Origin of the sequence: Actinoplanes sp. NPDC023801, assembly GCF_040639655.1 — a bacterium.
Taxonomy (GTDB): domain Bacteria; phylum Actinomycetota; class Actinomycetes; order Mycobacteriales; family Micromonosporaceae; genus Actinoplanes.
Genome location: NZ_JBFAAI010000015.1, coordinates 56,172 through 113,842, shown reverse-complemented (window position 1 = coordinate 113,842; position 57,671 = coordinate 56,172). Strand labels below are relative to the sequence as shown.

The window sequence follows — 57,671 nt, the reverse complement described above, 5'->3', positions numbered from 1 at the left end:
GCTGTCTCACCGTCACCGGTGCGCTCGTGATCGCACTCCCGGCACCCGCCCATGCCGCCGTCCTCGCCACCGACCTGGTGTCGGTCACGGCGGACGGTACCCAGGGCAACGAGAACTCCATCCTGCCGTCCGTCGACGCCGACGGACGGTTCGTGGTGTTCCAGTCGCAGGCATCGAACCTGACGTCCGACGACGACAACGGTAAGTACGACATCTTCCTCACCGACCGTGGCAGCGGCTCCCTGGAGTTGATCTCCCGCGGCGCGGACGGCGGGCCTCTGCCGGGCAACTCCGGCGGTGCGCGGATCAGCGCCGACGGCCGGTTCGTCACCTACTACTCGTGGACCGGCACGAGCGCGGAACCGCCGAAGGTCCAGGTGTACGACCGGGTCGCCCGGGCGACCGAGCAGATTCCGGCCGGGGCGCGGGGCGGCATGTTCCCGACCATCAGCGGCGACGGCCGGTACGTGACGTTCGCGTCCGGCTCCGAGGACATCGTGCCGGACGCCAACGGCTGGTACGGGGACGTCTTCCTCCACGACCGCCAGACCGGTGAGACGAAGATCGCCTCCAGTTCCGCCGACGGCACGCAGGGGGACCGGTCCAGCTCGAAGGGCGTCGTCACCGCCGACGGCCGGCACGTCGCGTTCGCCTCCAGCGCCACGAACCTGGTGCCCGGCGACACCAACGACGCGGAGGACATCTTCCTCAAGGACCTGACCACCGGCGACATCCAGCGGATCACCGTGACGAGCGACGGTTCGCAGCTGACCGACTTCTGGATCTACAGCGACCCGTCGGTCAGCGCCGACGGCCGGTACGTCAGCTATTCCACCACCGGCGCGTTCGACCCGGCCGACGTCAACGAGGACATCGACGTGTACGTGCGTGACACCGTCACCGGCACGACCACTCTGGTCTCCCGCCGCGCGAGCGGCGAGCCCCTCAGCTCGGGCTGGGCGTCTTCCCCGGCGGTCAGTGGTGACGGCGGTTCGATCGCCTTCTGGTCGAACTCCGGCCAGATCGTCGCCGGCGACACCAACTACACCGGCGACCTTTTCGTGTACGACCGGACGAGCGGCATCACCGAGCGCGTGTCCGTCACCAGCTCGGGCGCCGAGGCCGACGGCGCGGACAGCGGCGTGCTCAGCCACGACGGCCGCCTCGCCTTCTACCGGGCCGCGGCCACGAACCTCGTCACGAACGACACGAACGGCAAGGACGACATCTTCGTCACCCGTCGCTCGTAAACCCGCACCACCATTGCCGGGCACCGGCAATACGCCGGCTTCCTCCCAGCGAGGAAGCCGGCGCCCTTCTTGAGGCCGCCGGTCCGGGCGTCAGGGTCGAGGTCGAAGGGGTGATGTTGTTCGGCCCCCGCAGGGCTCAGTGCTGCTGCCTGACGTACTCCTGGTATCGGTCCTCGACCGGGCAGCGGTCGGCGGGGCCATCTTGCAGGCTGCAGAGCCGGCAGACCTCGCTGCTGTGGTCGATCGAGGTGGGCAGGTTCAGCAGTAGCCGTTCGAGGATCCCTTCGAGCAGGCCACGCTCGTGGGAATCCCGGTTGTCGAGCGCAGTGATTTTTCGGCCCGCGCCGCCGAGAACGGCGATGTCAGTTGGGTGTGCAGGTGCCGGGGCCGGCCGCGCGTACCAACTGCAGAGTGTCCGTGGTCCGGCCCGGTAGCTCGCGCAGCAACCATTGCGCGGCGGGGCTCTCGGGGAAGATGGCGATGTTGGCGCGGTCGCGCAGAACTCGGGCGGTCTCCTCGGTGACCAGCTGGGCGAAGAGGTCGATCCGGGCGCCGCGGTCACGATCCGGCTCGGCGGCGGCCGGCTCGAGGCCGATCCCGATCGTCCGCGCCACCCAGCCCCGGTCGGTTTTCTCGGCCTGTTTGTGGAAGTAGTACGGGTCGCCGCTGCCGCTGGCACGGTCGAAGATCAGCAACTGGTAGCCGTCGGGAACGGTGCCCGTGCCGGAGTAGGACTGGCAGTACGGCACCGGGTCCAGTTGAGGGTTGAAGCGCAGCTCCGCTCCCGCCGCTGTGTCAGCCGCCGAGGCCGAGGCCGCTACGGCACCGACACCGCCGGCACCGAGCCCGACGACGAGTACGGCCACAGCCGTCAGCATCGGACGTCGCCGTTGCCAGGACACCACCAGCGCGAGACCACCGACGGCGACGGCCGCACAGCTGAGGCCGAGCAGCCAGCCCAGTTGCCCGACGACGAAGGAGATCACGGCGAGGGCGGCAAGGGCCAGGCCGACGACGTCCGCAGTGGCACCGAGGGAGGGACGGGGGACGCGCAAGGGGGACCGCCTCAGGACGACAGGGACATCGATTCAATCACCGTAATCGATCAGCCGAGCGGGCCCGCGCTGATGCCTTCGATCAGTGGGGGACAAGGGGGACAGAAGAACAGGACGGCTGAATACGGCTGCTACCGTCGGATTCCATCGACGGATCAGGACGCGCTGGGGGTCCATTGTGATGCTTGGTGGATCCCGACGCTCGGGAGCCCGGCGACGATCCTGATCATCGCCGGCGCCGCACTGATGGCCGGGGGCGTACTACAGGCGCTGATGCTGTGGGGCGCGACCCGTATCGCGAACCGGGTCGAAAAGGATCTCCGGACCGTCGCGGATCCGTTCTTCCCGGCGGTCCTGCTCGCCTTCCAGAAGCGCCGGCTTCCGGGCCGGCATCGGACTCTGGAACTTCGTGGTGACGAGCACCTTCTTCGTCTCCCTGGCCGGCGTCCTCGCCATCCTGATCACGGTCTTCATGAATTCCTCCGCCTGGGATCCGCTTCCCGGTGCCGGCAGCGTCGTCTTCACCGTTCTGTTCACGGCCGGATGCCAGCTGTTGATCCTTCTGCTGACCTACCTCGGGCACCGCACCAACAAGCAGTGGGAGGAGCGTCTGAGCCGGCACTGCATCGGTATCGTTCACGCCGGACTCGGCGACTCCTTCGACGGTTTCCTGACCGAGCAGCACATCGAGCTCCCAGCCGGCCTCCGCACCACCCTGGACGAGGCGGCCCGCGGCCGCGCGGCGCTCGACCGCGTCACCGTTCCACCGGATTGAGTTGCTGCTCGCTGCTTCTCTTGAGGATCATCCGGCGGACCGCCTGACTGCCGCATCGTGGCGGGCCGGCACGGAGCGACGACACGGCGGATCAGGAAAGGGCGGGACCGATGAATGATCACGACGAGGTACTGGAACGGATTCGGAGCGGGCTGCTCTACACCGAGTCCGAGGCCGCATTCCAGAACTCGCGGCGCCGTGCGGACCTGATCTTCGAGTACAACAGCACCCGGCCGGGGGACGCCGAGGCGCGCCGGGCACTGCTGGAGCGGATTCTGGGCTCGGTCGGTGCCCGTACCGTATTGCTCTCGCCCTTTCATGCGGGCTTCGGCAGCAACGTGCACATCGGCGACGACTTCTTCGGCAACGTCAATCTGACGTTCGTCGACGATGTCGAGATCCGCATCGGGGACGGAGTCATGATCGCCCCGGGCGTCACCCTGACCACCACGGGCCATCCCATCCACCCGGACCTGCGCGAGGACTTCCGCCGCTTCTCCGAGCCGATCGTGATCGAGGACAAGGTGTGGATCGGCAGCAACGCCGTGGTCCTGCCCGGGGTCCGGATCGGCTACGGCTCGGTCATCGGCGCCGGGAGCGTGGTCACCCACGACATCCCGCCGCTGTCCGTCGCCGTCGGTGTCCCGTGCCGGGTGATCCGGACGATCACCGACGACGACCGGACAACCCGGGTTCAGGCGTCGGGCGCCGCGGCACCGCGCAGCGCCGGTCCGCGGACCGCGTAGGCGAGCAGGCCGGTGACGGCGACGACGATCGCGGTGACCGTGGCGACACGACTGTCGTGCTGCTGCGACTGCCAGGTGAGGACCTGACCGGCCATCGCCGTCCCGCCGAACGGGAACATGACGGCCGGCAGCGTCCAGCCCACCGGCAGGAACCACGAGCGGGCCGCGCCGAGGACGGCGGCACCCAGGGCGGTCGGGCCGATCAACCCGGCCGCGTCCCGGACGACCAGCGCGGCCGGCCCGAACCGGGCGCCGGTCAGCAGGGTCACCAGCACAAGGGCGGTCCGCTTCGATGCGCCGGCCCTCGACGTGGGCCCGCGCCTCATGTCCGAATGCTGTCGACGAACATCCCACCGAAGTCGTACGGGAAAGCGCCGCTCTTCCGCCGCCCGGTGCCGGCGTGATAGACCAACGTCGTTGTCTTGAACCCGAGGCGGACGCGAAACATTGGAGTCGGCATGGTCACTCCCGTCAACCGCCGTACCGTTCTGGTCGCCGGCGCAAGTGTCGCCGCCGGGCTGTCCCTGCCCGGCACCGCTGCTCAGGCCCATGGGCGCATGGGTGCGAAGGTCGGCTTCACACTCGACGCACGAGTGCTGGACGGCGGCGAGCAGGTCGTCTCGGTCACCCTGCGCACCGCACGGCTCGGCCCCATCGACCCGGCGACGCTGACCACCGGCACCTTCGCCGTGCACGCCAAAGCCGCCAGCCCGATTCCGATCGCCGGCGGAGACCAGATCTTCAGCGAGTATGCCCTCGACCGCCCCGTGACGGCGGTCCGCCTCGACCGCCGGGGCGACATCGTGCTCGACCTGGCACACGGCGAAGGGCAGCTCGGTGGCGGCACCCTCGGCTACATCCTCAGCCGGGGCCGCAACGTGCGGCTCGACCTCACGTACACGATCACGCAGAAAGCTCCGGTGCTGCGCCGCGACGGGCGCCCGATCGCCGTCGCCGCCTTCGTCCAGGGTCCGCTGACCAACCCCGAGGTCGACGCGTTCAGCCACCATGTCTCGCGGTCGGGCATGAAGTACCGCCTCTACACGCCCGACCGGCACAGCGGCCGCGGCCGGCGCCCGCTGGTCGTCTGGCTGCACGGCGGGGGAGAGGGTGCCTCCCTCGGTGACGGCTACTACGACAACGAGACGACGTTGCGGGCCAACCGTGGCGCGCTGGGCTTCGCCACGCCGGAGGCGCAGCGGATCTTCTCCGGCGCGTACGTCGTGGTCCCGCAGAGCACCTCGTACTGGATGGCGGACGGACCCCGCTTCGCGCCGCTGATCCGCGAGATCATCGGCGAGGTGGCGCGGCGTCACCCGGTCGACGAGGGGCGCGTCCACGTCGCCGGCTGCAGCAACGGCGGGTACATGAGCATGAAGATGACCACGGCGTACCCCGGCCTGTTCGCCTCGTCCGTGCCGGTCTGCGGCATCGTCACGTCCCTGAGCCCGGGCGGGCCGCGGCTGATCACCGACGCCGAGCTGACCGGGATCACCACACCGACCTGGCTGGTCACCTCCCGCGACGACCCGACCGTGCCGCCGGAGCCGAACACGATCCATGCCCACAACCTGATCCCCGGTTCCTTGATGAGCCTGTACGACCAGGTCGTCCGGAACGGTCACCGCTTCAACGGCCACTGGTCGTGGATCTATCTGGCCCGCAACGACCCGAGCATGAACGGAACCCACATCTGGCAGTGGATGGCCCGCCGACGCCGGTGAACGGTCAGGCGGCGCCGCCGTTGGCGTAGAGGACCTGCCCGTTGATCCAGCGGCCGGGCCCGGCGACGAAGGCGGTCACCTCGGCGATGTCCTCCCGGACACCGGCGACCTGCGGGCCGGCCTGACCGCACAGATGCGCGCGTTCGTCCGGCTGCTCACCGAAGGCCGGACCGGGCCGGTCATCGCCGGGCTCATCGGCGGCGCACAGACCGACCCGAAACTGTCCGCGGCCTTCTCCCGGTACTACTCGGCACCGCGCCGTGCACTAGCGCTGGCCACCTTCGAGAAGGCCTGTGAACGCGGCGAACTCCGCGGCGATCTCGACCCGCGCATCCTTGTCGGCCAGCTGTGGGGCGCCTGTTGTCACCGTCTGCTCATCCTGGACGAGCCGCTGACCGAGGAATTCGCGGTCGCCCTGGTCGGCAATGCCCTCGAGGAGCGCTGGCCCACCAGGGTTCGCCACGGAGTTCTGGGAGACGGAAACTAGTCCGGCGCACCAGGGACGTCCGCGACCTGCTGGCCGGTGTCGTCGACCAGGCCCGGCGCCATGCTGCCGCCGTGTGCCTCCTGCTCCGGATGCTCTTGCGACGACTGCGCGGACGTCGGATTCTCGCGTTCCTCGTCGGCCGAGCCGGGGCCGTCCTGGGTGGTGAATTCGGCGAAGTTCTCAGGGTTCGGATCGCTCATGGCTCCGGGCTTACCCGATCATCATCGGTTGATGCCAGCGAGCGCTGCGGGCCGGAGGCGCGATCGATGACTAGATCCCGGCCTTGCCGGCGCCGATTCGGTCGGCGCGGGCGGTGCCCCAGGTCCCGAGCGGCTCCAGAGCGCGGTTGAGGGAGACGCCGTCCTCGGTCAGCGAGTACTCGACCTTGGGCGGCACCTGCGGGTACACCTCGCGGTGGATCAGGCTGTCGTCCTCCATCTCGCGCAGGTGCTGGATCAGCATCTTCTCGCTGACGCCGGGCAGGCCGCGGCGCAGCTCAGCGAAACGCCGGGTGCCGTGGGCGTGCAGCTCCCAGAGGATCAGTACCTTCCACTTGCCGGAGATCACGTCGATGGCGGCGTCGAGACCGCAGATGTACGGCCCGCGGCGGGCAGTCGTCCCCATGCTTACCTTTCGGTCAGTACCCCACTAAATAGTCGGTACTGGCCCATCGTAGGAGTGCCGTCGAGGATCGAGGCATGACAAAAACTGCGGTAACCGTTCTGGGCCTGGGCGCGATGGGGACCGCGCTCGCGTCGGCGCTGCTGGAGGCCGGTCACCCGACAACGGTGTGGAACCGCTCGCCGGGCAAGGCGTCGGAGCTGATCGGGGCGGCGGAGGCGGCCACGGCAGCCGAAGCCGTCGCGGCCGGCCCGGTTGTCATCGTCTGCTTGTCCGACCACGCCTCGGTGCACCAGGTCCTCGACCCGATCGGGGAGCTGGCCGGGCGGGCGGTGGTCAACGTGACCACGACAACTCCGGAGCAGGCACGAGAACTGGCGGTGTGGGCCGGGAAGGCCGGAGCCGTCTATCTCGACGGAGGCATCATGGCCGTTCCGGACATGATCGGAAGCCCGGGCGCGTCGATCCTCTACAGCGGGTCGGCGGCGGTCTTCGCCGATCACCGGGCGGTGCTGGAGGTGTGGGGGACGAGCCGCTACGTGGGTGTGGACCCGGGGCTGGCGTCGCTCTACGATCTGGCGCTGCTCAGCGGGATGTACGTGATGTTCGCCGGTTTCCTGCACGGCGCGGCCATGGTGGCGCCGACCGGGATGACCGCGGTCGAGTTCGCGCGGATGGCGGCGCCCTGGCTGGCCGCCATGACGGGGGCCCTCGCCGGGTTCGCCGCGGTTGTCGACAACGGGGACTACACCGTGCCGGGCCAGCAGAGCCTCGCCTTCTCCGACCTGACCGACCTGATCGACGCCGGCCGGGCGCAGGGGATCGGTACCGAGATGGTGGACGTGGTGCAGCGGCTGATCCGGCGGCAGGTCGACGCCGGGCACGGCGCTGAAGGTTTCGCGCGGATCATCGAAAGCATCCGGGCCGGAGCGTGACCTCCGGCCCGGGCACACGGGAACGGTCAGGCCTTGGCGCGCCTCCGCCGGAGCACCACGCTTACGACGGCGCCGGCCGCGAGCAGAACCAGCGCCCACGGAGTCGCCGCGGCCGCCTCGGGAACCGGCAGCCGGGCGGGGGAGTCGGTGCTGTCACCTTCGGTCATGGCGTCGACCCTAGGTGACCGGATCAACCCGGCGTCCGGCGGCTACCGCGAGCACCGGATCGGGGTCAGTCAGGCGGTATCGTGGCGGCGTCGACACGACGGCCCGCCCGCGTTTCCGGGTCCGGGGCGGGGGTGTCGTCCGGCGCCGGCGCGTCGGCGGTGGAGGCTCGCGCGTCGGCCAGGACCTCGGCGGGGACGTGCTTCACCAGGAACCGCCGCGCCATCGCGGTCGACGGGTGGATGCCGATCGTCGCCAGCACGATGATGCCGGCGATCAGCAGCCAGCCGCCGGCACCCCAGTTCATCGCGAGGAACGTGAACACCGCCGGCGCCCACACCTTGCCCAGGGTGGCGCTCATCTCGCCGGCGCCCTGGTAGGCACCTCGCTGACGTGGGTCCATCAATTCCGCGTCGAACGTCCAGTGGGCGGCCGAGAGATACAACTCGGCACCGGTGACCGTCACATGTCCCAGCCAGACCAGGACGATCGTGACCCAGCCGACGGTGTCGTGGGTCGCCAGGGTGATCAGGCAGGAGATCACGAAGAAGGCCGACGACAGCCGGATCGCCCGCAGAGCCGTGGGTACGCCGGTGACTCCGCGTGCCGCTGCCATCGGCAGGAAGATGCACATCACCGTGTTCGTGGCGAACAGCAGGGCCAGCAGCACCCTGGGGGCGTCCGTCTGCTCCACCAGCCACAGCGGGATCACGACGTTGAGCAGCACCTGGTTGGTCCAGAACACGCCGGTGAAGAAGGTGGTCAGGAGCCAGCCGGGGTTACGCAACGGTCCCGGCCCGGGGATCTTGACCTTCCGTTCCACCGCGGTCCGCTTGTCATGCGCGGCACGCGGCAGCCGGATGATGGCGGCGCCGTTGACCAGGAACACCACGGCGGTGAACCAGGGCAGCGCGTGCAGGACGTCGTTGGACTGGAACGCCAGCGCGACACCCCCGACCAGTGAGCCGAGGGTAAAGCCGACGTTCAGGGCCGAGTACATGTACGCGCGGGACGTCACCCGCTCCTCGGGCGGCAGGGCGTCGATCGTGTAGGCGCCGTGTGCGGCGTTGCCGAGTGCGCCGATGACCTCCATGCAGACGGCCATGGCGACGTACCCGCGGAAGTCGGTGATGAAGGGCCAGACCGCGAACATCGCCGCCTGCCCGGTCGCGCTGACGGCCCACATCCTCTTCGGCCCGAAGCGGTCGACCAGTTTGCCCATCGGCAGTGCCGCCAGGAACGCGGCGATCCCGGCGATGGTCAGCCCGAGACCGACCTGCGCGGCGGACAGCCCGACGATCTGGGTGAAGAAGACCGCCGAGCCGGTCATGAAGGTACCTTCGCCGACGGCGAAGAGCAGCGATTGAACGGACAACCGTCCGGCCAGCTTCGACGGCGGGCGCACTTGACGGAGGACGGCGTCGAGACTCACCCGGCAAGTCTCCGTACCCCCACGACGGATGTCACCCCATTTACCTGACCGACACGAGCCATCCGCCGGGCGCGTCGGCCGCGCGTCTCACACCTGTTCCAGTTCCCGCAGGATCTCCGCCTCGTGCGACGGCGAACCGGTGGCACGGGCGATCTCCAGTGCCTCCCGGGCCAGTGGCTCGGCTTCGCCCGGCCGGCCGGCCGCCACGTTGCCACGGGCCAGCGTGAGCAGCGCATCGGCCTGGAGCAGGCGGTAACCGCCGGCGCGGGCAGCGACCAGCGCTGCCCGCGCCGGCGCCAGCCAGCCGCTGGCGTCCCCCATCGCCAGCCGGGCGCGAGCCACACCGATCTGGGCACGTGACTGGAAGTAGGGGTAGGTGAGCTCGGTCGCCAGCGCGTACGACTCCTCGAACAGGGGCAGTGCGGCAGCGGGTGAACCGGCGCCCAGCAGCGCCTCGCCGGTGGTGGTCAGCAATGCCGTCTCGGCACGCCGGTTGCCGGTGAACCTCGTCAGGTCCAGTCCTTCCCGCGCGGCTGACACCGCCGCCCGGTGTTCGCCCCGCTGGCCGTAGACCTGGCTCATCTCGTCGAGGACCGACAGTTCGCCGCTCGCGTCGCCGAGGGCGCGGTAGCCGTCGAGGGCACTGCGCAGATGTCTCATCGCCGCGTCGTAGTCACCGAGCTGGCGCAACACCATGCCGAGGTTGCTGCGGTTGGCCAGCGCCGACCGCTCCCGCTCCCGGGTGGTGTTGACCTCCAGCGCCTGGGTGAAGTGTTCGGCCGCTTCGGCCAGCCGGCCCTGGTCGTGGTACATCGCACCGAGATCGTTGAGCGTGACCGCCTCGACGTGCTGGAAACCGTGCCGGCGGCTCAGCTGCAGCGCCTGCTGGAAGGACTCCTGCGCCGGGGCGATGCGTCCCAGCTCGGCCTCCACGAGACCGATGTTGTGCCGCAGGTAGGCCGCGGCCAGATGCCAGCCGGCCTGCTGCGCGAACCGTTCGCCGTCGCCGTACCGGCGCAGCGCCTCCTCGTGGCGGCCGAGCGACCACTGTGCCTGACCCAGGGTCTGATGCATGGCGGCCCGCGCCCGGGGGTCATCGGCCTCGTCGGCGGCGGCCAGCCCGGCCTGGGCGGTGCCGAGCCACGGTACGCCGGTGCGGCGGATGAAGAAGTATCCGCGCAACTGGTCGGCGATCCGCCATGCGTACGGGCCGCCCAGCCGTACCGCGGCGACAATGTTGTCGATCTCCGCGTCCAGCCAGGCGAGCGCGTCGTCGGCGCTGTCGAAGGTGTGCTCCGGCTCGTACGGCAGGCGCACCATCGCCGGATAGATCAGCAGCAGGGCGGCCGCGGCACGGTCGAGATAGTGCTGTCGCAGCCCGTCCAGCGCGGCCGCCCGTACCGGCGCCGGGTCCTGTTCCTCGCAGCGTTGAGCGGCGAACAGCCGCAGCAGGTCGTGAAACCGGAAGTGGCCGGTCCGCGACGTCTGCAGAAGGTTGCCGTCGACCAGGTTGCTGATCGGGGTGTGGGCGTCGGTGCCCAGCAGCGCGGTCGCGGCGTCCACGGTGAAGTCGTCGCCCGGCACGAGTGCGAGCAGCCGGAACGCCCGTGCGGCCGTCGGCCCCAGGTCGGCGTAGCTCAGTTCGAAGCTGGCGCTGACGCGGGTGTCACCGACGTGCAGTTCCCGCAGGCGGCTCTTCTCGTCGCGGAGCCGATCGACCAGCGAGCGGATCGTCCAGGCCGAACCGGCGGCGAGCCGGCCGCCGGCGACCCGCAACGCGATCGGCAGCAGGCCGCACAGCCGCGTCAGCTCGCGGGCCGCCTCGGCCTCGGCCGCGACCCGGGCCTCTCCGGCGGTCTGGGCCAGCAGGTCGAGCGCTTCGCCGGGGGTGAAGCCGGCCAGCCTGACGATCTTCGTGCTGGGCAGGTCGGCCAGGGTCCGGCGGCTGGTCACCAGCACGGCGCAGCCACCGACGCCCGGCAGCAGGGGTAACACCTGCGCGGCCTCGCGGGCATTGTCGAGAATGATCAGCATCCGCCGGTCGGTGAGTGTGCTGCGCAACAGCGCGGCGCTCTCCGCAGCGTCGGCCGGGATCCGGCGGCCTTCGACCCCGAGCGCCCGCAGGAACCGGGCCAGGGCGGCGACCGGGGCGACCGGTTGCGGTCCGGCGCCCTGCAGGTCGATGTAGAGCTGACCGTCGGTGTACGCCGCACGCAGCCGCTGGGCGGCCTGCAACGCCAGGGCCGTCTTGCCGACCCCGGCCACGCCCGAGATGACGCACACCGTCCCGGAACTGAGCAGGCCGACGACCTGATCGAGATGGTCGGCCCGGCCGGTGAAGTCCGCCGGCGGCGCCGGCGCCTGGAACACCGGAGCGGTACGGGGTTGCGGTGCCGGGGCGGGTGCCGTGCGCAGCCACCGCCGTTGCAGGACGCCCCGGTGTGCTTCGACGAGGTCCGGGCCCGGGTCGATGCCGAGCTCGTCGGCGAGTTCCTGACGGATGCCGTCGTATGCCGCGAGCGCTTCGGCCTGCCGCCCCGACGCGGCCAGCGTGATGATCAGCCGGGCCTGCAGCGGCTCGTGCAGCCGGTGCCGCCCGGCAAGCACCCGCAGCCGGGGCAGGGCTTTTTCGGCCCGGCCGGTCCGGTAGGCGAGGTCGGCGTGGCGCAGCACGATGTTGAGGTGCTCGTCGCCGAGCTGGGCGACCAGTGGTGTGCCCTGCAGTTCGGTGGCGTCCGGGCCGCCGCGCCACAGTCCGAGGGCCTCCTCGAGCAGGGCGAGGGCCGCGTCGGCCTCGGTCGTGGCCTCGGCGCGGGCGGCCAGCCGCCGTAGCCGCAGCAGATCGACCTGGTCGTCGGTGACGTTCAGCCGGTACGCGCCGCGCGCGAGCGACAACAGGTGCGAGATGCCGCGGGCCGTCCGCCCGGGCTCCAGCGCCCGGCGCAGCCGGCTCACGTAGGTCTGGATCAGATTGACCGCCGACGACGGGACGTCGCGGCCCCACAGCAGGTCGACGAGCTCGTCACGGTGCACGGCGGTGTTGGGGGTGAGTGCGAGGCGGGTCAGGACCACGCAGTGCCGTCCGGAGCCGAGGTCGACGCGCTCGGCACCGACGAACGTCTCCAGAGGACCCAGCACCAGAATCCCGGCTTCACCGTCCGGTGTCGGCCGTGGCTCCGGCCCCGGCCGGGCACGGGTTGCCGCCCGCAGCAGCGCGGCACGGCCGGCCGGTTCGAGGCCCAGTGCCGCGACCAGTGCGTTGATCGACGACGGTCGAGGGCTTCGGCTGCGTCCCTGCTCCAGGTCACGGACCGCGGCAAGGCTGATCCCGGCACGTTCGGCCAGCTCAGACTGGGTGAGGGCGGCTTGTTCACGCAACTGGCGCAGCCGGGCGCCGAATTGAAGATCGCCGTGGTCCACGACCGCAGCGTAGTACGGGCGCAGTACGGGTCAGATACGGGCATAGGCCCTACAGTCGCGGGTCAGTACCGCACCGCAACCTAGCCCCGACACAACGGGGAGGGTTTCATCATGGTAAATCTGCACAGGGCCGCTCGCGCGCTGCTGGTGTCACTGGTGGCCGTCGGCGGTCTGCTGGTCACCGGGCCGGCCCAGGCGTCCGGTAACTACCACTCGGGTCGCTGCGGCGACAACGGCGACGACGCCTACGTCACCCGGGCCGGCGCTGTCGCTCGCGCCCGCAGCTGGGTGGCCGACGACGTCACGTACGCGCAGGATCGCTGCTACACCAACGGCTACGGCGACTACCGTACCGACTGCTCGGGCCTGATCTCGATGGCGTGGGGACTCGGCGGACTCGGTGACACCTGGGCCACGGTGAACCTCGACGAGCGCAGCATCCGCATCCCGGCCGCCGACCTGCTGCCCGGTGACGCTCTGCTGCGCTACACCGGTGACCCGCACACCAACCACGCCGCTCTGTTCGTGCGGTGGGCCGACAGCGACCACACCAGACCGGTCGTCATCGAGCAGACCGCCGGAGCCGGCCGGGCCGTCGAACGCACCTGGAACAGCTACGCCGGCTACACGCCCATCCGGTACGAGCGGATCGGTGCGCCGGGCGCCGTCTCGGTCTACGGCGCACTCGCGGACGGCCGGCTCACCTACACGGCCATCGAACCGGGCGGCGGCCGGCGGCTGAAGACCGTCGTCTCCACCGCCACGGTCGGGTTCACCCCGGTGGCGATGGCGACGCTGAACTTCAACACCATCCTGCTCACCTCACCGGCCGGCCAGCTCTACCGGGTCGACGTCATCACCAACAACACGTCCCTGACGTTCCACGCGCCGGTTTACCTCGATGGTGGATGGACCCACCAGCTGCTCGCCTACGACGGCCACGGTGATCTCTACGGCATCGCCGACGGCGAATTGCGCCGGTACACCGTCAACGGCAGCAAGCCGGCGGCCACGGCCATCACCAGCGACGGCCTCATCGGCACCGGCTTCGTCCTCAAGACCCTCACCGCGACCGGCCCGGACTGGCTGCTCGGCACCACCAGCGAGGGCGAACTGATCTCGTACCGCATCAGGGGCGGCGGCGACTGGGACCGCCACGAACTGCGCTCCACCACCTGGCAGGTCTTCGACGCTCTGCTCTCCCCGGGCGGCGGCCTGTACTACGGCCAGCGCCGCGACGGCAGCCTGTCCTTTTACGTCGACGGATCACCGTTCGACGGCGACGGCGACGACCTGCGCGGACAGAACCCCGTCGACACCGGCGGCTGGGTCCAGACCGTGCTCTCGGCGCAGCCCATGCGCTACTGACAACCGCATCGTCACCACGGGGGAGAAGTGCAGACGATGGACGGCACGGCATTGCGATTCGGCGTGCTCGGCCCGGTGGAACTGCGGTTCCACGACCGGTCCCTGGCACTGACATCGATCAAACAGCAGGCGCTGCTCGGCGCCGGGCTGCTCAACGCGAACATGGTCGTCTCGGCCGGCCGTCTGGTCGACGCCATCTGGGGAGAACAACCACCGGCCAGCGCCACCGGCCTGGTACAGACCTATGTCTCGGCATTGCGGCGGCTGATGAGCTCGCTCACGGCACCCGGCCCGAGCCCGATCCTCACCCGGGCCCCCGGATACGTGGTCCGCGTCCCCGACGGCGACCTCGATCTGCACGCCTTCGAACAGCTGAGCGCGAGCGGCGAACAGGCCGCGGCCAACGGCGATCATCGCCGCGCCGCGGCGCTGTTCCGCGAGGCACTCGGGCACTGGCGTGGCCCGGCGTTCGACGGGCTCGGCACGCCACTGTTCCGTGCCGCGGCGGCCCGGCTCGACGAGGCACGGCTGGCCGTGCTGGAACGGCGCATCGACGCCGAGGCTCAGGTCGGGGCGACCGGCGGCCTGGTCGCCGAGCTGACCGAGCTGGTGGCGGCACACCCCTTGCGTGAAGGGCTCCGGGCCCTGCTGATGCGGTCGCTCTACCAGCTCGGCCGCCAAGGCGAGGCCCTGCAGGTGTTCCAGGAGGGCTACCTGGTGCTGAGCGAGGAGCTGGGCGTCGAGCCGGGCCCGCAACTGCAGGCACTGCACCGCAAGATCCTGCACGCCGATCCGCTGCTGATGGCGGCCGAACCAGCCGTGACCGTGAGCCCGGCCCCGGTCGTGGAGTCACCACGCCAGTTGCCGCCGCCTCCGCTGCTGTTCGCCGGCCGCGCCGAGGAGACGACACGGCTGGAGGCGGCACTGCGGGCCGCGCACGACAACGACGGGCCCGCCGTCGTGGTCGTCTCCGGACCCGCCGGCATCGGCAAATCCGCACTGGCGCTCACCGTCGCCGGGTCGGTGCAGCACCACTTTCCCGACGGTCAGCTGTTCATCGCCGTACGCGCGTCCGGGCCGGGCCCGCGGACCCCGGTCCCCGGCGCGCTCGCCATGCTGCTGCGCTCGCTGGGAGCCACCAGCACGCTGCCGCGCGACGTCGACGAGCTCGCCGCGATGCTCCGGACCACATTGGCCGGGCGGCGGGTGCTCATCGTCCTCGACGACGTGGGCGGCGCCGCGGAGGTCCGGCCGTTCCTGAGCGCCCAGCCGGGCACCGCGGTGCTGGTGACGAGCCGCCCACGACTGCCGAGCCTCGACGCCACCGCCACGGCGCACCTCGGCCCGCTGGCACCGGCCGCGGCGCTGCACCTGCTCACCGGCACGGTCGGCGTCGCCCGCACGGCCGCCGAGCCGGTCGCCGCCGGCACCATCCTGCACGCCTGCGAAGGGCTGCCCCTGGCGGTACGCGCAGCCGGAGCCCGGCTCACCGGCCGGCCTCGCTGGCGGCTGGCCGATCTGGCCGACCGGCTGCGCGACGACCGCCGCCGACTCGACGAGCTGGCGACCGGTGATCTCGATGTGCGGGCCCGCATCCACGGCAGCTACCGGCGGCTCACCGACGCCGAGGCACACCTGTTCCGGCGCCTCAGCCGGCTCGGCACCGCGGAGATCTCCGCCCCGGCGGTGACACGGCTGCTCGCCACCTCGCCTCCGGCTGCCCCGCCACCGTCGCTCGCCGAGAGGCTCACCGAGCGGCTCGTGGACCTCCAGCTCCTCGAGCAGCTGGACGTCGGCCCGGACGGCCAGCGGTATCGGATGACCGACCTGACCGCACTGTTCGGCCGCGAGATCACCGAGCCCGCACCGTCCTGACCGGAGCTGGAGCACGGCTGCAGCGCAACTGCAGAACCGTTGAAGCGCCCACCGCGACGCTTCAGGAACAAGCTCACCACTCACTTCGGCACATCGGAGCCGTTACATGCGTCCCTACCGTGGCCGGCTGTTCCGGTCGGTCGTCCTCGCCCTCACCCTGATGGCCGGGACCGGCGTCGTCGCCGTCACTTCCAGCACACCCGCCTTCGCTCAAGCCCGCTGCACCGCGGACGTCTCGGTGTACGGCACCCTCCCGGACGGCCGCCTCACCTACACGGCGATCGACCCCGGCAACGGCAACCTCGACCACGTCGTCACGTCCACCGGCACCATCGGCTTCACACCGGTCGCCATGGCGACACTCAACTTCAACACCATCCTCGTCACCTCACCCAACGGCGGGCTGTACCGCATCGACGTCGCCACCAACAAGGCGTCGCTCGACTTCAGCGTCTCCGACCGCATCGAAGGCGGCTGGACACACAAGCTGCTCACCTTCGACGGCAAGGGACATCTGTACGGCGTCACCACCGGCGGGCAGCTGCTGCAGTACGTGGTCTCACGCGACAAGCCGGGCGCCGACCAGATCGGCCAGCGGCGGGAGATCGGATCCGGCGGTTTCACGCTGAAGACCCTCGCCGCCGCCGGTGACGACCGGCTGATCGCCACCACCGCGACCGGCGAGCTGATCAGCTACTCCGTCAACGCCGCCGGCGTTCACACCCGCCAGGGACTCGACGGCGACGGCTGGCAGAGCTTCGAGAACCTGGTGTCGCCGGGCGGCGGGCTGTACTACGGCAAGAACCCCGACGGCGCGATGTACTGGTACGAGGACGACGATCCAGCCGACGGCTCCGGCTCCGACATCTCCTACCACCTCGACGACCCGGTCGCCTCACGCGGCTGGACCCAGTACCTGCTGTCGGCGCAGCCGGCCACCTGCACGGCGGTCGACTCCGGGAACCGGATCCGCAGCAGGATCGCCACCCTCGCTCTCGGCGAGGTTGGCACCACCCAGTCGGCCTGCGACCGCTACAACAGTGACTGCGACGGCGGCACCGTGCCCTGGTGCGCGATGTTCGCCACCTGGACCTGGCACTCGGCCGGCATCTCCGGCGTGCCGCGCGGCCAGTACTTCGCCCAGGGACTCGGCAAGTGGGGCGTCGACAACCGGCTGTTCAAGTGGCGGTCCAGCAGCACCCACGGCAGCCCGAAGGTCGGCGACTGGGTGATCTACGGTCCGCCCCAGGCCACCGGCGGCGGCCACGTCGACGTCGTGACGTCGGTACGCCCCGACGGCACCCTCACCGTCGTCGGCGGCAACGTCTCCGACAAGGTCACCAAACGGACCATCAACCCGGAGACCGCCCGGATGGGCCAGGACAGCCTCCTCATCTCCGGTTACGTGTCGCCGCCCTCCGCCTGACCGCCCCGCCGGATCCCCTCGGCGTCCTGTTCCCCGTGCCCGCCGCGACACACCGTGCCCCGGCGCGCTCCCTGCTGCCCGCAAGCCGTCCCACCAACCGCACGGGATCACCGTGCCTGTCACTGGAGAACCTATGAACCGGCTCCATCGAAGTCTCAGCATCGCCCTGTCGGCGGTCACCGGCTGCCTGATCGCCCTGCCCGCGGTGGCGGCCCCTCCGGACCCTGTCGTGCCGCTGTCCTCGAACACCGCCGCGATGGCCGCCCTCGATCCGATCGCCTGCCAGAACGGCGGCCCGTCCAGCGAGGACAGCCGTCTCGCCGCCGCCCTCAGCCCTCAGCTCACCGGCGACCTCGTGGGCACCGTGAACGCTTACCAGATCTCCTGCGCCCGCGCCGTCGTCGACACCGTGCGCGACGGCAACTGGGACCGGCGCGCCGCGGTCATCGCCATCACGACCACCATCGTGGAGAGCCGCATGAACAACTGGGACGGCGGCGACCGCGACAGTGTCGGCCTCTTCCAGCAGCGCGACCCGTGGGGATCACAGGAGGACCGCCTCGACCCGGCCTGGTCGACAAACGCCTTCCTGGCGGCGATGAAACGCAAGTACCCCAACGGTTCGTGGAAGAACGAGGAGATCGGCAAGGTCTGCCAGAAGGTGCAGGTCTCCGCGTTCCCGGACCGCTACCAGCCGCAGGCCGGCAACGCCGAGAAGATCGTCTCGGCCCTGTGGGAGAACGCCGGGCCGCCCCATCTCACCCCCGTCTACGGCGTCACCGACGACCAGCGCCTCACCTTCTCCACCATCAACTCCCAGGACGGCTTCACCGGCATCGTCACCTCGACACGGACGCTGCCGTGGGCACCGGCCGCGATGACGGCGCTGAACTTCAACACGCTTCTGATGACCCGCGGCACCGCCCTGTACCGGGTCGACATCATCACCAACCGCGACTCGCTCGTCTTCAACGACCCGGTACTCGTCACCGGCACCGGGTGGAACTTCGACCGGCTCGCCTCCGACGGCGCCTACGTGTACGGCATCAACTCCGCCGTCGGCCACCTGCACCGCGCCTTCATCAGCCGGCAGAAACCCACCGAGAGCACCATCAGCACCCCCCGGGACCTGGGCCGCGGCTACACCCACCGGGCCATCGCCGGCATCAGCCGCGGCGAGCTGCTCGCCGTGAGCACCGCCAGCGACCTGCACCGCTACAGCTACGAGGACGACAACACCCTGGTGGATCACACCAGCCGCGCCGACTTCACCCGCAGCTGGGACGCCGTCCTGGCCAGCAACGGCCGGTGGTTCTACGGCCGGACGGTCAGCGGCGCCCTACGCCAGTACGAGGACCCGAACCCGGACAACAACAGCCTCGCCGACGTCAAGATCGGCCCGCTTGTCAACACCGGCGGCTGGACCCAGGCACTGCTCGCCGCGGTCCCCGGCCGCTGACGCACCCCATCCCCTCCACATCACCATCACCCTCGAAAGCAGACAACTGTGCGCACTCTCAGGTATCGCGGCGCAGCAGCCGCAATCACCGTCGCCTGCCTCGGCCTCCTGGCGCCCACCGCGCCCGCCGCGGCCGATCCCGGCACCATGTCCGAGGACGCGGCGGTCACCGCCGTCGCCGCCGCCAACCGCCCGCTGTTCCAGCTGCCCTTCGCCTGCGGCGACAAGTGGCGGCTCGGAACCTACCCGGGCCACGACGACTATGACATCGACATGTTCCCGGTCGTGGGTGAGGCCCTCAACCGGCCGATCCTGGCGTCCTACGGCGGCAAGGTAGTCAACAAGGGCTACACCAACGGCGGCGGCAACGGCGTGCGCATCGACCACGGCAACGGCTGGCACACCCTGTATCTGCACATGGTGGCGCCCGCGTCGGTGAACGAGGGCGACTCCGTCAGCCGCGGCCAGCAGATCGGCAAGGTCGGCAACACCGGCAGTTCCAGCGCCGCGCACCTGCACTACGAACAGCTCCTGAACGGCTCGAAGACCGAGTCCTACTTCAACGGCAGCCCGTCGGGCATCACCGACGACGGCACCAGCACCTCACGCGTGGTGGAAAGCCGCAACTGCGCCACGGTGGCGCCGCGCGACCCGGTCGGCGTCTACGGCGTGCTCGACACCGGCGAGCTCTACTACGCCGTGGTCGATCCCACCACGCACAAGCGGGTGCACACGGTCACCTCCACCGACAAGATCGGCTTCCTGCCGAAGGCCATCGTCGCGCTCAACCACAACACCCTGCTCGCCACCTCACCCGCGGGTGGCCTGTACCGCATCGACGTCATCACCAACAAGGCATCGCTGCAGTTCAACCGGACCGCCGAAGCACTGGAAACCGGATGGACCCACGAACTGCTGGCCTTCGACGGCGCCTACCTGTACGGCGTGGCCAACGGTCACCTGATGCGCTACGTGGTCAGCCGGCCCAAGCCCACCGACGTGAGCATCGGCCAGCGCACCGTCTTCGGGCGCGGCTACACCCTGTCCACCCTGACCGCTATCGCCCCGAAACGGCTGCTCGCGGTCTCCAACGATGGCTCGCTCCTGTCCTACTACGTCCCGAAGACCGGCGACCCGAGCCGCTACGAGCTCAAGCCGGGCCGGTGGTCCAGCGTGAACCAGCTGATCTCCGGTGGCCAGGGCTACTACCTCGGCCGCGCGGACAACGGCGGCCTCCGCCCGTACATCGACGCCGACCCGTACGACGGCAACGGTGACGACCTCACCTACGGTCCCTGGGTGGACGAGAGAGGCTGGACGCAGCACCTGATCACCGCGGTGCCGACCTACAACGACTGATCCACCGCGCGGGGCCGGGCCGGGTCGTATGCCGGCCCGGCCCCATCGGCGCGGGCATCATCCGCCGGACTTGCCCGGCCATCGGGGCCGACGTCCCAACGCCGCCGCCTCCATCTCCGCGAAGCGGCACGGCAGCCCGGCCTGACCGGGCGCCACTGAGGAACGCCGGTGGCGGCGCGTCGCCGGTCAGCCGCGCCGGCAGCGGTATTCGACCTGGGTCCCGGACTGGATCGGAGCCGGTTCGATGATGTTGACGGTGGCGGTCTCGGTGGTCGCGCCAACGCCGTTGAACGTCCATTTGAGGGTCAGCGTGGCGGTGCTCCGGTCGCTGCCGAGCTGTTCGGTGAGCACGGCGCCGGGCGGGGCGTCCGAGCGGAACCACTGGTACCGGATCACCCCGCTCCTGCCGTTGGTCCGCACGGTGGCGACCACGTCCACGGTGACGTCACAGCGGTTGCCGGCCGGCTGCGCCACGGCCACCGTGACGCCCTCGATCTCGAGCGGGCTGAGCCGCTGCCAGATGTAGAAGCCGACCACCCCGACCAGTACGAGAGTCAGCAGGCTGGAGAGCAGCGACACCACGCGGCGCCAGACCGGCCGCGGGCGTTTCGCCGGGGCCGGGTCCGGCCATGAGGGGTTCGGCGCCGGGGCTGCCGGGACTCCTGGCCCGAAGCGCAACTCCCGCTGGGCGCGAACGGTGCCCTCCGCCGGGCTCTGATGCCCGGCCGGCGGGTACACGGTGGCGGGATGCCCCGCCGACGGGTACACGGTGGCGGGATGCACGGTTGCGGGATGCCCGGCCGGTGGTGGCGGCGGGGTGAGGTTGACGGTCGCGTCCGGGTCGCCGAGGTGCACGGTGGGGTTGCCGAAATTCACCGTGCGGGCGGGACGGTCGACGGTCGCCCAAGGGTCGACGGGTTCCTCCGGGCGGGTCACGTGCGCTCCTATCCGGGGCTGCAGAAGCTGACGAGGGTGACGACCGCCGACGAGGCCGACCGGCCCGAGTTGCCGGCCGCGTCGAGGGCGGCGACGGTGACCGCCATCCGGGTGTCCGACCTCGGTACCGGCAGGGGGCCGAGGGTTCCCTGGAAGACGTTCCGGCCGGCCGGCTTCATCGTCACGGTCGAGGTCACGCCGTTCAGGGTGTAACGGAAGGTGACCTTCAGCGCGGCCGCCCCGGTCCGGTCGTCGGTGACGGTGGCGGTGATCGTGCTCGCGCGCCGGCCGTACCGGCAGCTCTCGCCCTCGATCGACGTCGGCGCGGCACCGGGCGCACCGACCGCCGGAGCGGTGGTGTCTGCCGGGGGCGGCGGGGAGGTGCTGACCGACGGGCTCGGCGCGGTTGTGGTGGTCGCCGGGGCGGCCGGTGGCTTGCTGGGCGTGCCGCCCGGGGTCGCCGGCGCCGAACCGGCCGGCGTCTCCGGATCGCCCGCGGCCGGGGAGCCCGGGCGCGTGGGGGAAACAGCCGGTGCCGCCGACGTGGCGGGAGGGATCGTGGCGGACGGCCCGGTCGCGGCCGGGCCGGCGGTGGCAAGCGTGGTCTGACCTTCCGCGAGAACCGTCTGCTCGTCGGCGGCGACCGCGTAGCGGTATCCGGCACCACCGATCAGCAGGGCCGCGACGATGGTTCCGGCGGCCAGCGCGGTCCATCTGCGACCACTCCGGAGGCCGCCGGTCCGGGTGCCGCCGAGCGTCGTCGTGGCGAGGCTGGTGGCGCCTGCGGTCCCGTCGGGAAACGGCCACAGCGCGGCGAGCAGGGCCGCCCGGCGTGCCAGTTCACGCAGGCCACGGTCTTCCCACTCGGGGCCGTACGCCGCACCCGCGACCCGTTCCAGCAGGTCGAGGAAGGCGAGCGCGTGCGGGGGCCGGTCGGTGGGCTGTTTGGCCATGCCGTGCCGCAGCAGGTCGTGCACCGGCGCCGGGGCGGGCTCGGTCGGGATGGGCGCGTTGGCGTGCTGGTCGTGCAGGGCGAACAGGTTCGTCCCGTCGTACGGCGGCCGGCCGGTGAGACATTCGAAGAAGGTGGCCGTGGCGGCGTAGATGTCGCAGGCAGGCGTGGCCGGTGAGCCGATCCACTGCTCGGGGGCCATGTAGCGGGGCGTGCCGGAGACGACGGCACCGGTGCCCGTTCCGACCGGCGTGGCGATGCCGAAGTCGGCGAGCTTGCTCCGGCCCTCGCCGGTGACCAGCACGTTCTCCGGCTTGTAGTCGCGGTGCACGACGCCGCGGGCGTGCGCGGCGGCCAGTCCGGCGAGGGAGCCCTTCAGTACGGCCAGCGCCGACTCGGGAGTGGCCGGCCCCTGATCGCGCAGCATCTGCCGCAGTGACACACCGTTGACGAGTTCCATCACGATCGCCGCGCCGTCGGCGGACTCGACGTACTCGTACAGCCGGGAGATGTTGGGGTCGTCGATCTCGCCGAGCAGTTGCGCCTCCCGCCGGAAGGCGGCCCGGAACGAGGCGTCGTCGCCGAGGACGTGCACCAGGTACTTGATGGCGACCGGGTTCCCGGTGGCGTCGTGCGTGGCGAGCACGACGCTGCCCGACGCTCCGGCGCCGAGCTGACGTACGGGCGTGTAGCCGGTCAGCTGCCAGCCGCTCATTCGGGGCACTCCACCATCCGGGGGCGGATCTGCCTTCCGCCGCGACGATCCATTCTTGTTGCGGGGAGATTGCCGGGGATCCGCGCATCAGCTGCTTTCGATGACCGGACGGGTGACCCCGATCGGTGCCGCCTGCAGGAGAACGACGCCTACGCGTCTGACGCCGGTACCGCGCCGTCGGCAAGGATCGCCTCGCAGCTGCGCAGCACCACGGCGGCGGCCCGCCGCTGCGCCGGGGTGCGGGCGCCGGAGCCGGCCTCGTGGCGCCAGCGTCCGGCGCTGTCCCCGGCCACCGTCCAGATGTGGTCGACGGTGGCCTCGGTGGGCAGGCCGAGACGTTCGCCCAGGCTCGTACCGGCACCGCCGAGCAGCCGCAGGGCCTCCCGGGCGGTCTCCGCGGGCAGTGTCACCCGCCCGGACCGCAGCGCCGACAGCAACCGCAGCTCCGCGAAATCGTGTGCACCGGCCAGCAGCAGCTCCAGTTCGGCGAGCAGCTGCCCGGACGGCGGAAGGCGTTCGGTGCGCAGCAGATGGTCGAGCACGATCAGCGCGGACCGGGCCTTGAGCGCCGCACGCCGCGCCACGAACAGTTCCGAGACCGAGGTCTGCAGGTCTTTGAGGCCGCTGTACTCGTGCAGCCGTTCCGCGAGTGCGGCCGTTGTGGCCGAGCCGGTACGGACCAGCGCCAGCGCCAGCCGGATCCCGCCGAGACCGAACCGTCGCAGGAGTTCGATCCGGACCCGCGGGTCGACCACGGGCAGCGCGGCCGCCGCGGTGAACCGGTCGGTGGACAGCAGGTGCGGATCGGAGTCGGCGCGGGGGAGTGCGGCTATCGCGGCGAGGGCCCGGAACTCGTCGTCGCGCAGGGTGCGGGCGGCGTACCCGATCAGCGGGGAGACCGCCACGACGTCCTGGCAGAGCGAGGCGAGGAGCGGTTCGCGCCGGCGGCGCCGTGCGATCCGGCGGGCCTCCAGCAGCCCGTCCGGGAGGCCGTCGCCGTGCGTGTCCGCCCTGCTGAGCACCACGAGGGCGTGGATCGGGAACGCGGCCGGGCCGCGCAGCCCGCGGCCGGCGCGCAGGAAGTCGAGGTCCGGCTCGCCGATCTGGGGTGTGAGCAGCAGGACCGCGTCGGCCTCCGGCAGGACCGTGCCGGGCGGCAGGGACGGGCCGGTGTCGATGAGTTCGGTCCGTCGTAGCACCCGGCTCGGCCATTGCACGACCGCTCGCGGCGCTGGGGCGTCCAGTCCGAGCCGCAGCCCGTCGGCGGTCCGGGTCACCGGCACCTCGTACGGGCGGCCGTGTTCCGGGTGTCGCCAGCCCCGCGGCTGCGTGCCGTCCTGATAGGTCACGAAGCCGGCCTGCTCGACCGGTGCCACGAGTTCCCCGACCAGGGCGTTGACCAGTGTCGACTTGCCGGTCCGCTCGGCGCCGGCCACCGCGAGGCGCAGTGGCCCGGCGAACCGTTCGAGGGTGCGCCGCAGCCGGGCGCCGGCGTGCGGATGCCCGCGGTAGACGTGCGCCGCCCGCACCAGCAGGTCGTGCGTACGCCGTTCCAGCTCGTCGCTGATCAAGCCCGGGCCCGTTCGGTCAGGGCCTGCGCCTGCGCGTGCAGTTCAGCGAGCCGGGTCAGTTCCTCGCGCACCCGGCGGTTGCGGGCCTCGCGGGCGGCGGCATCCCGATCGGCGGCGGCCTTGGCGTTGCGCAGCGACTCCATGGCGTCTTCCTGCAGGTCCTCGGTGACGGCGGTGAAGTGGTCACGCAGCGCACGCTGTGCCTGCCGGACACTGTCACGGGCGTCCTTGTTGAGTTTGGTGAAGATGTCGTCGACGTGCTGGCGTACCGCGTTGCGTGCCTCGGTCTGCCGCCGTTTGAGCAGCGTCTTGCTCTCGTCGCGGACGCTCTTGCCGCCGAACAGCGCGCCACCGCCGATCGAGATCGGGTTGATCAACGACATGCCGGCCAGGCTGGTGGCCAGACCGAACATCACCACCCCGCCGTACGACCCGCGCAGTCCGATGAAGAGTTTCTGCCCCGGTGTGAACGTCGCCACCGGTGGCGCGTCGAGCGTGGACACCCCCGAGAGCGAGTTGCCGTCGGTGATGGCGAGCGCGGTCGGTGGCAGCACGTTGCCGGCCTCCGGCGGGAACATGCCGGCGGTGCGGTGGGCCATCCACTCGGTGCGTTCGGCCAGCCCGGTCATGCTGGTCTGCGCCAGATCCCGCAACGCGTCCCGCAGCCACGACTCGAACTCGTCCCAGGTCTTGGCCGGGTCGTTGGTGGCGAAGAACTCGTCGGCCTCGGCGAGCAGTGCCTTCACCCGTTCCCGCAGGTCGTGCTCGATGTCGGACATCAGGTCGGCGACCTCGTCGGACAGCCGGTTCTGCCAGCGGACCGTGCATTTGCGCAGGTCGTCGAGCCGCCGGTGGGTGGCCTGCAGGTTCGCCGCGGCGTCGGAGGAGCCGGCCGCGTCCTGATTCTCCAGTTCGGCACGTAGCGGTGCGGCGAGTTCCTGCAGCGCGAGCCGGCCCAGCGCCCCGGCGGTGGCCCGGGCCAGGCGATCCGGTTTGGCGCCGGCCATCTGCCGCAGGTGGACGAGCAGGTCGGTGAAGCCGGACTCCCGGTTGAGGGTCTCGTCACCGGTACGTACCGCGTGCAGCCGCAGCGACGACGACACCGCGGCCACCGCCGCCGGGATGCCGGCCCGGTTCAGCCGGATGCGGTTCTCCGCCACGTCCCGGCGCCAGTCAGCGGCGTAGTCCGCCTTGGTGAGGACGACCACCAGTCCGGGGAAGATCTGTCCGAGCCCGGCCAGGACGGTCAGTTCGGCATCGCTGAGCTGCCGGCCCGCCTCGCAGGCGTACAGCACCAGGTCGGCGCCGGCCCGGTCGGCGAGATCGCGGGCCGCGGCCACCGCGTCGTCCCCGGCGGCCGGTGACAGCGCGGGCGCGTCGATCAGCACGAGACCACCGGCCAGCAGTGACCGCGGCACGCCGATGTCGACGTGCACCGGCGCGTCGCCGGGCAGCGCTGCGGTGGCCTCGGCCAGCGACGCCGCGAGCCGGTCCGGGACGAGCGGGATCCGCGCCTGCAGCCCGACCGCTGCCGTCCAGTCGGCGGCTGCCGACTCACGCCTGATCAGGTGTGCGGTCGGGGTGTCGGCGTGGTGTACCACGGTGGGCACGACGGCGTCGGTGTCCGGCAAGAGGCCGCACACGGGTGCGTTGATCAGCGCGTTGACGAGCCGGCTGCGGCCCTGCTGGGCGGTGCCGGCCACCAGGACCCGCAGCTGGGGGTGAAGCAGGCGGGCCCGGCGGCGGGCGAGACGTTCTGCCAGATCCGGCCGGCCGTGCGCGTGACAGGTGCGGATCACCGCGTCCATGGTGTCCATCCACCAGGGATCGGTGCCGACGGCGGCACCGCGCAGCGGGTCGGGAGCCGGCCGCGGACGCGGAATCAGGGAGGCGGGACCCGTCTGTGCCGTCGTCCCGGCTTCCCAGTTCGTCATCCGCGTCCGTCAGCCTTTCGTCATGGTGCCCCTTACAAGATGCCGAACACCTCGCCGTGCGCCGGCTGCTCGGGGGCGTCGTCGCCGCGGCCCAGCAGACCCGTCACACCGTGCAGGGTGTCGCCGGCACCGCTGACCGTGCCGGTCACGGTGCCGCCCAGGCCGTCGACCGCGTCGATGGAGGTTACGGAACCGAGGTCCGGCTGGATCAGCGATCCGATCGAAGAGGTTGCCTCGTGGACCCCCGGGACGTCAAGAAGTCCGGATCCGGCGGGTTCCACCACCGACGGTGCGTTCGTCACGGTATCGAGAACTCCGCCCAGGTCGTCGTTCAGCCCGGCGTCGCCGGCTCCCGTGCTGTACGGCTGCACGCCGTAGACCGAGGCCGTCCCGGCCGCCGGAGTCGTGACGGCCACCGCGCTGTCCACGTCGAGTGCCGGATCGTGGTCGGCCGACAGCCCACCGGAGGTCGCGGCCGAGCCGACGCTCAGGTCGACGGCGCCCGGCAGCACCGAGACCTGCGCCAGCCCGTCGGCGTCCAGTCCGAGCACGGTCACGTTGACACTGCTGGTGGCGTTGACCTCCACCGCGTCGTGCGGCGTGACGTGCGCGGCGATCGCCTGCAGCTGCGCCACCGCACCGGCCACGTCGAGGCTGGCCACCCCGGTGGTGAGGTCGTCGAGGCCGTCCGGGCCGGTCAGCCCGGCGACCGGTGCGGAGTCGATCACCAGCGGCAGCACCTGCTGCACGTCGGTGGCGGTGATGTCGTCCAGCCCGGCGTGCCGCAGGGTCGCCTCCGGGTCCAGTTCGAACGCGGACCGGGCGGCCGGGTCGTAGATCAGGTTGAGAACGAAGTCCTGCAGGGTGGGCGAGGTCATGGCGAGCTCCTTGACGCTGGTGCGTATCGGGGCGGTGCGGATCGGGCTGAGATGCGGATCGAGCGGCGCGGGCCCGGCGCCGAGAAGAAACGTACGGCGGGGGCCATCGACGGGCATCGGGGCCGGGTCCCCCACTCGGCCCGCCCGCCGGTTAGGGGATTAGGGGATCTCTGGCGCCCGATTTTTGGGGGGACGTTTCAAACCCGCCATTTGGTACGAACATCGGGTACCGCCGTCTGAGGAGTTGAACGCGTGTCCTACGTGCTGGGAATCGACATCGGTGTCGGCACCGTCAAAGCGGCCATCTGCCGTCCGGCCGGCACCGGCGAACCCGGCTGGGGACCGGCGCAGCCGATCTCCCTGGGCGCCCGTTCGCCGGTGGTCGCCTCCGCGCTGCGGATGACCGCGGACGGCGCCGTGGTCCCGGCCGAGGTCGGGCAGCACCCGGCCGACGCCGTCGGCGGTTACCTGCAGCGGGTCGGCGATCCGCTGCCGATGTACTTTGGCGGCGGCTACTTCCCGGCCCACGGCCTGACCGCCGCGATGGCCCGGTGGGTGGTGGACCGCGTCTGGGAGATCATGGGGGAGCCGCCGGTCCGCGTCGCGCTGGCCCACCCGTCCGGCTGGGGTGCCGGCCGGCTCGGGCTGCTGCAGGCCGGCCTGGCGGAGGCCGACCTGATGGGTTGCGTCGCGGTGGCCCGGGCCCGTGCCGTGGTGGAGTGTCACCAGGCCGCCGGCCGCGCGGCCACCGTCGGCGGCCTGCTGGGCGTCTACCGGCTGGGCGGCTCGACCGCCGAGGTGGCCCTGGTGGCGCCTCAGCAGCCGGGCCGGATGGAACTGCTCGCGTCCGCGGAGCTCAGTGACGTCGGCGGTTTCGAGGCCGACGGTCTGACGCCCGCGGAGGCCCGGGCTTTGATCCGGCCCACCGTGGATCTGACGGCCGCGCTGGTGCGCAGTTGTGGACACAAACCTGAGGATCTGTCGGCAATGTTGATCGCCGGAGCGGATGGGGCCGTATGTACGTACGTGTCCGATCTGCTCGCCGCGGTGTTCCCCGCACCGATCGTGCGTGACCCCCAGCCCCGCATGACCGTGGCGATCGGTGCCGCGCTGGCCGGGCGGCCCGCCGTACCCGCCGGCCAGCGCTCTGTCGCCGGCCCCACCGACGCGTTCGCGATCCTTCCGCCGTTGAACCGCACGCCGGTCCGGGCGGATGCCCGATGACGACGACCGTCCTGGCCCGGGTCACCGCCGACCCGGCCGCCCCGCTGCACGCCTGCGTCGGCGCGCCCGGCGGTCACGGCAAGACCGCCCTGCTGCGGCAGCTGACCGACGCGTACCGCAGCGCCGGAGCAACCGTGGCCGGGCCGTGGCCGCCTCGGCATCCCTCCGCCGACCACGTCCTGCTGATCGACGACGCTCACCTGCTCACCCCGCAGCAGCTGGACGACCTGCGCGAGCACGCCGAGCGCCCGGACGCGCGGATCGTCGTCGCGCACCGGCCGTGGCCGCGCCGCCCGGAACTGCTGCGGCTGATCGAGGTGCTGCGCCGCGGCGGCCCGGCCATCACCCTGCCCGCGCTGACGCCCGCCCAGGTCGCCGCGCACCTGACCGCCCCGTCCGAGGAGCTGGTCGCCTGGGTGATCGCGCAGACCTCCGGCATCGCCCGGTACGTGACCCGCCTCGCCGACGCCCTCCCCGCCACCGGACCGGGCGATCCGCCGCACGTACCGGTCGCCGCGCTCGCCCCGTTCGCCGCCGAGCTCGACGAACTCGACGCGGACGTCCGTACCCTGCTGCTTGCCGTCGAGGCCGGTGCCGGGCTCTCGTTCGACCTGGTCGCCGCGGTCGTCGACCGCGATGCTGACGTCGCCGAACTCGTCGACGCGGGCCGCGCCACCGGCATGCTGGCCGCCGACGGCACCCTCGTTCCGTTGGCCCGGCGGGCGATCGCCGCCCTCGCCCCGATCAGTCAGCGCATCGACGTACGGCAGCGCCTCGCCGCCCAGCAGATGGCCCGCGGCGGCCCGGTCCTGCCGCTGGTCCGGCCCCTGCTGCGGGTCGCCGCCGCGCCCGGCCTGGTGCCCGGCGCCGCCGGCAGCGGCCTCGGCCACGTGTACGAGGCAGCCGGCGAGGAGGCGCTCGGTGACGATCCGGCGCTGGCCGCGGAACTGTTCGCCGCGGCCGCCGGAGCGGGTCGTACCACCGCGGCCCGGCGGGCCCTGGCCACCGCGCTGGCCGGCGACCTGGACCACGCCTCCCGCCTCACCGACCAGGTCCTGGCCGCCGGCACACCGCAGCAGCGGGCCGAGGCCGCCTACGTGGCGGCCACCGTCCTGGCCCACCGCGGGCAGACCGCCCAGGCCGTCCGCCTCTACGAGTGGGCCGGCACCGACGTGGCGAACGGTTTCGCCGCCGTCGGTCTCACCGCGGTCGGGCGGCTCGGCGACGCCCAGCGCCTGATCCGCCCGGACGACCCCACGGCCCAGCCGCCGACGTCGCTGAGCGCTGCCGCGACCCTGATGGCCCGCGGAATCGCCGAATCGGTGACCGGCCCGCCGGCCACCGCCCTGTCCACCCTGGTCCAAGCGGCCACCCTGATCGATCCGGCCGGGCCGGCCGCCCTCCTGCCGGACAGCCCGGCCGCGGCCGGCGCCCTCCTCGCGATGCACTGCACCGAACTCGACGTCGCCGACACCCTGCTGACCCGCGCCGAGCACCGTGGCACCGGCGGCGCCCTGCTCGCCACCCGGCACCACCTGCTGCGTACCTGGGTGCTGCTGCTGCGCGGGCGGCTCACCGAGGTCGAGCAGCGCCTGCCCGCGACGGCCGCCGCCACCGCCGCCCAGGGCCGCGACGACCTGCTCGCGGCGGCGCTGCGGGTCGCGCTCGCCCGCCGTAACGGCGACCTGGTCGGGCTGCGCAGCGCCTGGCCGGACGCCTGCCAGGCGCTGATCGGCCAGCCCGTCGAGTTGTTCAACCTGCTGCCGCTCGGCGAACTGGCGGTCGCCGCGGCACGCCTCGGCGAGTTCCACCGGGTCGCCGGGCATCTCGCCGACGCCGACCGGCTGCTCGCCGAACTCGGCGACCCGCCGGCGTGGACGGTCCTGACGCACTGGTACCGGCTGCAGGCCGCGATCCTGGCCGACGACCAGGAGACCGCCCGCCGGCACGCCACCGTCCTGGACGCCGCCCGGACCGCCGGGCTGTACGCCGCCGCTTTCGCCGCCGCCGCGACGGTCTGGCTCGGCGTACTCGCAGGGCGGGCCGACCCGGGGACGGTGGTGGCCGCCTCCCGCACGCTGAGCCTGGCCGGGCTCACCTGGGACGCCGCCCGGCTCGCCGGGCAGGCCGCGATCCGCACCTCCGACCGCAAGGCGATGGCCCTGCTGCTCGACTCGGCCCGCGCGATGCAGGACCGCGGGATCAGGGCCGAGCACCCCGCTTCGACGGCCACCGGCCAGCAGCTGCTCAGCGCCCGCGAACGCGAGGTCGGCGCGCTCGTGCTGGCCGGCATGACGTACCGGCAGATCGCCGACCGGCTGTACCTGTCGGCGAAGACCGTGGAGCATCACATGGCACGTATCCGGCAGCGACTGGGCTGCACCGACCGGCACGAACTGCTCAGCCGGCTCCGCGAACTGCTCGGTGACCCCGAGGCCACCCCGTGAGCCGCCGGATCCGGCTGATCGGCGCCGCGCTGCTCGTGACGTTCTGGGCCGCGGCCGCCGTACCCGCCGGCACCACGGCCGTCCGGGCGCTCGCCGACCGGGTCACCGCCGACCGGCTCGACCGGCCGGTCGACGAGGCGGTGCTCGCCCTGGAAGCCGAACGCCGGCTGACGGTCACCGGGCCGCCCGTCGTGGAACGGGACGCCCAGCGGGCCCGGACCGACGACGCGGCCCGCCGGTTGCGGCAGGCGGACCGGTCCTGGCTGCACCGGTTCACCACGTCGGACACCGAGCGTACGGCCGACGAGCTGCTGAAACGGATGGAGACACTGCCAGCGTTGCGGGCCGGCATCGACGACGGCCGCGTCGACCGGCGGCAGGCCGTCACCGCCTACGCGGGCGTCATCGACCCGTCCGGCGCCGCGGCACCGACCGTCCGCACCGCGCCGCGCGACAGCACCGCGAACGGCATCATCGCGCTGAGCCGTTCCCGGGAACTCCTCGCCGAACAGGACGCCCTGCTGGCCGCCGCCGCAGCGGCCGGGCGCGGCCCGTCCCGTACCGACCGGATCCGCTTGACTCAGCTCGCCGGCGCCCGGCGTGACCTGTTCACCGCAGCCGGCGCCGCCCTTCCCGCCGGTGCCGCCGAACGCCACCGTCAATTGGCCGCCGGCCCGGCACTGAGCCGCCTGCGGGCCCTCGAGGACGACATCGCGGCCCGGCCCGACGGCATCCCGGACCCGTCGGCCTGGTCACCGGCATTCAACGAACTGAACACGGCACTCTGGGATCTGCAGGACCGGGCCGCGCGGGAGGCCGCCGACGCCGCCACCCCGCGGGCCGTCACGGCCACGGTCTGGGCCGGCACCATCGGCGGCATCGGTCTCGTCGCCCTGGTCGCCGTGCTGATCGTGGCACTGCGCGGCCGTACCGGCAGCGGGATCTCCGCCGCCCCCGAACGGTCCGCCGCGCCGCGGTACCGCCCGGACGTCCTGCTGCACGACCTCGACCGCCGCAACCAGGGGCTGCTGCACCGGCAGCTACGCCTGCTCGACGCGCTGGCCCGTCGCGCCGGCGACCCGGAGACCGCTGCCGACCTGCGCCGGGCCGGTGACCTCGGCACCCGGCTGCGCCGCAACCTGGAGAAGTCCATCACCCTCACCGGCGGCACACCGGAACGCCGCCGGCAGCGCATCGTGCCGATGACCGAGGTGCTGGCGGAGGCTACTGCCGAGATCGGCGACCACGAACGCGTCACCGTCACCGAGGCCGGGCCCACCCATCTGGCCGGCACCGCCGTCACCGACGTGGTCCACCTGCTGGCCGAACTGCTGGAGAACGCGGCGACCTTCGCGCCGGCCGACTCGCGCATCGCTCTTGCCGGGCACCACCGACCCGACGGCTACCTGGTCACGGTCACCGACACCGGGCCCGGGATGACCGGCGACGACCTCGCCACCGGGCACGAGGTGATGGCCGACGCCGAGCCACCGCCGGGCGGCACCTGGTGGGGACTGTGGGCGGCCGGCCGGTTCGCGGCCCGTCAGGACGTCACCGTCCAGCTCGCCAACGCACCCGGCGGGCTCGTCGCCACCGTGCGCATCCCGTCGTCCCTCGTCACCGGCGACGGCGGGACCTGCGCCGAGTCACCTGCCGGCCTGCAGGCAGTCGCCGAATGAGCGGGCGGCGTTCTCCGATGGATGTGGTCCGGGACGCCGCCTGGCGGCTGGCCACGGGCATGCTGACCGGCCCGTCGCCGGAACCGCGGGTGCGTCCGGCCGGAGCCGCCGGCACCCGCCCGGTGGCCGGCCGGCTCCTGGTGGCCGCCGGTGGGCTGGCCGCCGTGGCGATCACGGCGGTGCTGGTCGTGCTGCTGGTGACCCGGCCGTACCAGCGGCCGGTCCGCCCGGAGGAGGCCGCCGGACTGCCGGAGCGGCAGCCCGCGCCGGTCACCGTCTCGCCGTCCGCCGGCCCGGCGACGGCCGCCACCGCACCGGCGGCGGTCAGAGCCTCCCGATCACCGGCACGGGCCGCGGGCGTCGCCGGTTCGCGACCACCGGCGGCCGGCGCGAGCGTGGCCCCCGTGCCGCTGACGGCCGGCTACACCACCACGCCGTACGTGGTCGGGCTGCTCGGCTACCGGACCGAGGTGACGGTCGCGAACCCGGGTGTAGCGAGCCGTACGGGATGGACGCTTACCGTCACGCTGCCCCGATCCACACTGTGGATCGACGACGTCAAGGGCGCGACCGTCACCCGGCAGGACGCCGTGTGGACGTTAGTACCCGACGGGACGACGGCCTCGATCAAGCCCGGTGAGCAGGTGTCTGTCTCCTTCGAGGTGCACGGCGCGACTCTGATCGACGCTGCACCCGAGGACTGCCGCCTCGACGGTGTCCCGTGCACCTCATGAGCCGCTCCGCGCGGCGGGGCGGCGGGGGTCAGAAGTGAGACGTCGCCCGCTCGATCGGCGCGAGCCCGGCGATGACCAGGGCCAGCAGTTCGGTGGTGGTCCAGTCGTGGCGGGCGGCCAGCAGCATCTCCGGCAGCGCCGACAGCGGCGCGGTCATGTCGACGGTCCGCTCGGGGTCGAAGATCTCCTCGTGGTCCTCGAGCCGTTCGCGGAAGGCGTCGACGGCGAGCGACAGCACGTCGTTGGGGATGGCACCGAACGACAGCGAGTGGTCCGCGTAGGCGTCGGCCCGTGGCAGACCCGCAATGGTCTCGACGGTGCCGATGTCGCCGGCGATCACCAGCTCGGCGAGTGTGTGGGCATGCTGGAGGCCACCGAGCAGGCACTGGTCGGACCACATGCCCGCCCAGGTCAGGGCGGTGGGTTCGGCGCCGGGGACGTCGGGCCGGGTGTCACCGGTGGGTGCGCCGAACAGGTCACCGAGCGTGCCGGGGAGGCAGGAGCCGGCGGACAGGGAGACGCCGCGCCGGGCACGCTCGCGGTTGGTCTCCCCGGCACGACGGCCGTGACCGGCCACCTCGTAGCCGGCCACGCGGGCGCCGGCGGCAGGCGCGTCGAGAGCGTCGTACAGATAGGTCAGCAGGTTGGTCCGCGCGTAGTCGTCGGCGAACCGCAACGCGGCGCCGGACGCCACCGGCGGGACGAACCCGCTCCGGCGGGCCAGCACGGCCTCGATACGTTCTTGCCTGGCGGCTTTCCGCTGCGTTCTTCCGGCTTCGTTGCTGCGCGACATCACCGAACAATACTCAGTGCCCGGCGTGATGCCGCGGGCCGATGATCGGCGGGTGGCAGACGGGCGCCCCGTGAGCCGGGGCTCAGTAGCGGAAGTGCGAGACCAGGGCGCGGAGATTGGCCGACATGCCGGCCAGCTCCGCGGTGGCCTGCTGTGCCTCGGTGACGCCCTGCGTGGTGAGCTGGGCGGCCTCCGCCACCGTGGAGACGTTGACGGCGATCTGATCGGCGGCCTGCGCGGTGTCGGAGACACTGCGGTTCATCTCGGCGGTGGTGGCGGTCTGTTCCTCGACCGCTGAGGCGATCGTGGTCTGGAAATCGCTGACCTGCCGGATGACGGTGGCGATCTCGCCGATGGCCGCCACGGCGCTCGTCGTGCCGCTCTGGATAGCCTCGACGCGGCGGATGATGTCCTCGGTGGCCCGCGCCGTCTCCTGGGCCAGTTCCTTGACCTCGCCGGCCACGACGGCGAAGCCCTTGCCGGCCTCGCCGGCCCGGGCGGACTCGATTGTCGCGTTGAGGGCCAGCAGGTTCGTCTGCTCGGCGATGCTGGTGATCACTTTCACCACCTCACTGATCTCCCGCGACGACTCACCGAGGGAGGCGACCGTGCTGTTGGCGGCTTCGGCGGCCTGCACGGCGGTACCGGCGACGGCGGCCGCCTCGCTGGTGGAGTGGGCGATCTCGCGGATCGACGCACCCATCTGCTCGCTGCCGGCGGAGACGGCCTGTACGTTGCCGGAGACCTGGCCGGCGGCGTCGGCTACCGCCTGGGCCTGCACGGCGGACTCCTCGGCGGAGGCGGCGATCTCGGTGGAGGCGGCCGCCATCTGTTCGGCGGCGGTGGCCAGCGCGGTGGACGAGTCGTCGATCGTGCGCATCACCTGGCCGAGTGACGTGAGGCTGCGGCCGAGGGCGCCGGCCATCTCGGCCACCTCGTCGCGGCCGGTGACCATGAGCGGCGTGGCCAGGTCGCCCTCGGCGAGTAGTTCCAGCCGTCGGCGGATCCGTTCGACGGGCCGGGTCACCGACAGGGTCACCATCACGGCGAGCACCCCGGCCAGCAGGACGGCGCCGGCGCCGACCGCCCAGGTCAGACGGGTGCCGCTGCGATGCGCGTTCTCGGCGTCGAGTTTGGCCGCGGCGAACTCGCTGTCGGCAGTGGTGGCCGCCCGGTCGAGCAGGTCGCCGATCTGCTGGAAGAGTTCGATCGCGCGGCCCATCACGAGTGCGCTGGCCGCTTTGTCGTCGTCGGCGGCGTAGAGCCGGGCGACTTCGTCGTCGACGGCCAGGAAGTCGTCCAGCAGTCCGTTGATCTTATCGAGGTCGTCGTGGGCCGAGCCGGTGGGCGCCTGACCGGCGGCCGTCTCGATGCGCCGGCGGAAGGTCTCTACGGAGGCGAGGAAGTTGCCACGCGACGACCCGGTGTCGGCGGCGGCGCCCGGGATGCCGCGTACGGCGTCGAAGGCGTACGCCGTCTGCCAGCCGTTGAAGTCGGCGGCGGAGTACTTGGCGTCCTTCACCGTGCTGACGAACTGCTGGGCGCCTTCCATTCGGACCGTCGCGGTGTGCTGGCTCGCGGACGTTCCGAGCGCTTCGGCCATCATCAGCAGCATCAGCACGACGACCACGGCGAAGGCCACCGCCAGGCGTACGCCCAGGCGCATGCGGGTCAGGATCGTCACTCCGACATGATCGGCCCTGCGGGCGGTCCGGCGAGACGGTTTGGGGCGCGGGCGATGATGGCGGTGCCTGCCGATGCGGATGAGGCCGATGGGACGCGAGGCGGCGGCGCACCTGCCGTCCGGCCTGGTGCGCCGCCGCCTGATCGCGGACAACTGTCAGGGTGCGGTCATCTGGAACTGTTTGACCGTGACGGCTCCACCCAGTGCCTGGGTGGCGTAGTTGAACATCGCAAATCGATATCCCGGATAGAACTGCCACGCGTTGTTGAGCGTGAACGCGGGGCCGAGAGGCGTGAAGTTGGTGCCGTCGGTGCTGTAGGAGAAGGTCGCCTGCCGCCCCGAGCCCGGCCGGACGTCGGCGCGGGCACGCAACCAGATCTTTCCGCCGGAGACCGCGGTGCCGGCCGCCTCACTGCCGGTGCCGGTGGTCACCCAGCCGCTGCCCATGGTGAGGCCGTTGGTCATCACGACCCGGGTCTGCCCGTTGTCGCGTCTGACGCCGATCCACGCCGACGAGTCGCGGAGCATGGCCAGGCCGGCGCGGTCGCCGTCGCGCATGGTGCTGTAGTCGAGTTCGATGGTGGCCGTGGAGGCCGGGCCCTGGATGCGGTGGGTCAGGGTGTTGCGGGCGTTGTAGAGGTCGTTGGTCACGGTCGCGGTCTGCAGCCGGAGGCCGCTGTTGAGCGACCAGCGCGTGTTGTCGGGGTTGTGGTTCCACTCCCAGCGCGGGCCGAGTTTCGTGCCGCCGAACGTGTCGGTGCCGATCATCGGCTGCACGGTCCGGGTGGTGCTGATGTTCGGCTTCGGGTACGTGGTGCCCCATCCGCCGTTGACGGTCTGGATGGTGGGCCAGCCGTCGGCGCTCCAGGTGATCGGCGCGAGGGCGGGGACCCGGCCGCCGGGGAAGGCGTCGACGAACGACATGTAGTACCAGTCGCCGGCCTGGGTCTGCACCAGACCGCCCTGGTGCGGCACGCCGCCGCCGGGGATGGGGCCGGGCATGTTGAGCAGGACCTGGCGCATCTCGTACGGTCCGAACGGGCTGGTCGAGCGCAGCACGTACTGGCCGTTGGCCGGGCGGGTGAGCCAGATGTAGTAGTAGCCGCCGCGCTTGTAGAACCGGGCCCCTTCGAGCGTCCCCACGCTGGACGGCGTCTGGAACACCTGCTGGGCGCGGACCTGGCTGAGCCCGTCGGCGGACAGCTGGGCGACGCTGATCGTGGAGTTGCCGTAGGCGACGTACATGGTGTCGTTGTCGTCGATCAGCAGCCCGGCGTCGTAGTAGCAGTTGTTGATCCGGGCGCGTTTCGACCAGGTGCCGTCGACGGCCGACGCGGTGTAGACGTAGGTGCGGTTGTACTCGATGCACCCGATCCAGTAGTAGGTGCTGTTGCTGCGCCGGTAGTTCAGGGTCGAGGCGAAGACCCCTTTGACGTACGCCCGTGAGCTGCCGAGATCGTAGGCGGCGGAGTCGAAGTCCAGCCGCGGCACGGAGTGGCCCGCGTACTCCCAGTTGACCAGGTCGTACGACCGCAGGATCGGCGCGCCGGGGGAGTAGTGCATGTTCGACGCCGAGTAGTAGTAGGCGTCGCCGACGCGGATGATGTCGCCGTCGGCGAAGTCCTGCCAGACGACCGGGTTGGTGAACGTCCCGGGGGGCGGCTGGGTCGTCCCGCCGAGCTTGACGAGCTGCCACTGCTGGTTGGCGCCGTTCCAGTCGGAGTACTGGACGATGTTGGCGCCGTCGGCGGTGGACGCGCCCTGCACCTCGACGGCCTTGCCGCTGTTGCGGTTGATCAGCTGGATGTAGCCGTCGATGTCCTGGATGCTGAACTGCTGGTTGGCGGCGTTGTTGTCGGTCCACTGCACGATCGGGCCGCCGTCGGCGGTCGAGTTGCCGGAGACGTCGAGGACCTTGCCGGAGTGCCGGGACTTGAGCCGGTAGTAGCCGCCGCCGGAGTCGACGAACTGCCATTGCTGCTGGGCGCCGTCGTTACGCGACCACTGGGTGATCCGCGCGCCGTCGTTGGTGGCCAGGTTGTAGACGTCGAGGGCCTTGCCGCTCTGGCGGTTGACCAGCACGTACGACGCGTTGGTGTCGATCGTCGCGGCGGAGGCGACGGGTGCGGCGCCCACGACGACCGCGGCCGCCGCGAGGACGGCGGTCAGGGCGAGGCCCAGCCGTCTGCGCAATCTGCTCATGGGGGATGCTCCTAGCCTGTTAGCGATAACAAGATAGAACGGCGGTGATGGCGCGAGATATTGCCAGATGATTTCACCTCGCTCAAGCGGCCGCCATCTATCTGGCTACGACTGGTCCGAATGGCCGGGCGTAACACTTTTCAGGAGCGCATTCTCCGGCCATGAAATGCGCCGGAAACCTTGCGACCGGCGCGTCGCCTCTGTAATCCTTCAGTCGAGTTCGCCTATGTGAGCGCTCACATGAAGGCGTGGAGAAGGAGCTGCTGATGAGATCTCTCAACCGCCTTGCCGCGACCCTCCTGATGGCGGTCGCCGCAGTCGTCACCGTGCCGGCGGCAGCCGCCCAAGCCCTGGACAACGGGGTCGGGCGGGTGCCACCGATGGGCTTCAACACCTGGAACACGTTCGGCTGCAACATCGACGAGACCCTGCTGCGGCAGACGGCCGACGCCATGGTCAGTTCCGGAATGCGCGACCTCGGCTACAAGTACGTCGTCGTCGACGACTGCTGGTTCGACCCCAACCGCGACTCCGCCGGCAACCTGCGTGCCAACCCGCAGCGGTTCCCGAGCGGAATGAAGGCCCTCGGCGACTATCTGCACGCCCGCGGCCTGCTGTTCGGCATCTATCAGGTGCCGGTCGACAAGACCTGCGCGCAGTACTTCGGCGCCTATCCCGGTGCCACCGGCAGCCGCGGCCACGAGTACCAGGACGCCGCCACGTTCGCCTCATGGGGTGTCGACTTCCTCAAGTACGACTGGTGCTCACCCACCGGCACCATCGACGACCAGGTCCGCACCTTCGCCCTCATGCGCGACGCACTGCGGGCGACCGGCCGGCCGATCTTCTACAGCATCAACCCGAACAGCATCCACGAGAAAACCGGACCACGCCGGAACTGGAGCGACGTGGCCAACATGTGGCGGACCACCGAGGACATCACCAACGCCTGGAACACCGGTCAGACCAACGGGTACCCGATGGGCATCCAGAACATCGTCGACGTGACCGTGCCGCTGGCCCACTACGCCGCCCCGGGCGGCTTCAACGACCCCGACATGCTCGAGGTCGGCAACGGCGGCATGACCGACACCGAGATGCGCAGCCATTTCGCGTTGTGGGCGATGATGGCCTCCCCGCTGATCGCCGGCAACGACGTACGGTCCATGTCGGCCGCCACCCGGAGCATCCTCACCAACTCCCGCCTGGTCGCGATCAACCAGGACACCCTCGGTCTGCAGGCCCGGCAGGTCTCCTTCGACGGCACCCGCCGGATCCTCGCCAAGCCCCTGGCCAACGGTGACATCGCCGTCGCACTGTTCAACCAGGGCGCGAGCACCACCACCATCTCCACCACCGCGGCCGCGCTCGGCCGTACCGGCAGTTCGTTCACCCTCGTCGACGCGTGGACCGGAGCCACCAGCACCACCACCTCGGCGATCAGTGCCACCGTCGCCGCCCACGCCACCGCGGTCTACCGTCTCAGCGGCGGAAGCACCCCGCAGCCGACGACCACCACCCTGGTCAGCGAATCCGCCGGCCGCTGCCTGGACGCCCCGAACGGTGCCACCGCCAACGGCACCCAGCCGGTCATCTGGGACTGCAACGGCGGTGCCAATCAGCGCTGGACGGTCAACGGCCAGAGCCTGCAGGTCCTCGGCAAGTGCCTGGACGTACCGGCCGGGGCCGCCGCCGGCACCCGGGTGCGGCTGTGGGACTGCACCGGCACCGCAGCCCAGCAGTGGGAGACGCACTCCGACACGACCCTCCGTAACGCGGCCACCGGCCTCTGCCTCGACGTCGACCGCAATCTGACCGCCAACGGGACCGCGGTGCTGCTGTGGTCGTGCTCCGGCGCCGTGAATCAGCGGTGGATCCGGCGCTGACCCCCCACGACCCTTCCCCCGGTCAACTGGAGAATCGATGACCACCGTTCCCCGAACAGTCCCCCGCACCTCCGCCCGCATCTCTGCCGGCACCACCGCCTACGCCTTCGCCTACTTCACCGAGACGCCCAGCCAGTCCGGGGCGAACTACGGCCTGCACCTGGCCGTCAGCCGCGACGGGCTGCACTGGTCCCCGCTCAACCAGAACCAGCCGGTGACCACACCCACCGCTGGACAGCGGGGCCTGCGCGACCCGTACATCCACCGCCGGCAGGACGGCACCTTCGTGGTGGCCGCCACCGACCTGAAGGGACTCGGCACCGGGCCCGGCAGCCAGTATCTGCACATCTGGGACTCCACCGACCTGGCGAGCTTCACCGGATACCGGCACGTGCGCATGCACACGATGAACACCCACATCTGGTCCCCGGCGATCTTCTGGGACGCCGGCCGCCGTGAGTACGGCATCGCCTACTCGTCGGCCAACGGCACCCGGGACGTCCTGATGGTCAACTACACCACCGATTTCCGTACGGTCAGCGCCCCCCAGGTGTACTTCGACCCCGGATCCCCGCTCCTCGACGCCGGTGCCCGGCGGCCCGGGGCAGGCGCGTTCTCCCCGGCCGGTCACGGCTTCGACGCCTGGGCCCCCGGTGACGTGGGCGGCGGCGCGTGGATGCCGCGGAACCAGCGCGACCACACCCCGCCGCTGAACGCCAAGGCCGGCTCGACGGTCGGCATCACCGACGCCGAGTACCACGCCATGGTCAGCCGCTGGGGCCTGCCCGACTGGACACGCCTCAAGTCCTGGAACCACCCCGACCGGTTCGTGCGGCATTACAACGGCAGCATCCGGCTGGACACCCACCCGTTCGACCCGCACCAGGACCAGCTGTGGCGAGCGGTCACCGGGCTCGCCGGCAGCGGCGTCTCCTTCGAGTCGGTCAACCGGCCCGGCCACTACCTGCGGCACAGCGGCACCCAGATCCGCCTCGACCCCGTCGACGGCACCGCGGGCTTCCGGGCCGACGCCACGTTCCTGCGGGGTGCGGGACTGGCGGATCCCGGATGGACATCGCTGCGCTCGTACAACATGCCGACCCACCACCTGCGACATTCCGGGTACGTGCTGCGCCTGGATCCGGTCGGCGCCGCGTCGAGCACCACCGACCGGCAGGACGCGACCTTCAGGTTCGTCTCATGAGGGCCGTGTTCGCCGTCCTCGCGGTACTCGCCGCGCTCCTGCCCGCTCCGGCGCGGGCCGACAACCCGATCGTGCAGACCATCTACACCGCCGACCCCGCGCCGCTGGTGCACAACGGCCGCCTCTACGTCTACACCGGCCACGACGAGGACGGCTCCACCTACTTCACGATGCGCGAGTGGCGGGTCTACTCGACCACCGACATGGCCAACTGGACCGACCACGGTTCGCCGATGAGCCTGGCCACCTTCAGCTGGGCGAGCGCCGACGCGTGGGCCGGTCACGTCACCGAACGCAACGGCCGCTTCTACTGGTACGTGCCGGTCAAGAACCGCGCCACCGGCCGGATGGCCATCGGCGTGGGCGTGTCGAACAGCCCCACCGGCCCGTTCACCGACGCGATCGGCCGGCCCCTGGTGGAGAACGGCGAGATCGACCCGAACGTGCTCGTCGACGACGACGGCCAAGCCTACCTGTACTGGGGCAACCCCAATCTCTGGTACGTCCGGCTGAACACCGACATGATCAGCTACTCGGGTGGCCCGACCCGGATCCCGCTGACCACTGCCGGCTACGGCACCAGAACCGGGAATCCCGATCGGCCGACGCTGTACGAGGAGGGCCCGTGGGTCTTCAAGCGCAACGGCCTCTACTACAACGTCTTCGCCGCCGAATGCTGCTCGGAGTTCATCGGGTACTCCACCGCGCCCGGACCGACCGGCCCGTGGACGTACCGGGGGACCGTCATGCCGCGTCAGGGCGGCAGTTTCACCAACCACGCCGGCGTCATCGACTTCAACGGCGGTTCCTACTTCTTCTACCACAACGGCGCGCTGCCCGGCGGCGGTGGTTTCACCAGGTCCGTGGCGGTGGAACGGTTCACCTACCGGCCCGACGGCACCATCCCGACGATCAACATGACCACCGCCGGGCCACCGCAGATCGGGACGCTCAACCCGTACGTCCGGCAGGAGGCCGAGACGACGGCCTGGGCCGCGGGCGTCGAGACCGAACCCGTCTCCGGCGGCGGCATGAGCGTGGCCTACACCGACAACGGTGACTACCTCAAGGTGAAGGGCGTCGGCTTCGGCGCGGGCGCCACCTCCTTGCAGGCCCGGGTGGCCTCCGGGTCGTCCGGTGGCCGCATCGAGGTCCGCCTCGGCGGTCCGGCCGGAACGCTGGCCGGCACGTGCACGACGGGCGGCACCGGCGGCTGGCAGACCTGGACCACGGTCACGTGCCCGGTCAGCGGCGTCACCGGCACCCAGGACCTCTACCTGCGATTCGCCGGCGGCACCGGCCATCTGCTCAACCTCGACTGGTGGCAGTTCAGCACCGCCGGCGGCGGGAACCTGCTCGTCAACGGCACCGCCGAGAACGGCACCGACGGCTGGCAGGTGTTCGGCGGCGGCAGCCTGTCGGCGAGCACCGCCGTGTCCCGCAGCGGGACACGGTCACTGGCGATCACCGGGCGTACCGCCGCCTGGAACGGTCCGGCCCAGGACCTCACCGGTCGCCTCACCAACGGGGCCACCTACCGTACGAACATCTGGGTCCGCTCCCAGAGCGGCACCCCCAGCGCCAAGGTGACCCTGGCGCTGACCAGCGGAACCACGACCAGTTACGTGCAGCTGACACCGGCGGCCACGGTGAACACCGGGGGATGGACGCTGCTGACCGGCAGTGCCACGGTCTCCTGGACCGGGACCCTGTCACGGGCCACCCTCTACGTGGAGACCGCCGCCGGAACCGACGGTTTACACCTGGACGACGCTTCGCTGGAATGAATCGGTGAATTCACCGGAAAACAGAAACCGATGCGGTCGTACGCCAATTTCCGGCCGGTATTCTCCGCGACCGAACAAAAGATAAAGCACCTATCATGTACGCGATATCTGCCATTAACATTGGTGCTCGCCGAACCGGGCAGGCGCAGTGACGGGGAGTACGGGTGAAGGTAGGTGGCGGCGGGGCCGGAAGCCACGCCCGTCTGGGAGACGCTGACCGGCGTGACGCCGTAACAGAAATCCGGACCGAACTCACCGATCTGGTGGTCGCGGCCCGCAACGGCGACCGTCACGCCGAGCAGCAACTGCTCGCCGCCCACCTGCCCATGCTGTACCGCATCGTGGGCCGGGCCCTCGGCGGTCACGCCGACGTCGACGACGTCGTCCAGGAGACCGTGCTGCGGGCGCACCGGGACCTGCCGTCCCTGCGTGCGCCCGCCAGCTTCCGGTCCTGGCTGGTCGCCATCGCCATGCGGCAGACCAGCAGCCGCCTCCGGGCCTGGCAGCAGGACCGGGAGCGGACGGCGGCACTTGACGACGCCGCCGACCTCCCGGACCCGGACGCCGAGTTCGCCGAGGTCACCCTGCTGCGGCTGGGCATGTCCGCGCAGCGGCGGCAGGTGGCACACGCCGCCCGCTGGCTCGACCGCGACGACCAGGAACTGGCGGCGCTGTGGTGGCAGGAGTTGATGGGCGACCTGGGCCGGCCCGAGGTCGTCGCCGCGCTCGGGATCGGCGCGGCACACGCCCGGGTCCGGCTCCAGCGCATGCGCCACCAGCTGGAGCTGAGCCGTCACCTGGTGGCCGCGCTCGAGGCCGAGCCGCCGTGCCCGGAGCTGGAGGCCCTGACCGCCGGCTGGGACGGCGTCCCGGGCCCGCGATGGCGTAAACGCTTCGCCCGGCACGTACGCGACTGTCCCCGCTGCGGGAGCACCAGGTCCGGCCTCATCCCCGTCGAACGCCTCCTCCTCGGCGGTGGTTCGCTGGCACTGGTACCGATCGGCGATCCCGCGACGGCCGCCGGAGCCGCCAACACGGCCGGAGCCGGTGCGGGCGGATGGCTGACCCACCTCGCCGGCGTCAAGGTGGCAGCGGTCGTGGCGGTCGGTGCCACCGTCTCCGGTGGGGTGTATCTGACCCTGCCCAGCGGCTCACCGGATCGATCGTCCACGGCGCCGGTGGTACGCCAGACCCCCAGTTCCCCTCCCTCCGCACCGCCGCCGTCGGCTGCCGCGCCCACCCTGCTTCCGGCCGGCCGTGTCGTCATCCGCCCCGCCGGACGGCCCGGCACCGTCGTCACTCTCAACGGCGAGGACCTGGTGACCACGACCGGCGGCGCGGGAACCCGGTTCATCCTGCAGCCGGGAATGGCGGACCCGGCCTGCGTCTCACTGCGCACCGCGGACGGCCGCTACGTCCGGCATTCGTCGTTCCGGATCGTGGTCAGCCGGGCGGAGGACCGGCAGCTGTTCCGGCAGGACGCCACCTTCTGCGCCCAGCGCGGCGCGGAACCCGGCACGGTCCGCCTCACCTCGTCCAACTACTCGGACCGGTTCGTCCGGGTGCAGAACGACCACTTCGCGCTCGTACCGGCCCAGACCGGTGCCGGCTACGTCGAGGAGACCTCCTTCACCCTCACCACGGACTGATCCGGTGCCGCCGCGGGCAGAGCCACCACGGCGTCGATCCCGGTCGGCTCGGCCGCGTCGAGACGGACCCGGCCGCCGCTGGCCTCGGCGAGTTTGCCGGCCAGCGCCAGGCCCAGACCGGTGCCGCCCCTGCGGGCGCCGGGAGCCCGCCAGAACGGCTGCAACGCCTGCTTGCGCTGCTCGTCGCTGAGCCCCGGCCCGGCGTCGATGACATGCAGTTCGGCCGTCGTGCCGTCGCTGTCCCAGGTCACCACGACGCCACTGCCGGGGGAAGCGGCGTCGAGCGCGTTGGCGATCAGGTTGTCGAGGATCTGTTCCAGCCCGCCGGGAACCACGTGCGCTGTCACCTCGCCCGCTGCCCGCACCGACAGCGTGACCCCGCGCTCCTCGGCCACCGGAGTCCAGGCGGCGGCCCGCGCCGCCACTGTCGTACCGATCGGCACGCGTTCGGCAGGCGTCGTCCCGTGTTCGCCGCGCGTCATCGCCAGCAGGGTGTCCACCAGCGTGGCCAGCCGGTCCGTCTCGGCCAGCGCCGCCCGCAGATTGGCCTCACCGCCCGCGGCGACGTCCCGTTCCAGATTCTCCAGCCGCAACCTCAGGGCGGTCAGTGGCGTCTTGAGCTGGTGCGAGGCGTGACCGACGAACGAGCGCTGCGCGGCGATGAGCTCGTTCAGGCGTACCGCCGTGGTGTTGAAGATGGTGGCCAGCCGGCGAAGCTCGGGCGGACCCGAGGTGGTGGACGCCGGGATGGTGGAGCCCTCGGCGAGCCGGCGAGTGGCACGCTCCAGCTCCCCGACCGGACGCCCGATCCACCGGGCCAGCGCCAGCGCGATCAGCGTCGCGCACAGCAGCACCACCACCCCGACGCCGGCCAGCACACCCCGGAACTGGTGGACGCGAGCCGTCACGGGACTGCTGGACACGCTCACCTGCAGCGCTCCCTGCGACGGTCGTCCGGGATGAACCGGTACGGCCACCGACATCCGCCCGCCGCCGATGCCGCTGAACACCGGGGTGTGACTGACCAGCACCCCGGTCAGATCGGGAGCGCCGGTGCCGTCGTCGCGGGTGGTGACCACGGTGCGCCCGGCGGCGTCAACCAGGTCGATACGCGCCGACCACCGCCGGGCGGCGTCCCGGACCAGCGATCCGATCTCGTCGTCGTGCCGGGTCCGCAGCGCGGTGTCGATGAAGGCGGCCAGGGTCTCCGCGTCGTGTTCCAGCTGGGCGAGCGCGTGCTGCTGCTCGCCGCGCTGGTAGACGTAGCCGAACGGCAACGCCAGCCCGGCCAGGACAGCCAGGGCCAGCGACAGGTAGGTCAGCAGCAGGCGGCGGATCACAGGCATCGGTACGTGGGTTCACGCCGGACCGGTTCAACCGTGCGGCACGTCGGCCCGTATCCGTAGGCGCCGGAATTTCCGCTGCTCAGGGAGGCACAGTGCGGGTTCTGCTGGTGGAGGACGACGATTCGATAGCCGAGCCGCTCGCCGAAGGGCTGAGCCGATACGGCATCCGTACCGACCGGGTCGGCACCGGCGCGGAGGCGTTGAGCGCACCGCCCGGTGACTTCGTCCTGCTCGACCTCGGCCTGCCCGACATCGACGGCATCGACGTGTGCCGGCGGCTGCGGCAGGTCAGTGACGTTCCGATCATCATGCTGACCGCCCGTGGCGACGAGACCGACCGGGTCCTGGGCCTCGAGATCGGCGCCGACGACTACCTGCCCAAACCGTTCAGCACCCGCGAACTCGTCGCCCGGATGCGGGCCGTCGGACGCCGTATGCGTCCGGCCCCGCCGCGTGAGCCGGCGCCGACCACGGCACTGGGGCCGCTGACGATCGACGATCGGACCCGTGAGGCCTTCCTTTCCGGCACGCCGCTGGCCTTGACGCCGAAGGAGTACCAGCTGCTCGTGCTGCTCGCGGCCGATCCGGGCGCGGTCGTGGACCGGCGCCGGATCCTCGAGACGGTGTGGGAGCCGAACTTCTTCGGACCGGGCAAGACGCTTGACTTCCATGTCGCCACGCTGCGCCGCAAGCTCGGCGATCCGCGGTGGATCGAGAACCGGCGCGGCGTCGGCTTCCGCCTGGTCGTGCCCGGCTGAAAGTCCCGGTCTCCCCGGGCGGGCCGTACCCGAGATCCAGGAATCTGCCAGGGCGCCGCCAGGGTTCCGCCGGTGCCGAGCCGCCGGCGTCCCCTGGCACGTACTGCCGGACGTCATCGGAAATCGTAGGAGGAAGCCATGCGCAGAAGTTTGTTGATCGCGGTGACGACGGCCGGCGTCGTCGTGCCCCTGGCCATGGGAACCGCCCTGGCGACGGCCGGCGACCGGGTGGAACGTACCGGTTCCCGCGCCGGGTTCGAGATCGAGATCGACCCGGACCTCGACGCACGCTTCGGCCCGCGCCCGGTCAACGCCGTGCAGGCGGCCGACATCGTCGTACGCCGGTTCCCCGGCGCCCGGGTGCTCGAGGCCGAACTCGACGAGCGGGCCGGCGGGCCGATCTGGGAGATGGAATTCCGGCTGGCCGGTGACGAACGCAAGGTCGACGTCGACGCGGTGACCGGCGCGATCCTCGCCGGCGACGACTGACCGTCGAGGAAGGTCCCGGAGCCCGTGCGGCCGGGATGCGGGCCGGTACGTCGGCGCGGCGGATCGCCAACCGGTTCGGCGCCTGCCGTGAGTACGTGCTGATGACCGGGCGGACCTACCGGCGTCATTCCGGACGGTCCCGGTCGTTCGCCCGCGCCTGGCTCACCGCCCGCGTTCGGTTCCCGCTGTTCCCGGCGTTGCGTCTGGTGTACGCCCTGGCTCAGCCGCGCCCGTGGGCAACGCTGCACGGTGACGGCCATCAGCGTCTCTGCCACCCGTGCCCGGCATGATCGGCACTGCGGCGACGCTCCACCCGGAGACGGACGGCATCGCGACAGCCAGCAGAGCATGTCCTGAGCGGGCACCATCCGGCACCGTCAGCCGGTGGCCGCCCTCTGGCGCCTGGCTGGAAACCAGCTTCCGGGCTTCCCCCGCCGGGTTCACCAGCAGGAACCGCGGAAGTTCGTGCGGGTCGACACCGGTGACCTGAAGCCCGGCCGTGCCGTTACCAGTCACTCGCACGGTCGGGCCGGGCGGCTCTGGGTCGACCCGGTTCGCATCCGGCCGGTTCCACGAGAACCGCACCACGACGACGGCGAACAAGTGTTGTGGGCCGGTATACCGGGCGAGCACCACGTCGCGCGGGACACCACCGGCATAGTGATCGGAAACGATGTGCCATTCGCCCGCCGCCTGCCGGTCTGCGGCAGCAAGCCGCTCCAACACCGGCCCGAACCGCGCCGGATTGCCGTAACGCTTCTGCGCATCATCGGTCAGCAGAGCCCAGGCACCGGCCGAGTCACCGGCGCGGACCAGGCCCGCGAACCGGGCGGCGGTCTGGCCCGCCGGCGTCAGGTCGGGTGAGCTGCTGCACGCGCATCCCGCAGTCGGCCGGCTCAACACGGATATCACGATCGGCAGGATGAAGATCACCGAAGCGACAGCCGTCATCATGAGGATGCGCTCGAATCTTCTCGTCATGCTTTCTGGGACGGGTGGACGCCCTGACCCGTTCCCGGCTGCGCCGGTCTTCACCGCCGAACCGCCGTGGGAACCGCCACAACGCGATCCGTGTGCTGTCCGGCCTGGAAGCCCGGGGCAGGTGGGAGCTAGTCACCGTGCACGGCGACGATCGGCCTCAGGGGCGCGGCGTTCACGTGAACAGACCGGAGGGCTGGTGGGCCCACGGGCCGTCGATGAGCGGCGAGGCGTCAGCAGAGCGGTACCCATCGCCGGGACGCCTTGTCGCGGCGGGCGACGGTGCCGGCATCGATCGCGCTCAACGGCACCCACTCGTCGTCCGGATTCCACTCGGCGCCGTTGGTCGACATGGCGTGCATCGGGCTCGATGCCCACATCAGCAACGCTCGTTCGCCGTCCAGATCGGCGACCCAGCCGAGGAACTCCCGGCCGTCGAGCAAAGTGAAACCGACTTTGTCGGCCGCGTCGGCGCATTGTTCCAGTGCGTCGCGCAGCGCCAGAGGTTGCGCCGTCATCCGACGATGATGCCGCAACCCGCGGCCCGCGGTCCGACCCGGCTGGCTGTGATGCCCAGCCAGGTTGCTCAACCTGGTGATGGGTGTCCGGTTGCCGATGGCGGTGTGGGGTCGGTTGAGGCCCAGCCGTCGGGGAAGGTGCGGTGGGAGCGTTCGACACACCGGTGCGAAGTCAGCAAACTACCGGTGAACCGGCAAAGTTCGGGCCGGCGCACCGCCCGTCCGGTCCGGGTATACCAGTAGCACGCCGCCGTCCCGCACCACCGTCGGCTTCGTCCATTTCTCATGAACCGTGGGCACTACGATCACCGTCGATCCCCGGTCGGCGTCGTGCACGATCACCGACCGGGTCGTGGAAGCCTCGTCGAATGTCCGCGCGGAGGTCACGAAGAACCGGTCGTCGAGCCAATCCCCGTACTCGTCGAGGATGTGGTCCTCGGCAATGGGAACTCCGTCGATCCAGATCCGTCCGTCCCACTCCACCGCGCGATGCCGATTGCCGGCGCTGAAGCGAACCCTCAGTGGATCCTCATCGCCCCGCCAGCCGTAATAGTGGTCACACCCACCGGGCAGAGGGCCTTCCCGGTGGACGGCTTCGCCGGCATCCCCGGAAGGATCCTGCGAGCAGGTCTCCGGCTCCCGGCAGCGCCGGTCGATCCGCCGGGTGCAGCCGAATCCGGAGGCTGCACAGTCACGCGGAACCACCCGGGAGAGCACCTGGACCAACTGTTCCCGATAAGCGTCCTCGCCGAGCAGCGCGACGTGTTCGCTCGATTCGTTCCACCGGTTGAACAGGTCCACCCCGGCACCCGAGCGCCGCAGCCATCCCCGCCATGGCTCGTCGAGATGTCGCCACTTCAGCGCGACCCGGATCGCGACGGGCTCCGGCGGCTGCCCGAGTGCCCGGACGATCTGGGCCTCGTCGTCCCCTGCCTCATCCTTCTTCTGAACGGTTTCAGCCTTCTCCAGGGCGCGGAAGCCGAGAAACGTCACGGCGAGGGCGGCAAGGGCAAGTGCCAGGATTCCGGCGTCGGTGAGGTAGTCGCCGGTGATCGAATGAAGCGAGACCTCCATGATGGCGGCAATGGCAAACCCGCCGGTCCCGGCGAAGGTCAGCGCCCCGGCCACCTGGGTCAGCGCCCCGGCCCTCCGGCCGTTGACATCGCGGACGCGCAGCGTCAGCAGGCTTGTGGCGGCGATACCGGCCACCAATGGCAGCGCCGCGGCGGCCAGGCCGGCGCCGCGCGGGCCGTCGGTGGGCCTGGCGGTGATGTCAGGCACGGGCACCGTCGTCGCCGGCGTGCTGCCGGTGGCCTGCCCCGGCGCCGTGGCGATCTGCCGCGGGGTCTGCGCGACGACGAGGCTGGCCGCCGAGGCGGGGAGGACATGCGTCTTACCGGTGCTTACGTCGATCGCCTCGTCCACCTCGCGGTCGAGCATGGCAGCCTCGGCCGCTGCGGTACCGGTCACCCGGATGATGCCGAACGAGCCCGGCCGGCGTTGCCCCGGCGCGGTAACGACCTGCTCGACCGCGGGTGCCGGCCCGGCCAAGGCGATCGGCACGTCGTGCACCGCGGACTGGGCGGTGGGCCAGGCGAAGGCGGTCAGCAGGGCGCCGACGACCACGGTCATCAGTGCGACCAGGGCCGCGACCTGCGACCATGGCGAGATCGCTGCCGGGGATCCAGCCGGCGAGGTGTTCGGGCCCACGATCACCAATTTAAGCTGTTGCTTCAAAGCCGGTTTCCCGCCCGGAGGCGGCCGGGCTGCCGGTGGTGGTCGCCGATCCGGGGCGAGTCGGTGAGGGCCATGCGGCCGGTAGTGGCCCGGGAACTCTTGAACCCCGGACCGGCCCGCCGATAGGGGAGCGCCCAGATCCCGCCGGCACAGGAGCGACGATGAACCGAGCCGTGTACGCCCCCATGGTGGCTCCCGCCGGCGCCACCATCGACCAGGTGCTGTCCGGCCGGCTGGTGCAGCCGCTGTTCCAGCCCATCGTCGATCTCGCCACCCGCCGGGTGGTCGGCCTGGAGGCTCTCGCCCGCGGCCCGGCCGGCACCGGCCTGGAATACCCCGATCGCCTCTTCGCGGCCGCCCGGGAGGCCGGCTGCCTCGGCGACCTGGACCTGCTCTGCTCGGAACGTTCCCTCGAGCTGGCGATCGCGGCCCCGCAGCCGCCGCCGCTGCTGTTCACCAACGCCGAACCGGCGGTCCTCGACCAGCCGCTGTCCCCGCGGCTCGTCGAACTCGTCTCCGGCGGCCTGCCGTTCCGCCAGGTCGTCGAGTTCACCGAACGCGCTCTGCCCGCAGTGCCCGGCAGCATGCTGCGCATCGCCGGACGAACCCAGGACTGGGGCAACGGCCTGGCCCTCGACGACGTCGGCGTCGATCCGATGTCACTGGCGTTCCTGCCGCTGATCGAGCCGGAGGTCATCAAGCTCGACATGAGCCTGCTGCGCGACCCCGGCAGCGAGCACACCCGCACCGTCTGTGCGGTCGTGCGTGCCGAAGCCGAACGTACCGGCGCGCTGGTCATCGCCGAGGGCATCGAAACCGCCGACGACCTGGCGACCGCGCGGCTCCTCGGCGCACGCTGGGGCCAGGGCTGGTTCTTCGGCCGCCCCGGAGGCATCGAGCAGCCCCATCGGTACGACATGACGGCCGCCGGCATGCTGCGCCCGCCCCGGCCCGGCTTCCACGAGACGACCGGCAGCGCCTACGACTGCGCCGCGGCCGTGGCGGCTCCGTCGGTGGCCACCGCGGACGACATCGCCGCCGCGCTGGGCCGCCTGCGTGATGTCGTCGCCGCCCACGACACCGCGGTGGTGGTGATGTCCAGCGCGGACGTCGGCCTGCCCGGCGTCGCGCTGCCGCCGGCCGAACTGGCGGGCCCCGGCCGCTCGGTGATCGTCGTCGACCGTCCGGTGCCCGGCGAGTTCGCGGCCGTGGCGGTCGTTCCCGGCGGCGGCTTCGCGGTGGGGGTTCGCGGGCCGGGCGGCGCCGCGCGACTGGTCACGGTCGATCATCTGCCCCACGTCGCCGTGGTCGCGAGGGCCTTGCTCAACCGCCACCGCTGAGCGGCGGCGCCGGGGAGCGGAGCCCGTCGAGCACCAGGGTGACGGTACCGTCGGCGTCGGCTCGCGAGCCCGGCCGGCCGCAGGCCGTACAGATGCCCTGCAGAGCCATCATGACGGCGCCGACTCCCACGTCGTCGCGGATGCTGCCCTCCTCGACGCCCGCGGCGAGCAGGCCGGCGATGACCTGGCTCAGCTCACGACCGCCCTCGGCGAGTGGGCCCGACTGCGCGGCCATGAGGGTGGCGAGCGTACGGGCCAGGCCCTGATGGGCTTCCAGATGGTCGACCAGGTCGCGCAGGAAGGCCGCGAGCGCCTTCGCCGCGGGCAGAGTGTCCCGCAGCTCGCGGCCACGGGCGCACATCGCGTCGAGTTCGGAGCGGTAGACCGCCTCGGCAAGTGCCTCGCGGGTGGGGAAGTGCCGGTAGAGGGTGCCGGTGCCCACCCCGGCGAGCCGCGCGAAGTCGTCGAAACGCATGTCGAAGCAGCCGTCGGCGAACAGCTCACGGGCCTTGGCGAGCAGGGCGTCACGGTTGCGCCGGGCATCGGCGCGCAACGGTTTGCCAGTGGTCACCCGGCGCCTCCTTTGACAAACGGAAACTGTCTCCATATCTTGTAAGTGGAGACGATCTCCAATTATAGGGGTGGGCATGCGGATCCTGATGTTCGGCCGGGGCGTCATCGCCGCGGCCTACGGGTGGGCACTGGAGCAGGCCGGGCACGAGATCGAGTTCTTCGTGCGTCCCGGCCGGGCCGCGGAGTACGGGAACACGATCGACCTGGACCTGCTCGATGCGCGGCGCCGGTTACGCGGGCGGCAGGTCACCGAGAGATGGCCGGTGCGCTACCGCGAGACGCTCGAGCCGGACCACGACTTCGACCTGATCGTGGTGAGCGTCCAGCACTACCACTTCGCCGAGGCGATGTCGTTCCTCGGGCCGCGCGTGGGTGCGGCGACCGTGCTGATCTTCAACAACCTGTGGGTGGAGCCCTCGGCCGCCGTCGACGCGCTGCCCGCCGGGCAGGTGACCTGGGGGTTCCCTGGCGCGGGCGGCGGATTCGATGACAACGGTGTGCTTCGGGCGGCTCTGCTGCCCATGGTGTTCCTCGGCACCCTCGGCGGACCACCGGACGAACGGGCGAAGGCCGTGCGCACGGTGTTCCGCGACGCCGGGTTCCGGCTCCGGGAGACCGACGACTTCCGCGGCTGGCTGTTCGTCCACTTCATCCAGAACGCCGGCCTGCACACGCAGAGCCTGAAACTGGGCTCCCTGGCCGCACTGGCCGGCAAGCCGGGCAGCGTTCGGGAGGCGGTCCTCGCCACCCGCGAGCTCCTGCCGCTGCTCGAGGCCCGCGGCGTCGACCCGCGACGCCACCAGGGCGAAATGCGGCCGTTCACCGCTCCGGTGTGGCTGACCGCGCCGGTGCTGGCCTGGCTCTTCGGTCACTTCCCGCCGATGCGGCGGGTGACGGAGGCCCACGCCAATCCCGAGGAGTTGCGCGCCGTCTGCCGGGACACCCTCGCCGAAGCGCGCCGGCTGAACGTGCCGGCGCCGCGACTCGAGGCCGCCGAGCCGCACTTCGCCGCGACACGCTCGTGACCTCGTTGCCGTGTCACGGCTGGTAGCCGCGGCCGGTCCAGCGGTGGATCGAGGTGGTGATCGTGCCCTCCGCGCAGGAGGGGTCGCAGTCGTTCTCGAACTTCTCGATCTCCAGGGTGCCGTCGCCGTCCACATCCCGGTGCTCGGCGTAGTAGAACGGCGCCACGTAGTCGTCCTCCGGTGGCATCGTCGTGAAGTCGTCGAAGCCACCGGTCCTCGGGCGCAGCACGATCACCCCGTTGTAGCGGCCGGGGTTGTAGTCGAGGAAGTAGTTGCCGGCCCGGTCGGGCGCGGGCTTCGCGATGGACAGCTCGAACCAGTCGCCGCCGAAGTGGTGCCAGCGGACGGTACGTGAGGCGTCGGTGACCACGATGTTCGCCTCCCGTACCTCGTCGCCGGCCGCCAGCGTGGTGATCAGGATGACCTGCCCCCAGGACGGGTGGACGAACGACACGTGACCGGTGATCCGGCACGCCGCCCGGCAGGCGCCCTGCCGGCGCAGCTCGGCGGATGCCGGCAGCGGCGCCGGGTCGTACCGGCGCAGCTCCTCGGCGACCGCCCCCAGGATCTCCGCGCTGTGTTCCAGCAGGTTGGCCTCGTGGATGTGGAGGCAGGAACCGAGCAGCCCCAGCCACACCGGGATGTCGGTGTTGCTGTCAAGGCGCCTGCCGAATCTCTCCAGCACGGTGTTGGCGCCGACCCTCAGGCTGTCCGCCGTGTACCGGCATTCAGCGATCCTCTGCGGATGGTCGCCGGCGGTGGCCGACGCCCGGCCGACGACGATGTCACCCAGGTCGACGGAGCCGCCGCCGAGCCGGAACAGGCCGGCCACACCGGAAACCACCGCGCTGCTCGTCAGCGTCTCGACTCGTACGCCGGACGGCCATTTCGACAGTTTCCGCAGCTCGGGGCTGCCCGGTACGAACGCCTTCGTGGTCGCCAGGAACTCCCGGGCGTCGCGCAGCCAGCGGCAGGGTTCGGCAGAGGTGAACCGGTTGTCGCCGCAGGCGCTCTCCGCCAGGAACAGCAGGTCCCGCGCGCGGCCGCCTGCCCCGTTGCCGAGAGCGGAGAGCCATGATCCCTCGTACGGTGTTCCGATCGTGATCACCAGCCCGGTCGCCTTGCGCCGCTCCGCGGCTCCCGGCGCGTCGGCCCACCGCGCGATGAGCCCACCCATCGAGTGCCCCACCACCACGGCGGGATGTCCCGCGAATGCCGGATCCCCGGCCACGCAGTCACTGACCTTCAGGAACGCCTCCCCGCCTCCGCCGGGGTCGGCGAACCAGCGGCGGGCCGTGGCGGAGTAGTCGACGGTGTACACGGCCGCACCCGGTAGCGCCTGCAGGTTGCCCAGGATGCTGCGATCCACCTTGGGCTTGTCGAGGGATCGCACCGTGTGCTCGACCTTCTTGGCCCACATGCCCGGGTCGCTGATGAACCCGTGCACCAGGATGATCGGCGTGTACTTGCCGTCGGCGTGCGGCTTCGCTGCCTTGACCCCGTCGGCGAATGCCGCCCTCCGTACCTGCCCGCAGTGGGGGGCCGCGGCCGTCGCCGGGGCCGCGGCAAGTCCACCCGGCACGGTCACGAGCAGTGCGGCGGCCAGGGCGAGCAGCTGGCGCCTCACGAGCCGGCCTTCGCGTAGGTCCCGGAGATCCGCCACGTCCCGTCCTCGAGAACCATGACGACCGAGTACGACCGCGCCTTCTCGCCGGGCGCGGTGGCGACGGCGTCCATCGAGGCGAGGTTCCCGGACCGGTGCCAGGACTTCTCGTCCGGCTCCACGGTGCTCCCGGCGGGCAACGCCTTCGCCAGGTCGGGGCGTTCGGCTTTCCATTCGCTGGACAGCTTCGTCACGTCACCGGAGGCGAATGCGGCCGGCAGCCCGCGGATCAGCGCCACCGCGTCCTCCTGGGCCTGCTGGTCCGGCGCCTCTGGCTGCTCGGCGACCGGTGCCGGCTGCTCCGGATCGCGCTGGAGGAACCACCACGATCCGCCACCCGCGAGGAGCAGTACGGCCAGCGCGGCGAGGACGAGGCGCAGTCTGGTACCGGTCACAACACGACGCTAATCGCAGGGGAGCCGTACCGGCCTGGCCGTTCGGGTGATGTTCGTGGCCCGGTGCCGTCCGCCGGGCCGCGAGCTCAGGCGCCGGGAACGCGTCCCGCCGGTTCTGCGGCCTGAACTGCCAGAACCGGGCCAAGGCCGCCGCCTACCGGGCCCGGCGCGCGGCACCCTGACACGGTTCTGCCCCGAATCCGCCGGAATCAGGCACGCTGCTCCGTAGAGTTGAATCATGGCGGGGGTGGACGGCGGCACGGTCGACGCCGGCCTCGCCGATGCGCTGACCGGCGCACTGGGCCGCGCCGCCATGCAACGGCGCATCGACGAGGAGATCGCCCGCGCCGGCCGGACCGGTGGCACGCTGGCGCTGCTGCTGTTCGACGTCGACTTCTTCAAGACCGTCAACGATGTGTACGGCCACCTGCGCGGCGACGACGTCCTGCGGGAACTGGCCGCCACCGTGACCGGCGCCCTGCGTGACGGCGACGTGCTGTTCCGCTACGGCGGTGACGAATTCGTGGTGCTGTTGCCCGGCATCGGCCGCACCGGCGGACTACGCCTGGCCGTACACCTGATCGACACCGTCAAGGCCGCCGAGTTCCCCGGCGACCCGCCCCTGCACCTGTCGGTGAGCCTCGGGGTGGCCGCGTTCCCGGACGACGGCACCGACCAGCTCGCCCTGCTGGCCTGCGCCGACCGCCGCAACTTCCTGGCCAAGCGCCGTGGCCGGGGCTGTGCGGTCGCCGATGACACCGACGTCGCGCAGGAGGCCGGGCCGGGGCGGCTGTGGGAACGCGACGCCGCTCTGGCCACGGTGCACGAGTTCCTCACCCGCCTGGAGTCCGGCGGGCGCGGTGCTCTGCGGGTGACGGGACAGCCGGGCGCCGGGCACACCCGGTTCCTCGACGAGATCCGCCGCCTGGCCGGTCTGCGCGGCTACGCGGTCGCCGACGTGACAGCCGACGGCCGGCTGACGTTGCCCGAGGAGCCGCAGCGCACCCTGCTGCTCGCCGACACGGCGGCATCCCCCCTGGTCGCGGACGTGGTCGCCGCCGTTCTCGCCGCCCCCGCCGACCGGCAGCCGGCCGTCTTCGGGGTGGTGTACGCGGTGACGACCACCTCTGCCGTGCCGGCGCCCGCACTGCCCGAACTCGCCGGCACCGAACTGCACGCCTGGTCGCCGGCGGTCATCCGGATCTGGCTGCGGTCGGTGCTGCGCGGCGAACCGAGCCGGACGCTGGTCACCTGGCTGGCCCGGCAGAGCGGTGGCCTGCCCGCTCCGGCCGCGGCCGAACTCGAGCGGCTGCGCGATCGGGGCGGCCTCATTCCGAGCAGCACCGGCGGCTGGACCGTCAACCCGGCCCTGTTGCGCAACGACCGCAGCCGGACCCGCCTGCCCGCGCAGATGACCCAGCTGATCGGCCGCGACGACGAGCGCGACCAGGTGAGCCGCCTGCTGCGCACCTCCCGGCTGGTGACGCTGGTCGGGATGGGCGGCATCGGCAAGACCCGCCTCGCACTCGCCGCCGCGGCGGTGGCCGCCGCAGACTTCGACGACGGGGCCGTCTTCGTCCCGCTGGACACCAGCACCGGCGAGGATCTCGTGATCGCGGCCGTCGCGCGGGCCCTGCGGGTGGACGAGTCACCGGGACAGGATCCGCTGGACTCGCTGCTCGACCACCTGTCCGGAGCCGGGCTGCTGCTGGTGCTCGACAACTTCGAGCACGTCATCGAGACCGCCCCGCTGGTCGAGCAGGTGCTCGCGGCGGCCCCCGCGGTGACCGTGCTGGTCACCAGCCGGGAGGCGCTCGGACTCTACGGCGAGCAGATCTACCGGGTGCCGGCGCTCGGGGTGCCCGACCCCGGCGGACTGTCGGCCGGAGTGGCCGGGGTGACCCAGGCGCGGCTGCGGTCGCCGGCTGTCGCCCTGTTCGAGCAGCGCGCCACCGCGGCGCGGCCGGACTTCCAGCTGACGCCCGCGAACCTGCCCGCGGTCGTCGAGCTGTGCCGGCTGCTCGACGGTCTGCCGCTGGCCATCGAACTGGCGGCGGCCGGCGCCGACCGTGCCGAACCGGCCGCGCTGCTGGCCGACCTGGGCGGTCGCCTGGCCGCTCTCGGCGACGGCCCGCGGCACCGGCCGCGACGTCAGCAGACGCTGCGCGGGGCCATCGACTGGAGTCTGGAACTGCTCACCGAGGACCAGCAGCGGATCCTGGTCACGCTGTCGGTGTTCACCGGGGGCTGCGGCGTGGAGGCGGCCACGGCGGTGTGCCGTACCGATGGAAGTGCGGTCGACCTCGCCGGGGTCCTGGCGACGCTGGCCGCCAAGAGCCTGCTCACGGTGGAGATGACCGATGACGGCCGGCGCTACCGGATGCTCGAGACCGTACGGGCGTACGCCGCCGAGGTGCGCGCCGCCGCCTACCCGCACGATCGCGCCGAAGCCCGGCACGCCGCGTACTTCGCCTCGT

General features: G+C 71.5%; 47 protein-coding genes and 2 pseudogenes (2 of these 49 cut by a window edge). 25 read left to right on the top strand and 24 right to left on the bottom strand.

The window, feature by feature from the left end:
• Positions 1-1,250, top strand: partial view of a hypothetical protein gene (locus AB0G04_RS25650; protein WP_360987458.1) — the 3' portion only. 28 nt of this gene lie to the left of the window's left edge; only the last 1,250 of its 1,278 coding nucleotides appear in the window; its start codon lies beyond the left edge, outside the window; its stop codon occupies positions 1,248-1,250.
• Positions 1,251-1,612: 362 nt separating this feature from the next.
• Here the strand turns inward: AB0G04_RS25650 and AB0G04_RS25645 are convergent, their stop codons facing one another.
• Entirely contained in the window at positions 1,613-2,305 is a 693-nt protein-coding gene (locus tag AB0G04_RS25645; RefSeq protein WP_360987456.1) for a hypothetical protein, read from the bottom strand.
• A gap of 261 nt (positions 2,306-2,566) precedes the next feature.
• On the bottom strand, positions 2,567-2,728 hold the full coding sequence (locus tag AB0G04_RS25640; RefSeq protein WP_360987455.1) for a hypothetical protein: 162 nt from the start codon (positions 2,726-2,728) through the stop codon (positions 2,567-2,569).
• On the opposite strand from AB0G04_RS25640, the gene AB0G04_RS25635 reads away from it, so the two are divergent.
• Together AB0G04_RS25635 and AB0G04_RS25630 are read left to right on the top strand one after the other, a co-directional pair.
• Positions 2,718-3,080, top strand: coding sequence for a hypothetical protein (locus AB0G04_RS25635; RefSeq protein WP_360987453.1), 363 nt, complete (start codon positions 2,718-2,720; stop codon positions 3,078-3,080). The two genes, AB0G04_RS25640 and AB0G04_RS25635, sit on opposite strands and share 11 nt — an antisense overlap.
• A gap of 110 nt (positions 3,081-3,190) precedes the next feature.
• Entirely contained in the window at positions 3,191-3,826 is a 636-nt protein-coding gene (locus AB0G04_RS25630) for a sugar O-acetyltransferase (protein ID WP_360987451.1), read from the top strand.
• Here AB0G04_RS25630 and AB0G04_RS25625 read toward each other — a convergent pair.
• Positions 3,775-4,152: a hypothetical protein gene (locus AB0G04_RS25625; RefSeq protein ID WP_360987449.1), complete on the bottom strand. Its 378-nt coding sequence runs from the start codon at positions 4,150-4,152 to the stop codon at positions 3,775-3,777. The genes AB0G04_RS25630 and AB0G04_RS25625 overlap by 52 nt on opposite strands.
• Before the next feature lie 132 nt (positions 4,153-4,284).
• On the opposite strand from AB0G04_RS25625, the gene AB0G04_RS25620 reads away from it, so the two are divergent.
• Complete coding sequence (locus AB0G04_RS25620) at positions 4,285-5,550, top strand: PHB depolymerase family esterase (protein ID WP_360987447.1); 1,266 nt, start codon at positions 4,285-4,287, stop codon at positions 5,548-5,550.
• Positions 5,551-5,554: 4 nt separating this feature from the next.
• Here AB0G04_RS25620 and AB0G04_RS25615 read toward each other — a convergent pair.
• A pseudogene (locus AB0G04_RS25615) lies at positions 5,555-5,644 on the bottom strand (3-ketoacyl-ACP reductase); the annotation flags it as partial.
• 39 nt (positions 5,645-5,683) lie between these two features.
• On the opposite strand from AB0G04_RS25615, the gene AB0G04_RS25610 reads away from it, so the two are divergent.
• Complete coding sequence (locus AB0G04_RS25610) at positions 5,684-6,037, top strand: TetR-like C-terminal domain-containing protein (protein ID WP_360987445.1); 354 nt, start codon at positions 5,684-5,686, stop codon at positions 6,035-6,037.
• Here the strand turns inward: AB0G04_RS25610 and AB0G04_RS25605 are convergent.
• Together AB0G04_RS25605 and AB0G04_RS25600 are read right to left on the bottom strand one after the other, a co-directional pair.
• The gene (locus AB0G04_RS25605; RefSeq protein ID WP_360987443.1) at positions 6,034-6,237 is read right to left on the bottom strand and encodes a hypothetical protein; all 204 of its coding nucleotides are present in this window, start codon (positions 6,235-6,237) and stop codon (positions 6,034-6,036) included. The two genes, AB0G04_RS25610 and AB0G04_RS25605, sit on opposite strands and share 4 nt — an antisense overlap.
• Before the next feature lie 70 nt (positions 6,238-6,307).
• Positions 6,308-6,661, bottom strand: coding sequence for a helix-turn-helix domain-containing protein (locus AB0G04_RS25600; protein WP_360987441.1), 354 nt, complete (start codon positions 6,659-6,661; stop codon positions 6,308-6,310).
• Between the two features lie 74 nt (positions 6,662-6,735).
• On the opposite strand from AB0G04_RS25600, the gene AB0G04_RS25595 reads away from it, so the two are divergent.
• Positions 6,736-7,593, top strand: coding sequence for an NAD(P)-binding domain-containing protein (locus tag AB0G04_RS25595; RefSeq protein WP_360987439.1), 858 nt, complete (start codon positions 6,736-6,738; stop codon positions 7,591-7,593).
• Positions 7,594-7,619: 26 nt separating this feature from the next.
• Here the strand turns inward: AB0G04_RS25595 and AB0G04_RS25590 are convergent, their stop codons facing one another.
• From AB0G04_RS25590 to AB0G04_RS25580, 3 genes are all read right to left on the bottom strand, one after another.
• The gene (locus AB0G04_RS25590; protein ID WP_360987438.1) at positions 7,620-7,760 is read right to left on the bottom strand and encodes a hypothetical protein; all 141 of its coding nucleotides are present in this window, start codon (positions 7,758-7,760) and stop codon (positions 7,620-7,622) included.
• A gap of 65 nt (positions 7,761-7,825) precedes the next feature.
• Positions 7,826-9,190, bottom strand: coding sequence for an MFS transporter (locus AB0G04_RS25585; protein WP_360987436.1), 1,365 nt, complete (start codon positions 9,188-9,190; stop codon positions 7,826-7,828).
• A gap of 87 nt (positions 9,191-9,277) precedes the next feature.
• Complete coding sequence (locus AB0G04_RS25580) at positions 9,278-12,610, bottom strand: tetratricopeptide repeat protein (protein WP_360987434.1); 3,333 nt, start codon at positions 12,608-12,610, stop codon at positions 9,278-9,280.
• Between the two features lie 111 nt (positions 12,611-12,721).
• Between AB0G04_RS25580 and AB0G04_RS25575 the strand changes: the two genes are divergently transcribed.
• The 5 genes from AB0G04_RS25575 (at position 12,722) to AB0G04_RS25555 (ending at position 20,097) form a co-directional block, all read left to right on the top strand.
• Positions 12,722-13,978, top strand: a complete 1,257-nt coding sequence (locus tag AB0G04_RS25575; RefSeq protein WP_360987432.1) for a tachylectin-related carbohydrate-binding protein — start codon at positions 12,722-12,724, stop codon at positions 13,976-13,978.
• Between the two features lie 36 nt (positions 13,979-14,014).
• Entirely contained in the window at positions 14,015-15,853 is a 1,839-nt protein-coding gene (locus tag AB0G04_RS25570; protein ID WP_360987682.1) for a BTAD domain-containing putative transcriptional regulator, read from the top strand.
• Between the two features lie 106 nt (positions 15,854-15,959).
• On the top strand, positions 15,960-17,279 hold the full coding sequence (locus AB0G04_RS25565) for a tachylectin-related carbohydrate-binding protein (protein ID WP_360987430.1): 1,320 nt from the start codon (positions 15,960-15,962) through the stop codon (positions 17,277-17,279).
• Between the two features lie 133 nt (positions 17,280-17,412).
• Complete coding sequence (locus AB0G04_RS25560; protein WP_360987428.1) at positions 17,413-18,738, top strand: hypothetical protein; 1,326 nt, start codon at positions 17,413-17,415, stop codon at positions 18,736-18,738.
• A 48-nt stretch (positions 18,739-18,786) separates the two neighbouring features.
• The gene (locus AB0G04_RS25555) at positions 18,787-20,097 is read left to right on the top strand and encodes a M23 family metallopeptidase (protein WP_360987426.1); all 1,311 of its coding nucleotides are present in this window, start codon (positions 18,787-18,789) and stop codon (positions 20,095-20,097) included.
• 186 nt (positions 20,098-20,283) lie between these two features.
• Here the strand turns inward: AB0G04_RS25555 and AB0G04_RS25550 are convergent, their stop codons facing one another.
• The 5 genes from AB0G04_RS25550 to AB0G04_RS25530 all read right to left on the bottom strand — a co-directional run bounded on the left by AB0G04_RS25550 (position 20,284) and on the right by AB0G04_RS25530 (position 27,083).
• A complete protein-coding gene (locus AB0G04_RS25550) occupies positions 20,284-21,033 on the bottom strand; it encodes a hypothetical protein (RefSeq protein WP_360987424.1) in 750 nt (249 codons plus the stop codon).
• 8 nt (positions 21,034-21,041) lie between these two features.
• Positions 21,042-22,700, bottom strand: coding sequence for a protein kinase (locus AB0G04_RS25545; RefSeq protein WP_360987422.1), 1,659 nt, complete (start codon positions 22,698-22,700; stop codon positions 21,042-21,044).
• A 149-nt stretch (positions 22,701-22,849) separates the two neighbouring features.
• Positions 22,850-24,271, bottom strand: coding sequence for a GTPase domain-containing protein (locus AB0G04_RS25540; protein ID WP_360987420.1), 1,422 nt, complete (start codon positions 24,269-24,271; stop codon positions 22,850-22,852).
• A complete protein-coding gene (locus AB0G04_RS25535) occupies positions 24,268-26,205 on the bottom strand; it encodes a GTP-binding protein (RefSeq protein WP_360987418.1) in 1,938 nt (645 codons plus the stop codon). The genes AB0G04_RS25540 and AB0G04_RS25535 overlap by 4 nt, the downstream gene beginning before the upstream one ends.
• Positions 26,206-26,237: 32 nt before the next feature.
• Complete coding sequence (locus AB0G04_RS25530) at positions 26,238-27,083, bottom strand: IniB N-terminal domain-containing protein (RefSeq protein WP_360987416.1); 846 nt, start codon at positions 27,081-27,083, stop codon at positions 26,238-26,240.
• Positions 27,084-27,335: 252 nt separating this feature from the next.
• On the opposite strand from AB0G04_RS25530, the gene AB0G04_RS25525 reads away from it, so the two are divergent.
• From AB0G04_RS25525 to AB0G04_RS25510, 4 genes are read left to right on the top strand one after another with little or no spacing between them, the layout of a single operon-like run.
• On the top strand, positions 27,336-28,307 hold the full coding sequence (locus AB0G04_RS25525; protein WP_360987414.1) for a hypothetical protein: 972 nt from the start codon (positions 27,336-27,338) through the stop codon (positions 28,305-28,307).
• On the top strand, positions 28,304-30,754 hold the full coding sequence (locus AB0G04_RS25520; RefSeq protein WP_360987413.1) for a LuxR C-terminal-related transcriptional regulator: 2,451 nt from the start codon (positions 28,304-28,306) through the stop codon (positions 30,752-30,754). Before AB0G04_RS25525 ends, AB0G04_RS25520 begins: the two co-directional genes overlap by 4 nt.
• Complete coding sequence (locus tag AB0G04_RS25515; RefSeq protein WP_360987412.1) at positions 30,751-32,433, top strand: ATP-binding protein; 1,683 nt, start codon at positions 30,751-30,753, stop codon at positions 32,431-32,433. The genes AB0G04_RS25520 and AB0G04_RS25515 overlap by 4 nt, the downstream gene beginning before the upstream one ends.
• On the top strand, positions 32,430-33,167 hold the full coding sequence (locus AB0G04_RS25510) for a cellulose binding domain-containing protein (RefSeq protein ID WP_360987410.1): 738 nt from the start codon (positions 32,430-32,432) through the stop codon (positions 33,165-33,167). Before AB0G04_RS25515 ends, AB0G04_RS25510 begins: the two co-directional genes overlap by 4 nt.
• A gap of 28 nt (positions 33,168-33,195) precedes the next feature.
• Here the strand turns inward: AB0G04_RS25510 and AB0G04_RS25505 are convergent, their stop codons facing one another.
• From AB0G04_RS25505 to AB0G04_RS25495, 3 genes are all read right to left on the bottom strand, one after another.
• Positions 33,196-33,960, bottom strand: coding sequence for a hypothetical protein (locus AB0G04_RS25505; RefSeq protein ID WP_360987408.1), 765 nt, complete (start codon positions 33,958-33,960; stop codon positions 33,196-33,198).
• Positions 33,961-34,042: 82 nt separating this feature from the next.
• Positions 34,043-35,644 carry a methyl-accepting chemotaxis protein gene (locus AB0G04_RS25500; RefSeq protein ID WP_360987406.1) on the bottom strand — a complete coding sequence of 534 codons (1,602 nt, stop codon included), beginning with the start codon at positions 35,642-35,644 and terminating at the stop codon, positions 34,043-34,045.
• 156 nt (positions 35,645-35,800) lie between these two features.
• The gene (locus AB0G04_RS25495) at positions 35,801-37,846 is read right to left on the bottom strand and encodes a family 43 glycosylhydrolase (RefSeq protein WP_360987404.1); all 2,046 of its coding nucleotides are present in this window, start codon (positions 37,844-37,846) and stop codon (positions 35,801-35,803) included.
• Positions 37,847-38,112: 266 nt separating this feature from the next.
• Between AB0G04_RS25495 and AB0G04_RS25490 the strand changes: the two genes are divergently transcribed.
• The 4 genes from AB0G04_RS25490 (at position 38,113) to AB0G04_RS25475 (ending at position 44,372) form a co-directional block, all read left to right on the top strand.
• Positions 38,113-39,732, top strand: coding sequence for a ricin-type beta-trefoil lectin domain protein (locus tag AB0G04_RS25490; RefSeq protein ID WP_360987402.1), 1,620 nt, complete (start codon positions 38,113-38,115; stop codon positions 39,730-39,732).
• A gap of 37 nt (positions 39,733-39,769) precedes the next feature.
• Positions 39,770-40,936, top strand: a complete 1,167-nt coding sequence (locus tag AB0G04_RS25485; RefSeq protein WP_360987400.1) for an AbfB domain-containing protein — start codon at positions 39,770-39,772, stop codon at positions 40,934-40,936.
• Positions 40,933-42,723: a family 43 glycosylhydrolase gene (locus AB0G04_RS25480; protein WP_360987398.1), complete on the top strand. Its 1,791-nt coding sequence runs from the start codon at positions 40,933-40,935 to the stop codon at positions 42,721-42,723. Before AB0G04_RS25485 ends, AB0G04_RS25480 begins: the two co-directional genes overlap by 4 nt.
• 164 nt (positions 42,724-42,887) lie before the next feature.
• On the top strand, positions 42,888-44,372 hold the full coding sequence (locus AB0G04_RS25475) for a sigma-70 family RNA polymerase sigma factor (protein WP_360987396.1): 1,485 nt from the start codon (positions 42,888-42,890) through the stop codon (positions 44,370-44,372).
• On the opposite strand, the gene AB0G04_RS25470 is transcribed toward AB0G04_RS25475, so the two are convergent.
• A complete protein-coding gene (locus AB0G04_RS25470; protein ID WP_360987394.1) occupies positions 44,333-45,718 on the bottom strand; it encodes a HAMP domain-containing sensor histidine kinase in 1,386 nt (461 codons plus the stop codon). The two genes, AB0G04_RS25475 and AB0G04_RS25470, sit on opposite strands and share 40 nt — an antisense overlap.
• A gap of 92 nt (positions 45,719-45,810) precedes the next feature.
• On the opposite strand from AB0G04_RS25470, the gene AB0G04_RS25465 reads away from it, so the two are divergent.
• Together AB0G04_RS25465 and AB0G04_RS25460 are read left to right on the top strand one after the other, a co-directional pair.
• A complete protein-coding gene (locus AB0G04_RS25465) occupies positions 45,811-46,476 on the top strand; it encodes a response regulator transcription factor (protein ID WP_360987392.1) in 666 nt (221 codons plus the stop codon).
• Positions 46,477-46,614: 138 nt separating this feature from the next.
• Positions 46,615-46,965, top strand: a complete 351-nt coding sequence (locus AB0G04_RS25460; RefSeq protein ID WP_360987390.1) for a PepSY domain-containing protein — start codon at positions 46,615-46,617, stop codon at positions 46,963-46,965.
• A gap of 162 nt (positions 46,966-47,127) precedes the next feature.
• Here AB0G04_RS25460 and AB0G04_RS25455 read toward each other — a convergent pair whose 3' ends face one another.
• From AB0G04_RS25455 to AB0G04_RS25445, 3 genes are all read right to left on the bottom strand, one after another.
• The gene (locus AB0G04_RS25455; RefSeq protein ID WP_360987389.1) at positions 47,128-47,946 is read right to left on the bottom strand and encodes a hypothetical protein; all 819 of its coding nucleotides are present in this window, start codon (positions 47,944-47,946) and stop codon (positions 47,128-47,130) included.
• Positions 47,947-48,176: 230 nt separating this feature from the next.
• Positions 48,177-48,461 (bottom strand): hypothetical protein, encoded by a 285-nt coding sequence (locus tag AB0G04_RS25450; protein ID WP_360987387.1) that lies wholly within the window; start codon positions 48,459-48,461, stop codon positions 48,177-48,179.
• A 180-nt stretch (positions 48,462-48,641) separates the two neighbouring features.
• Positions 48,642-50,171, bottom strand: coding sequence for a hypothetical protein (locus tag AB0G04_RS25445; RefSeq protein ID WP_360987385.1), 1,530 nt, complete (start codon positions 50,169-50,171; stop codon positions 48,642-48,644).
• Positions 50,172-50,359: 188 nt separating this feature from the next.
• Here AB0G04_RS25445 and AB0G04_RS25440 point away from each other — a divergent pair, with 188 nt between their 5' ends.
• Entirely contained in the window at positions 50,360-51,538 is a 1,179-nt protein-coding gene (locus AB0G04_RS25440) for an EAL domain-containing protein (protein ID WP_360987383.1), read from the top strand.
• On the opposite strand, the gene AB0G04_RS25435 is transcribed toward AB0G04_RS25440, so the two are convergent.
• Complete coding sequence (locus tag AB0G04_RS25435) at positions 51,522-52,109, bottom strand: TetR/AcrR family transcriptional regulator (RefSeq protein WP_360987381.1); 588 nt, start codon at positions 52,107-52,109, stop codon at positions 51,522-51,524. The genes AB0G04_RS25440 and AB0G04_RS25435 overlap by 17 nt on opposite strands.
• A 76-nt stretch (positions 52,110-52,185) precedes the next feature.
• Here AB0G04_RS25435 and AB0G04_RS25430 point away from each other — a divergent pair, with 76 nt between their 5' ends.
• Positions 52,186-53,136: a 2-dehydropantoate 2-reductase N-terminal domain-containing protein gene (locus tag AB0G04_RS25430; RefSeq protein WP_360987379.1), complete on the top strand. Its 951-nt coding sequence runs from the start codon at positions 52,186-52,188 to the stop codon at positions 53,134-53,136.
• 13 nt (positions 53,137-53,149) lie between these two features.
• Here AB0G04_RS25430 and AB0G04_RS25425 read toward each other — a convergent pair whose 3' ends face one another.
• Both AB0G04_RS25425 and AB0G04_RS25420 read right to left on the bottom strand, forming a co-directional pair.
• Positions 53,150-54,763: an alpha/beta fold hydrolase gene (locus AB0G04_RS25425; protein ID WP_360987377.1), complete on the bottom strand. Its 1,614-nt coding sequence runs from the start codon at positions 54,761-54,763 to the stop codon at positions 53,150-53,152.
• The gene (locus tag AB0G04_RS25420) at positions 54,760-55,194 is read right to left on the bottom strand and encodes a hypothetical protein (protein ID WP_360987375.1); all 435 of its coding nucleotides are present in this window, start codon (positions 55,192-55,194) and stop codon (positions 54,760-54,762) included. The genes AB0G04_RS25425 and AB0G04_RS25420 overlap by 4 nt, the downstream gene beginning before the upstream one ends.
• A 107-nt stretch (positions 55,195-55,301) precedes the next feature.
• Between AB0G04_RS25420 and AB0G04_RS25415 the strand changes: the two are divergent.
• Both AB0G04_RS25415 and AB0G04_RS25410 read left to right on the top strand, forming a co-directional pair.
• A pseudogene (locus AB0G04_RS25415) lies at positions 55,302-55,376 on the top strand (CGNR zinc finger domain-containing protein); the annotation flags it as partial.
• A gap of 56 nt (positions 55,377-55,432) precedes the next feature.
• Positions 55,433-57,671, top strand: partial view of a diguanylate cyclase gene (locus AB0G04_RS25410; RefSeq protein WP_360987373.1) — the 5' portion only. 1,079 nt of this gene lie beyond the right edge of the window; the window shows 2,239 of its 3,318 coding nt (coding positions 1-2,239); its start codon is at positions 55,433-55,435; its stop codon lies beyond the right edge, outside the window.

What these genes read in the sequence shown, in the direction of transcription:
- AB0G04_RS25470 (WP_360987394.1), bottom strand. Translation starts at nt 45,718, where the DNA reads ATGCCTGTGATCCGCCGCCTGCTGCTGACCTACCTGTCGCTGGCCCTG.
- AB0G04_RS25620 (WP_360987447.1), top strand. Translation starts at nt 4,285, where the DNA reads ATGGTCACTCCCGTCAACCGCCGTACCGTTCTGGTCGCCGGCGCAAGT.
- AB0G04_RS25590 (WP_360987438.1), bottom strand. Translation starts at nt 7,760, where the DNA reads ATGACCGAAGGTGACAGCACCGACTCCCCCGCCCGGCTGCCGGTTCCC.
- AB0G04_RS25560 (WP_360987428.1), top strand. Translation starts at nt 17,413, where the DNA reads ATGAACCGGCTCCATCGAAGTCTCAGCATCGCCCTGTCGGCGGTCACC.
- AB0G04_RS25485 (WP_360987400.1), top strand. Translation starts at nt 39,770, where the DNA reads ATGACCACCGTTCCCCGAACAGTCCCCCGCACCTCCGCCCGCATCTCT.
- AB0G04_RS25575 (WP_360987432.1), top strand. Translation starts at nt 12,722, where the DNA reads ATGGTAAATCTGCACAGGGCCGCTCGCGCGCTGCTGGTGTCACTGGTG.
- AB0G04_RS25510 (WP_360987410.1), top strand. Translation starts at nt 32,430, where the DNA reads ATGAGCGGGCGGCGTTCTCCGATGGATGTGGTCCGGGACGCCGCCTGG.
- AB0G04_RS25630 (WP_360987451.1), top strand. Translation starts at nt 3,191, where the DNA reads ATGAATGATCACGACGAGGTACTGGAACGGATTCGGAGCGGGCTGCTC.
- AB0G04_RS25595 (WP_360987439.1), top strand. Translation starts at nt 6,736, where the DNA reads ATGACAAAAACTGCGGTAACCGTTCTGGGCCTGGGCGCGATGGGGACC.
- AB0G04_RS25495 (WP_360987404.1), bottom strand. Translation starts at nt 37,846, where the DNA reads ATGAGCAGATTGCGCAGACGGCTGGGCCTCGCCCTGACCGCCGTCCTC.
- AB0G04_RS25430 (WP_360987379.1), top strand. Translation starts at nt 52,186, where the DNA reads ATGCGGATCCTGATGTTCGGCCGGGGCGTCATCGCCGCGGCCTACGGG.
- AB0G04_RS25460 (WP_360987390.1), top strand. Translation starts at nt 46,615, where the DNA reads ATGCGCAGAAGTTTGTTGATCGCGGTGACGACGGCCGGCGTCGTCGTG.
- AB0G04_RS25480 (WP_360987398.1), top strand. Translation starts at nt 40,933, where the DNA reads ATGAGGGCCGTGTTCGCCGTCCTCGCGGTACTCGCCGCGCTCCTGCCC.
- AB0G04_RS25520 (WP_360987413.1), top strand. Translation starts at nt 28,304, where the DNA reads ATGACGACGACCGTCCTGGCCCGGGTCACCGCCGACCCGGCCGCCCCG.
- AB0G04_RS25625 (WP_360987449.1), bottom strand. Translation starts at nt 4,152, where the DNA reads ATGAGGCGCGGGCCCACGTCGAGGGCCGGCGCATCGAAGCGGACCGCC.
- AB0G04_RS25450 (WP_360987387.1), bottom strand. Translation starts at nt 48,461, where the DNA reads ATGACGGCGCAACCTCTGGCGCTGCGCGACGCACTGGAACAATGCGCC.
- AB0G04_RS25565 (WP_360987430.1), top strand. Translation starts at nt 15,960, where the DNA reads ATGCGTCCCTACCGTGGCCGGCTGTTCCGGTCGGTCGTCCTCGCCCTC.
- AB0G04_RS25505 (WP_360987408.1), bottom strand. Translation starts at nt 33,960, where the DNA reads ATGTCGCGCAGCAACGAAGCCGGAAGAACGCAGCGGAAAGCCGCCAGG.
- AB0G04_RS25455 (WP_360987389.1), bottom strand. Translation starts at nt 47,946, where the DNA reads ATGACGAGAAGATTCGAGCGCATCCTCATGATGACGGCTGTCGCTTCG.
- AB0G04_RS25605 (WP_360987443.1), bottom strand. Translation starts at nt 6,237, where the DNA reads ATGAGCGATCCGAACCCTGAGAACTTCGCCGAATTCACCACCCAGGAC.
- AB0G04_RS25440 (WP_360987383.1), top strand. Translation starts at nt 50,360, where the DNA reads ATGAACCGAGCCGTGTACGCCCCCATGGTGGCTCCCGCCGGCGCCACC.
- AB0G04_RS25490 (WP_360987402.1), top strand. Translation starts at nt 38,113, where the DNA reads ATGAGATCTCTCAACCGCCTTGCCGCGACCCTCCTGATGGCGGTCGCC.
- AB0G04_RS25535 (WP_360987418.1), bottom strand. Translation starts at nt 26,205, where the DNA reads ATGACGAACTGGGAAGCCGGGACGACGGCACAGACGGGTCCCGCCTCC.
- AB0G04_RS25600 (WP_360987441.1), bottom strand. Translation starts at nt 6,661, where the DNA reads ATGGGGACGACTGCCCGCCGCGGGCCGTACATCTGCGGTCTCGACGCC.
- AB0G04_RS25610 (WP_360987445.1), top strand. Translation starts at nt 5,684, where the DNA reads ATGCGCGCGTTCGTCCGGCTGCTCACCGAAGGCCGGACCGGGCCGGTC.
- AB0G04_RS25530 (WP_360987416.1), bottom strand. Translation starts at nt 27,083, where the DNA reads ATGACCTCGCCCACCCTGCAGGACTTCGTTCTCAACCTGATCTACGAC.
- AB0G04_RS25570 (WP_360987682.1), top strand. Translation starts at nt 14,015, where the DNA reads ATGGACGGCACGGCATTGCGATTCGGCGTGCTCGGCCCGGTGGAACTG.
- AB0G04_RS25545 (WP_360987422.1), bottom strand. Translation starts at nt 22,700, where the DNA reads ATGAGCGGCTGGCAGCTGACCGGCTACACGCCCGTACGTCAGCTCGGC.